48 protein-coding genes and 2 tRNA genes (2 of these 50 cut by a window edge) are annotated in these 57245 nt (G+C 73.1%); 35 read left to right on the top strand and 15 right to left on the bottom strand.

What is annotated here, in order from left to right; genetic code table 11:
* The 5 genes from ACIPRD_RS02505 to moeZ all read left to right on the top strand — a co-directional run.
* Positions 1-36, top strand: partial view of a DUF3492 domain-containing protein gene (locus ACIPRD_RS02505; RefSeq protein WP_401559257.1) — the end only. 1806 nt of this gene lie to the left of the window's left edge; only the last 36 of its 1842 coding nucleotides appear in the window; its start codon lies off the left edge, out of view; the stop codon is at positions 34-36.
* Positions 37-581: 545 nt separating this feature from the next.
* Entirely contained in the window at positions 582-1868 is a 1287-nt protein-coding gene (locus tag ACIPRD_RS02500) for a hypothetical protein (protein WP_401560013.1), read from the top strand.
* A 292-nt stretch (positions 1869-2160) separates the two neighbouring features.
* Positions 2161-3120 (top strand): NAD-dependent epimerase/dehydratase family protein, encoded by a 960-nt coding sequence (locus tag ACIPRD_RS02495; RefSeq protein WP_401559254.1) that lies wholly within the window; start codon positions 2161-2163, stop codon positions 3118-3120.
* Positions 3108-3860: a spherulation-specific family 4 protein gene (locus tag ACIPRD_RS02490; protein ID WP_356405682.1), complete on the top strand. Its 753-nt coding sequence runs from the start codon at positions 3108-3110 to the stop codon at positions 3858-3860. The genes ACIPRD_RS02495 and ACIPRD_RS02490 overlap by 13 nt, the downstream gene beginning before the upstream one ends.
* 63 nt (positions 3861-3923) lie before the next feature.
* The gene (gene moeZ / locus ACIPRD_RS02485) at positions 3924-5102 is read left to right on the top strand and encodes an adenylyltransferase/sulfurtransferase MoeZ (protein ID WP_356405680.1); all 1179 of its coding nucleotides are present in this window, start codon (positions 3924-3926) and stop codon (positions 5100-5102) included.
* A gap of 77 nt (positions 5103-5179) precedes the next feature.
* Here moeZ and ACIPRD_RS02480 read toward each other — a convergent pair whose 3' ends face one another.
* Both ACIPRD_RS02480 and ACIPRD_RS02475 read right to left on the bottom strand, forming a co-directional pair.
* Positions 5180-6724, bottom strand: a complete 1545-nt coding sequence (locus ACIPRD_RS02480; RefSeq protein ID WP_401559250.1) for an alpha/beta hydrolase — start codon at positions 6722-6724, stop codon at positions 5180-5182.
* A 150-nt stretch (positions 6725-6874) separates the two neighbouring features.
* Positions 6875-9733: a YbhN family protein gene (locus ACIPRD_RS02475; RefSeq protein WP_401559248.1), complete on the bottom strand. Its 2859-nt coding sequence runs from the start codon at positions 9731-9733 to the stop codon at positions 6875-6877.
* Between the two features lie 176 nt (positions 9734-9909).
* Here ACIPRD_RS02475 and ACIPRD_RS02470 point away from each other — a divergent pair, with 176 nt between their 5' ends.
* From ACIPRD_RS02470 to nudC, 5 genes are all read left to right on the top strand, one after another.
* Positions 9910-10320 carry an MGMT family protein gene (locus ACIPRD_RS02470; protein ID WP_401559245.1) on the top strand — a complete coding sequence of 137 codons (411 nt, stop codon included), beginning with the start codon at positions 9910-9912 and terminating at the stop codon, positions 10318-10320.
* Between the two features lie 277 nt (positions 10321-10597).
* Positions 10598-14221 carry an ATP-dependent helicase gene (locus ACIPRD_RS02465; RefSeq protein ID WP_401559243.1) on the top strand — a complete coding sequence of 1208 codons (3624 nt, stop codon included), beginning with the start codon at positions 10598-10600 and terminating at the stop codon, positions 14219-14221.
* A gap of 201 nt (positions 14222-14422) precedes the next feature.
* Positions 14423-18034, top strand: coding sequence for a UvrD-helicase domain-containing protein (locus tag ACIPRD_RS02460; protein ID WP_401559241.1), 3612 nt, complete (start codon positions 14423-14425; stop codon positions 18032-18034).
* Between the two features lie 10 nt (positions 18035-18044).
* The gene (locus tag ACIPRD_RS02455; protein ID WP_401559238.1) at positions 18045-19448 is read left to right on the top strand and encodes a dipeptidase; all 1404 of its coding nucleotides are present in this window, start codon (positions 18045-18047) and stop codon (positions 19446-19448) included.
* A gap of 154 nt (positions 19449-19602) precedes the next feature.
* Positions 19603-20547 (top strand): NAD(+) diphosphatase, encoded by a 945-nt coding sequence (nudC, locus tag ACIPRD_RS02450; protein ID WP_356405666.1) that lies wholly within the window; start codon positions 19603-19605, stop codon positions 20545-20547.
* A gap of 104 nt (positions 20548-20651) precedes the next feature.
* Here nudC and ACIPRD_RS02445 read toward each other — a convergent pair whose 3' ends face one another.
* Complete coding sequence (locus tag ACIPRD_RS02445) at positions 20652-20894, bottom strand: mycoredoxin (RefSeq protein ID WP_356405664.1); 243 nt, start codon at positions 20892-20894, stop codon at positions 20652-20654.
* A 260-nt stretch (positions 20895-21154) separates the two neighbouring features.
* Between ACIPRD_RS02445 and ACIPRD_RS02440 the strand changes: the two genes are divergently transcribed.
* From ACIPRD_RS02440 to ACIPRD_RS02425, 4 genes are all read left to right on the top strand, one after another.
* A complete protein-coding gene (locus ACIPRD_RS02440; protein WP_401559235.1) occupies positions 21155-23350 on the top strand; it encodes an ATP-dependent DNA helicase UvrD2 in 2196 nt (731 codons plus the stop codon).
* A 165-nt stretch (positions 23351-23515) separates the two neighbouring features.
* Positions 23516-23836 (top strand): hypothetical protein, encoded by a 321-nt coding sequence (locus ACIPRD_RS02435; protein ID WP_356405661.1) that lies wholly within the window; start codon positions 23516-23518, stop codon positions 23834-23836.
* Positions 23837-24011: 175 nt separating this feature from the next.
* On the top strand, positions 24012-24380 hold the full coding sequence (locus ACIPRD_RS02430; RefSeq protein WP_356405659.1) for a WhiB family transcriptional regulator: 369 nt from the start codon (positions 24012-24014) through the stop codon (positions 24378-24380).
* Positions 24377-24703: a hypothetical protein gene (locus tag ACIPRD_RS02425; RefSeq protein WP_356405657.1), complete on the top strand. Its 327-nt coding sequence runs from the start codon at positions 24377-24379 to the stop codon at positions 24701-24703. Before ACIPRD_RS02430 ends, ACIPRD_RS02425 begins: the two co-directional genes overlap by 4 nt.
* Before the next feature lie 159 nt (positions 24704-24862).
* On the opposite strand, the gene ACIPRD_RS02420 is transcribed toward ACIPRD_RS02425, so the two are convergent.
* Both ACIPRD_RS02420 and ACIPRD_RS02415 read right to left on the bottom strand, forming a co-directional pair.
* Positions 24863-26281: an ABC1 kinase family protein gene (locus tag ACIPRD_RS02420; RefSeq protein ID WP_401559231.1), complete on the bottom strand. Its 1419-nt coding sequence runs from the start codon at positions 26279-26281 to the stop codon at positions 24863-24865.
* Complete coding sequence (locus ACIPRD_RS02415) at positions 26274-27533, bottom strand: ThiF family adenylyltransferase (protein ID WP_401559228.1); 1260 nt, start codon at positions 27531-27533, stop codon at positions 26274-26276. Before ACIPRD_RS02415 ends, ACIPRD_RS02420 begins: the two co-directional genes overlap by 8 nt.
* Before the next feature lie 354 nt (positions 27534-27887).
* On the opposite strand from ACIPRD_RS02415, the gene ACIPRD_RS02410 reads away from it, so the two are divergent.
* From ACIPRD_RS02410 to ACIPRD_RS02395, 4 genes are all read left to right on the top strand, one after another.
* A complete protein-coding gene (locus tag ACIPRD_RS02410; RefSeq protein WP_356405651.1) occupies positions 27888-28484 on the top strand; it encodes a M48 family metallopeptidase in 597 nt (198 codons plus the stop codon).
* A 147-nt stretch (positions 28485-28631) separates the two neighbouring features.
* Positions 28632-30230 (top strand): TerD family protein, encoded by a 1599-nt coding sequence (locus tag ACIPRD_RS02405; RefSeq protein ID WP_401559225.1) that lies wholly within the window; start codon positions 28632-28634, stop codon positions 30228-30230.
* Positions 30231-30241: 11 nt separating this feature from the next.
* Positions 30242-30922: an AIM24 family protein gene (locus ACIPRD_RS02400; protein ID WP_356405647.1), complete on the top strand. Its 681-nt coding sequence runs from the start codon at positions 30242-30244 to the stop codon at positions 30920-30922.
* 18 nt (positions 30923-30940) lie between these two features.
* Positions 30941-31696, top strand: coding sequence for an AIM24 family protein (locus ACIPRD_RS02395; protein ID WP_356405645.1), 756 nt, complete (start codon positions 30941-30943; stop codon positions 31694-31696).
* Between the two features lie 69 nt (positions 31697-31765).
* Here ACIPRD_RS02395 and ACIPRD_RS02390 read toward each other — a convergent pair whose 3' ends face one another.
* Together ACIPRD_RS02390 and ACIPRD_RS02385 are read right to left on the bottom strand one after the other, a co-directional pair.
* On the bottom strand, positions 31766-32293 hold the full coding sequence (locus ACIPRD_RS02390; RefSeq protein ID WP_401559222.1) for an NUDIX hydrolase: 528 nt from the start codon (positions 32291-32293) through the stop codon (positions 31766-31768).
* Positions 32290-33753: a zinc-dependent metalloprotease gene (locus ACIPRD_RS02385; protein WP_356405641.1), complete on the bottom strand. Its 1464-nt coding sequence runs from the start codon at positions 33751-33753 to the stop codon at positions 32290-32292. Before ACIPRD_RS02385 ends, ACIPRD_RS02390 begins: the two co-directional genes overlap by 4 nt.
* Positions 33754-33945: 192 nt before the next feature.
* Here ACIPRD_RS02385 and ACIPRD_RS02380 point away from each other — a divergent pair, with 192 nt between their 5' ends.
* From ACIPRD_RS02380 to ACIPRD_RS02365, 4 genes are all read left to right on the top strand, one after another.
* Complete coding sequence (locus ACIPRD_RS02380) at positions 33946-35058, top strand: SDR family oxidoreductase (protein WP_356405639.1); 1113 nt, start codon at positions 33946-33948, stop codon at positions 35056-35058.
* 75 nt (positions 35059-35133) lie between these two features.
* Positions 35134-35595: a molybdenum cofactor biosynthesis protein MoaE gene (locus ACIPRD_RS02375; RefSeq protein WP_401559218.1), complete on the top strand. Its 462-nt coding sequence runs from the start codon at positions 35134-35136 to the stop codon at positions 35593-35595.
* 173 nt (positions 35596-35768) lie between these two features.
* Entirely contained in the window at positions 35769-35942 is a 174-nt protein-coding gene (locus tag ACIPRD_RS02370) for a hypothetical protein (protein ID WP_356405635.1), read from the top strand.
* A gap of 50 nt (positions 35943-35992) precedes the next feature.
* Positions 35993-37090, top strand: a complete 1098-nt coding sequence (locus ACIPRD_RS02365; protein ID WP_356405633.1) for a PDZ domain-containing protein — start codon at positions 35993-35995, stop codon at positions 37088-37090.
* 120 nt (positions 37091-37210) lie between these two features.
* Here ACIPRD_RS02365 and ACIPRD_RS02360 read toward each other — a convergent pair whose 3' ends face one another.
* Positions 37211-37753, bottom strand: a complete 543-nt coding sequence (locus ACIPRD_RS02360) for a PPA1309 family protein (RefSeq protein ID WP_356405631.1) — start codon at positions 37751-37753, stop codon at positions 37211-37213.
* A gap of 163 nt (positions 37754-37916) precedes the next feature.
* Between ACIPRD_RS02360 and ACIPRD_RS02355 the strand changes: the two genes are divergently transcribed.
* The 4 genes from ACIPRD_RS02355 to ACIPRD_RS02340 all read left to right on the top strand — a co-directional run bounded on the left by ACIPRD_RS02355 (position 37917) and on the right by ACIPRD_RS02340 (position 43139).
* A complete protein-coding gene (locus tag ACIPRD_RS02355; RefSeq protein ID WP_401560010.1) occupies positions 37917-40865 on the top strand; it encodes a UPF0182 family protein in 2949 nt (982 codons plus the stop codon).
* A 41-nt stretch (positions 40866-40906) separates the two neighbouring features.
* Positions 40907-40980 (top strand) — tRNA-Met (locus tag ACIPRD_RS02350).
* A 205-nt stretch (positions 40981-41185) separates the two neighbouring features.
* Positions 41186-42997, top strand: a complete 1812-nt coding sequence (locus tag ACIPRD_RS02345; protein ID WP_356405629.1) for a tetratricopeptide repeat protein — start codon at positions 41186-41188, stop codon at positions 42995-42997.
* A gap of 68 nt (positions 42998-43065) precedes the next feature.
* Positions 43066-43139, top strand: a tRNA-Met gene (locus ACIPRD_RS02340).
* A gap of 200 nt (positions 43140-43339) precedes the next feature.
* Here ACIPRD_RS02340 and ACIPRD_RS02335 read toward each other — a convergent pair.
* Positions 43340-43756, bottom strand: a complete 417-nt coding sequence (locus ACIPRD_RS02335) for a Fur family transcriptional regulator (RefSeq protein WP_356405627.1) — start codon at positions 43754-43756, stop codon at positions 43340-43342.
* Positions 43757-43909: 153 nt separating this feature from the next.
* Here ACIPRD_RS02335 and ACIPRD_RS02330 point away from each other — a divergent pair, with 153 nt between their 5' ends.
* On the top strand, positions 43910-45364 hold the full coding sequence (locus ACIPRD_RS02330; protein ID WP_401559212.1) for a catalase: 1455 nt from the start codon (positions 43910-43912) through the stop codon (positions 45362-45364).
* A gap of 72 nt (positions 45365-45436) precedes the next feature.
* Here the strand turns inward: ACIPRD_RS02330 and ACIPRD_RS02325 are convergent, their stop codons facing one another.
* A complete protein-coding gene (locus ACIPRD_RS02325; protein WP_356405625.1) occupies positions 45437-45832 on the bottom strand; it encodes a CBS domain-containing protein in 396 nt (131 codons plus the stop codon).
* A 172-nt stretch (positions 45833-46004) separates the two neighbouring features.
* Positions 46005-46805 (bottom strand): histidinol-phosphatase, encoded by an 801-nt coding sequence (hisN, locus tag ACIPRD_RS02320; protein ID WP_356405623.1) that lies wholly within the window; start codon positions 46803-46805, stop codon positions 46005-46007.
* A gap of 151 nt (positions 46806-46956) precedes the next feature.
* Between hisN and ACIPRD_RS02315 the strand changes: the two genes are divergently transcribed.
* Positions 46957-47565 (top strand): TetR/AcrR family transcriptional regulator, encoded by a 609-nt coding sequence (locus tag ACIPRD_RS02315; protein ID WP_356405621.1) that lies wholly within the window; start codon positions 46957-46959, stop codon positions 47563-47565.
* Positions 47566-47635: 70 nt separating this feature from the next.
* Here the strand turns inward: ACIPRD_RS02315 and ACIPRD_RS02310 are convergent, their stop codons facing one another.
* The 4 genes from ACIPRD_RS02310 to ACIPRD_RS02295 all read right to left on the bottom strand — a co-directional run bounded on the left by ACIPRD_RS02310 (position 47636) and on the right by ACIPRD_RS02295 (position 51197).
* On the bottom strand, positions 47636-47959 hold the full coding sequence (locus ACIPRD_RS02310; RefSeq protein WP_356405619.1) for a multidrug efflux SMR transporter: 324 nt from the start codon (positions 47957-47959) through the stop codon (positions 47636-47638).
* Positions 47960-48043: 84 nt separating this feature from the next.
* The gene (rsgA, locus tag ACIPRD_RS02305; protein WP_356405616.1) at positions 48044-49054 is read right to left on the bottom strand and encodes a ribosome small subunit-dependent GTPase A; all 1011 of its coding nucleotides are present in this window, start codon (positions 49052-49054) and stop codon (positions 48044-48046) included.
* 16 nt (positions 49055-49070) lie between these two features.
* Complete coding sequence (gene aroA / locus ACIPRD_RS02300; protein WP_356405614.1) at positions 49071-50378, bottom strand: 3-phosphoshikimate 1-carboxyvinyltransferase; 1308 nt, start codon at positions 50376-50378, stop codon at positions 49071-49073.
* A 105-nt stretch (positions 50379-50483) separates the two neighbouring features.
* A complete protein-coding gene (locus tag ACIPRD_RS02295) occupies positions 50484-51197 on the bottom strand; it encodes a M50 family metallopeptidase (RefSeq protein ID WP_356405612.1) in 714 nt (237 codons plus the stop codon).
* A 49-nt stretch (positions 51198-51246) separates the two neighbouring features.
* On the opposite strand from ACIPRD_RS02295, the gene ACIPRD_RS02290 reads away from it, so the two are divergent.
* The 7 genes from ACIPRD_RS02290 to ACIPRD_RS02260 all read left to right on the top strand — a co-directional run.
* A complete protein-coding gene (locus ACIPRD_RS02290) occupies positions 51247-52062 on the top strand; it encodes an SOS response-associated peptidase (protein ID WP_401559206.1) in 816 nt (271 codons plus the stop codon).
* 69 nt (positions 52063-52131) lie between these two features.
* Positions 52132-52758 carry an alpha/beta family hydrolase gene (locus tag ACIPRD_RS02285; protein ID WP_401559204.1) on the top strand — a complete coding sequence of 209 codons (627 nt, stop codon included), beginning with the start codon at positions 52132-52134 and terminating at the stop codon, positions 52756-52758.
* Positions 52759-53016: 258 nt separating this feature from the next.
* On the top strand, positions 53017-53700 hold the full coding sequence (gene sigR, locus ACIPRD_RS02280; protein WP_356405606.1) for an RNA polymerase sigma factor SigR: 684 nt from the start codon (positions 53017-53019) through the stop codon (positions 53698-53700).
* Positions 53697-53999, top strand: coding sequence for a mycothiol system anti-sigma-R factor (rsrA, locus tag ACIPRD_RS02275; protein WP_356405604.1), 303 nt, complete (start codon positions 53697-53699; stop codon positions 53997-53999). Before sigR ends, rsrA begins: the two co-directional genes overlap by 4 nt.
* 109 nt (positions 54000-54108) lie before the next feature.
* The gene (locus ACIPRD_RS02270; protein WP_401559199.1) at positions 54109-55416 is read left to right on the top strand and encodes an HD-GYP domain-containing protein; all 1308 of its coding nucleotides are present in this window, start codon (positions 54109-54111) and stop codon (positions 55414-55416) included.
* Complete coding sequence (locus ACIPRD_RS02265) at positions 55413-56690, top strand: HD-GYP domain-containing protein (RefSeq protein WP_401559196.1); 1278 nt, start codon at positions 55413-55415, stop codon at positions 56688-56690. The genes ACIPRD_RS02270 and ACIPRD_RS02265 overlap by 4 nt, the downstream gene beginning before the upstream one ends.
* 111 nt (positions 56691-56801) lie before the next feature.
* On the top strand, positions 56802-57245 hold the 5' end (the start) of the coding sequence (locus ACIPRD_RS02260; protein WP_356405724.1) for a hypothetical protein. 537 nt of this gene lie beyond the right edge of the window; 444 of the gene's 981 nt are visible here — the first part of the coding sequence; the start codon lies at positions 56802-56804; its stop codon lies off the right edge, out of view.

The following is a 57245-nucleotide window of genomic DNA, read 5'->3' as shown; positions in this document are numbered from 1 at the left end:
GTCCACGGTCCGGCGGCCGTGGAGGGGGCGCGGTGAACGGGGGCGCGGGCACGGGCCCCTTCAGAGGTGCGGGCGGCGCGGGCCGCGGTGGCGGCCGGAGCGGTGAGGCGGAAAGGGACGGCGGGGGAGTGGTGGGCGGGCCGAGCGAACGGGACCGGGTTCTCACGGGAGGGGGCGCCGGGCCGGCGGCTTCTCCCGAGGAGTTGTCGTCGGCTGGTGCGGATTCGCCGTTGCCCTTCGCTGAGTTGCCGTCGCTCGGCGCGGAGTCGCCACTGCCGCTCGCGGAGTTGCCGTCGGCTGGTGCTGAGTTGCCGGTGCCGCTCGTGGAGTTGCCTTCGTTCGGTGCGGAGTCGGCGGTGCCGCTCGCGGAGTTGCCGTCGCTTGGCGTGGAGTCGTGCTCGTCCCTCGTGGAGTTGCCGTCGCTTGCCGGTGAGTCGCCCTTGTCGTTCACGGAGTTGCCGTCGCTCTCCGAGGAGCAGCACGCGTCCTTCGGTGAGTCGCCGTCACTGGCTTCCGAGGCGCCGGTGGCTTCCGCGGAGTCGTCCGCGCGCCCGGCGCAGTCGCCCGTACCCGCTCCGGACCTGGCCGTGCCCACCGCGGGGTCGCCCGCGGCCCCCGCCGAGCCGCCCGCGTCCCTTCCGGAGTCGCCCACGGCCCCCGCGCAGCCGTCCGCGCCGGCCCCGCAGCCGCCCGCGTCCCGTCCTGCGGTCTCCGGGCGCGCCGGGGAGAACACCGGGACGGACAGGGGCCGTAGGACCGGCCCCCGGCGCGGCGGAGCCGACCCCGTGAAGACCCTGCTGCACCGGCACCGCGAGCTGTGCGAGCGGGCGGTGGACCCGCTGGAGATCGCCGCCGGTCTGGAGGCGCACGGGGTCACCGACCGCACCGCCGCGCGCTTCCGCCACCGCGACGTCTTCTCCCTCGCCGAGGAGCTGTACGCGCGCGTGCCCCGCGACGGGCGGCCACACCCCCAGGACGGACCCCCGCCCGGACCCCGCGTCCGCGTCCGCTGGGTGCTGCTCACCCTCCTGCCCGGCGCGCTCGGCGCGCTCGCGGTCACCGGGCTGCGCCTCACACCCCACGGCGGGTTCCGGGCAGCGGTGGCCCTCGCCGCGCTGCTCGCCGTCGGACTCGCCGTCCGCGCGGCCCTGCGCCACGGCCCGCTCGCCGTCCGCCCCGGCCCGGTCCCGAAACGGTCCACGTCCGCCGCGCGCGCGTGGACCCTGTGGCTGCTCGCCTACGCCCTCCTCGGCGACGGACTCCTCGACGCCGTCGTGTCCGGCGGCCCCGACGCCCTGCCCGACGGGGACCCGGGCGGTGCCTGGCCCGTGGCCACCGCGCCCGCCCTGGCCCTCGTCCTGGCCTGCGCCCCGGCCGCCTGGTCCGCCCACCTCCTCGCCGCGGGCGCCCGCCGCGTGCTCGGCGGAAGCCGCGGTCTGGAGGACTTCACCGCGGCCCTGCGCCCGCTGCTGCTCGGCACCGTCGCCCTCTGCCTCGGCGCCCTCGCCGCCCTGCTCGCCCTCTGCGCCGCCGTACTGCGCGAGGACCCCGCCTACCCGCAGACGCTCGCCCTCGGCGCCCTGCTCCTGCTCGCCCGTCTGCTCACCGTCCACCACCACCGCCACGCGCCCGCCCTCGTGCTCGGCGCGGCGGGCGCCGCCCTCCTGGCGGCCCCCGCCCTGATCCTGGCCGCCCGGCTGCCCGGCTGTGCCTTCCTCGCCCTGCCCGTGCTGCCCCTGGTGGACACCTGGGGGACGGCCGCCGTGCCGGCCCTCGTCTGCGCTGCCGCGGCCCTGACGCTGCTGGTCCACGCGCTGCGCACGCTCACCCGCGCCTCGGCCCACGCACCCGCGGGAGCACCCGAGTGAACCTTCCGCCACCGGCCCCGCCCGAGCCCGCCGGCACCCGTCCCGCGCGCGTGACAGCACGCGGCGGCGGCCACCGGACTCCGGCGCGGCGCCGGAGGCACCCGCACCACCCCTTTGAAGGAGAAGACCAGATGACCACCTCCCGACACGGAGCTCCCGGAGCTCCCGGAGCGCCCGGAGTGGCCGGCGCGCACGGTACGCGCGGCGCGTCCGCGGGGCGCGGAGCCTCCGGTGCGCGCGGAGCGTGCGGAGCCGCGGGAACCGCCGGAGCGCACACCCCGGGAGCGGCACGATGAGAGTCCTGCTGATCGGAGCCAACGGCTACATCGGCCGCTTCGTGGCCGACCGCCTGCTCGCCGACCCGGCCGTCCAGCTCACCGCGCTCGGCCGCGGCGACGACGCCGACGTCCGCTTCGACCTCGCGACCGGCAGCCCCGGCGCGCTCACCCGGTTCCTCGACGCCGTCCACCCCGGGGTCGTCGTCAACTGCGCGGGCGCCACCCGGGGCGGTGCCCGCGAGCTCACCCGGCACAACACCGTCGCCGTCGCCACCGTCTGCGAGGCGCTGCGGCGCAGCGGCTGCGGCGCCCGGCTGGTGCAGATCGGGTGCAGCTCCGAGTACGGACCCAGCCAGCCCGGCTCCTCCACGGCCGAGGACGCCGTGCCGCGCCCCGGCGGCCCGTACGGCGTCAGCAAGCTCGCCGCCACCGAACTGGTCCTCGGCTCCGGCCTCGACGCCGTCGTGCTGCGTGTCTTCTCGCCCGCCGGACCCGGCACCCCGGCGGGCTCCCCGCTCGGCCGGCTCGCCGAGGCCATGCGCCGCGCCATGCAGTCCGGCGACGGCGAGCTGAAGCTCGCGGGCCTCGGCGTCCAGCGCGACTTCGTCGACGTCCGCGACGTCGCCCGCGCGGTGCACGCGGCCTCGCTCTCCGCCGCCCAGGGGGTCATCAACATCGGCGCCGGGCGCGCCGTACGCCTGCGCGACGCCGCCGGGGTCCTCGCCCGGGTCGCCGGATACAGCGGCGCCCTGCACGAACTCGACGGCCCGCCGGGCCCGTTGCGCGGGGCCATCGCCCACCCCCGGGGCGACTCCGAGCACGCGGCGCCGGTCGCGTACCCCTACCCGGACGGCTGCGGGAGCTGGCAGCAGGCCGATGTGCGCACCGCACGGGACCGGCTCGGCTGGCGGCCGCGCATCAATCTGGAGGAGTCGCTCGCCGACATCTGGATGGAGGCGGCATGCCGCATCTGACCAGCACCGCGACGGGTTCGGCCGGCACCGGGGTGCGCACCGGCCTCGGCGTCCCCGGTTACGCCCACCCCCTGCTCGCCCCGGCCGAGTGGGCCGGGCTCGCCCGCCCGGGCACCCCGCTCGACTGGGTCGTGCTGAACGTCTCCGGCCGGGGGCCCGGCGTCCGGCCTGACCCGCACTGCCTCCAGGCCGCCGGACGGCTGCGCAACGCGGGCGTCCGCGTCCTCGGCCACCTCGACCTCGGGCACGGCGCCCGGGCCGCCGGCGACCTGTTCGCCGACGCGCGGAGCTACACCGACTGGTACCGCGTCGACGGCTTCCTGCTGGACCGCTGCCCCACCGGGCGGACCGACCTGCCCGAGGTCCGCCGGGCGATCGCCGCCCTGCGCTCCGGGCGCCCGGACCTGCACATCGTCCTCGGCCACGGCGGCCATCCGCACCCGGGGTACGCGGAGAACGCCGACCAGCTGGTGACCTTCTCCGGACCCTGGTCCGCGTACCGCTGGTCGCAGGTCGCCGAGTGGACGGCGGACTATCCGCCCGACCGCTTCTGCCACTTCGTGCACGGCGTGCCCCTCGGACATCTGGAGGAGGCGCTGCGCATCGCCCGCTGGCAGGGCGCGGCGACCGTCTATTTCACCGACCGCACCGACCGCGGCGGCCGGGCGGACCCCTGGGAGACCATGCCCGGTTACTGGGACGAGATCGTCTCGCGCATCGGAACGGGTGTCTCGGAATGAAGAAGGCCGTGGCAGTGTTACGAGGAGAACATCTGTAGTGATCGAACGACCAACGGAGTCCCCGTGTCGCTGCCACCCCTGGTCGAGCCAGCCGCTGAGCTCACCGTAGACGAGGTCCGCCGGTACTCCCGCCACCTGATCATCCCGGATGTCGGGATGGACGGGCAGAAGCGGCTGAAGAACGCCAAGGTGCTCTGTGTGGGCGCGGGCGGCCTGGGCTCGCCGGCGCTGATGTACCTCGCCGCGGCCGGCGTGGGCACCCTCGGCATCGTGGAGTTCGACGAGGTCGACGAGTCGAACCTGCAGCGCCAGATCATCCACAGCCAGGCCGACATCGGCCGCTCCAAGGCAGAGTCCGCGCGCGACTCCGTCCTCGGCATCAACCCGTACGTGAACGTGGTCCTTCACGAGGAGCGGCTCGAGGCCGACAACGTGATGGACATCTTCAGCCAGTACGACCTGATCGTCGACGGCACGGACAACTTCGCGACCCGCTACCTGGTCAACGACGCGTGCGTGCTGCTGAACAAGCCGTACGTCTGGGGTTCGATCTATCGCTTCGACGGCCAGGCGTCGGTGTTCTGGTCCGAGCACGGTCCCTGCTACCGCTGCCTCTACCCGGAGCCCCCGCCGCCGGGCATGGTCCCCTCCTGCGCCGAGGGCGGCGTGCTGGGCGTGCTGTGCGCGTCCATCGGTTCGATCCAGGTCACCGAGGCGATCAAGGTCCTCACCGGCACCGGTGAGCCGCTGGTCGGCCGCCTGATGATCTACGACGCCCTGGAGATGCAGTACCGCCAGGTGAAGGTCCGCAAGGACCCCGACTGCGCGGTCTGCGGCGAGAACCCGACGGTCACCGAGCTCATCGACTACGAGGCCTTCTGCGGCGTCGTCTCCGAGGAGGCGCAGGCGGCGGCCGCCGGCTCCACGATCACTCCCAAGCAGCTCAAGGAGTGGATCGACGACGGCGAGAACATCGAGATCATCGACGTCCGCGAGCCGAACGAGTACGAGATCGTCTCCATCCCGGGCGCCAAGCTGATCCCGAAGAACGAGTTCCTCATGGGCACCGCCCTCCAGGGCCTCCCGCAGGACAAGAAGATCGTCCTGCACTGCAAGACGGGCGTCCGCAGTGCGGAGGTCCTCGCCGTCCTGAAGTCCGCGGGCTTCTCCGACGCGGTCCACGTCGGCGGCGGAGTCATCGGCTGGGTCAACCAGATCGAACCCCACAAGCCGGTCTACTGATCACCGGCTGCGCTGACCAGCGGGCCTGACGAAGCCCACGGCCCCCGAACAACCCGGGTGCCGTGGGCTTTCCGGCGTCAGGAGCAGACGGCGTCGGGTTCGGGGACCTTGCCGTCGAGCAGGTAGCTGTTGACCGCGGCCTGGACGCACTTGTTCTTGCTGTCGTACGCCCCGTGGCCCTGGCCCTTGTACGTGAGCTCGACCGCGACGCCCTTGCCCAGGGCCTCCACCATCTTGCGCGCGCCCTCGTAAGGCGTCGCCGGGTCACCGGTGTTGCCGACGACGAGGATCGGCGCCGACCCGGGCGCGCTGACGTCGGGGTGGTCCGCGGCGCCGGGTACGGCCCAGTCGTGGCAGGAGATCATGCCCCAGGCGAGGAAGTCCCCGAACAGCGGTGAGGCGTCACGGAACTCGGGCAGCCTGCTCTCCACGTAGTCCGCGGTGTACCGGGGCTTCTCGTCGGAGCAGTTGATGGCGATGTTGGCCGAGGCGATGTTGCTGTACTCGCCGTTCTCGCTGCGGCCGTTCATCGAGTCCGACAGCAGCATGAGGATCTTGCCGTCCCCGTCGTACGCCTGCTCCAGGCCCTCGGTGAGGTACTCCCAGAAGTCCTTGGAGTACAGCGACTGCGCGATGCCGTTGATCGCCGCGGTCTGGGTCAGCTCGCGCGGGTAGACGCCGGGGATCGGCTTCTTCTCCAGGTCCTTGAGCAGGGTGGCGATGCGGTTCTTGACGTCCTCGGGGGTGTCGCCGATCGGGCAGTCGGTCACCTTCGACGTGCAGTCCTCGGCGAAGTTGTCCAGCGCGAGCTGGAACCCGCGGGCCTGGCCGAGCGCGCCCTGTTCCGGGTCCTGGGTGGGGTCGACGACCGCGTCGAGCACCGCCCGGCCGACGTTCTTGGGGAACAGGTGGGCGTACACGCCGCCGAGTTCGGTGCCGTAGGAGATGCCGAAGTAGTTCAGCTTGGCGTCGCCGAGGACGTGCCGCATCAGGTCCATGTCGCGGGCGGTGTCGGTGGTGCGCACATGCGGGAGGATCTTCTTGGAGTTCTTCTCGCACGCGTCGTTGAACTGCTTGGTGCGGTCCAGCAGCTGCACCTGCTCGGCGGGCGTGTCGGGGGTCGCGTCCTGCTGGAAGTACTCGTCGAGCTGCGTGTCGTTCTCGCACTCCACCGGCGCGCTGCGGCCGACCCCGCGCGGGTCGAAGCTCACCAGGTCGTACCGGGTGCGCAGGGCGGCGTAGTCCTCGCCGAACGCGGGCAGCGCGGTGACGCCGCTGCCGCCGGGGCCGCCGAAGTTGAACACGAGCGAGCCGATCCGCTGGTCCGCCGGGCCGCTGGCCTTCGCGCGGATCAGCGCGATGCCGATGGTGTCCCCCTTGGGCTTGCTCCAGTCCAGGGGCGCCCTCATGGTGGCGCACTGCCACCGGGTGCCGTTCGGCAGCGGGGACGGCGCGCCGCCGCCGCCCTCCGCCTCGGACGGGGCGGGACAGTCCTTCCAGTCCAGCTTCTGCGTCATCACGTCCCCGTCCCAGGAGCCGTCGCCGCATCCGGCCAGCAGGGCGGCCAGCAGCACGGCGCTGGCGGTCAGTGCGGCGGCACGCGGCCGGGAGGGGTTCACCATGATCCCATCCTGCGGGCGCGCGGGCCGGGCCGCGCGGGGCAGGGTCCGTACGAGGTACGCGCCGCGCGGGATGCGCTCACCGGCGGCTACGCGCCGCGCGGGATGCGCTCACCGGCGGCTACGCGCCGCGCGGCCCTCGGCGGGAGGCCGTCAGAGGGCGCCCTTGCGGGTGAGGTGGTTGAAGGCCAGCCACCCCGGCAGCACCGGCAGCCAGAGCGTCAGCAGCCGGAACAGCAGGACGGCCGGCGCGGCGACCTCCTTGGGCAGGCCCACGGCGATCAGACCGACCGTCAGGGTCGCCTCGACCGCGCCCACACCGCCCGGGGTCGGCGCCGCGGAGCCCAGCGCGTTCCCGGCGAGGAAGACGACGGCGACGCTGGCGATGCTCAGCGAGGTCGTCTCGTCGCCGAACGCGCGGACGGAGGCGTCCAGGCACATCACGAAGCAGGCCGTCAGCAGCAGCATGCCGCCGATGCCGGTGATCAGCTTCTGCGGACGCTGGAGCACGTCGAGCATGCGGGGCACGACACCGGCGAACAGCGACCGCACGCGTGTGACGACGAACTTCCGCAGCAGCGGGACCGAGGTCACCACGAGCACCAGCACCGCCACGGTCAGCAGACCGGCGATGACCGTCCTGGACGGCGACAGCGACGGCGTCTTCTCGGTACCGGTCAGGTAGCCGAAGGACAGCAGCATCAGGATGTGACAGCCGAGCCCGAACAGCTGCGAGGCGCCGACACTGGCCACCGCCAGACCCGGGCGCACGCCCTGACGCTGCAGGAAGCGCGTGTTCAGGGCGACACCGCCGACGGCCGCGGGCGCCACGATCTTCACGAAGGAACCGGCGACCTGGGCGGCCACCGTCCGCGGGAAGGACACCCGCTCCGGCACGAATCCGAGCAGCGCCATCGCGGCGGCCACGTAACTGAGCGCGGAGAACAGCACCGCCGCGATCAGCCAGCCCCACTGCGCCTGCGCGAACAGCGTGCCGAACTGGATGTGGGTGAGCTGCGTCAGCAGGTAGTAGCCGCCGATCGCACCCGCGATGATGCTGAACAGGGTGCGCGGCCTGACCCGCTCCAGCCGCACCGGTTCCACCGGGGCCTGCGGCCTGATCCGCAGCACCTCGTGCCGGATCTGGGTGAGCGGATCCTCCTCGCGGGCCTCCTCCAGGGCGTCGTCCAGAGCCCGCTTCTCGGCCCGCTGCTCGGCGCGGACCGCCTTCTTGTCGGGCTTCCCCGGAGCGGCTCCGGCCGTCTCGGCGGCGTGCTCCAGCCGGGCCTGCTTGGCCAGCCGGGAGGACTCCAGCACCGCCTCGCGCTCGCGCTCGGCCCGTTCCCGGGCCAGCCGGCGCAGCGTCGCGCGCGTGGAGCGCGTCAGCGCGATCGGCTGGAGCATCGGCATGCAGTCCGCGACCGCGTCGGGGCCCAGCACCCGCACCGCCGACGCCACCGCGCGCTCGGCGCCCACCCGCAGCGCGAGCGTGGTGAGCAGCTGGGCCACGTCCATGCGCAGCACCAGTTCACCGGCCGCGATCTCGCCGGCGGCCAGCTCGGTGAGGATCACGTTGCCGGAACGATCCACCAGGATCGCGTCGCCCGACAGCCTGCGGTGCGCGATGCGCCGGGACTGCAGCTTCTGCACCTGCTGCCAGGCCGCGCGCAGCAGCTCGTCGGTGATCTCGTCGTCGGCCAGCGAGTCCAGCGTCCGGGCGCCGGTGTGCTCGTAGCCGAGCATCACCGCGTCCGGGCCGAGCTCGGAGGTGGCGATCAGCCGCGGTGTGTTCACGCCGGCGGCGGCCGCCGCGTACGACAGCAGCGCCTCCTGCTCCATGGCCTGCCGCAGCGACTGGAGGCTGGAGCGGGTGGCGAAGCCCCGCAGGGTCAGATTGCGCCACACCCGGTAGAAGAAGCCCTGGGCCTGCCGCTCCCGGTCGAGGACCGTGACGTCCAGCGGGGGGCCGTCCTCCAGGGTGACGAAGTAGCGCCGCCCGCGGTCGCCGTTGTCCGCGTCCGGGACTTCCACGCGGGCCGCGCTCACGGGGTGGAAGCCGACGTGCCGGAGGCCCGCCATCAGCGTCCGTCCGGTCGGCCGGACGTTGGGCGAGCCGACCGCGTACAGCGTGCCGTAGGCGACCGTCCAGCCGATCAGCACCGTCAGGACGATCGAGAACGGGGTCGTGTAGCCGGTGACGAGCATGGAGAAGGCGTCGAGCAGCAGCACGATCCACAGCACCGCGCGCCATCGCGGTCTTCGGGACATGCCGACGGCCGTCATGTACGCGATGACGGGTGCGAGGTAGCCGTGCACCGGGTCCGTCAGCGCGTGGATGTCCCCCGGCGAGGGCTGGGTGAGCGCCTCCTGGATGGATCCGGGGGCGGCTTCGGCGACCCACAGGTCGGTGGCGAGGGTGACGCCGTGCGCGAGCACGGCGGCCAGGACGCCGTCGGCGATCCGCAGCCCGTCCCGTTTGATCAGCCGTTCGATCGCGAAGGCGACCGGCACCAGGAGGATCGCGATGCTCGACGCGAGCCCCGCGAGCTTGATCAGCAGATCGGGCGCCTGGCCGGTGCCCTTGTTGATGTCCTGTTCCAGGCCCGAGGTGGTGCCGTGCGCGAACGCGGCGACCGCCAGCAGGACGGCGATGGCGAGCACGCCCACCAGCAGCCGCATGAGGTCGGAGGGGCGGTGCACGCGCGAGGGGAGCAGCGGTTCGTCGCCCTCGACCTCCTCCGGCCCGGGGTCGTCGCCGTCGGCGCCCGATCCCTGCCCGGAGTGCGCGGCGTCCGGCGCCGGTGCCCCCTCGGAGGCGCCGGACGAACCGGTCGTACCGGACGCGCCGGACGTGCCGGTCCGCGCCTCACGCGCGTGTGCGTCCCGCTTCCGCGGGCCCTCGTCCGCGCCCGCGGCCGGGGTGCCGTCCCTGTCCGCGCGGGCGGCTTCGGGGTGTGCGGCCGCGCCAGGGGTGCCCTCCGCGTCTTCCGGGTGCACGCCCTGCTGCATCATGGTCTCTTCTTGATCTCGTATCACCAGTCACCGCCCGCACGATGGTGGCATGCCCGGCCGGTGCGCGGGGGCATCAGGGTGCAGATGCGGGAGCGGCCAGTCTGCCGGAAGGGGCGTCCGGGAGCGAGGGGCCGGGCCTCGCCGAGCGCGCCGCCGTGTCGGTCCCGTGCGGCAGGATGGGGCGAATGAGCCAGCGGACCCCTGCCGAGCACGGCGACCACGCCGACCCGCCTCCGGAGCACGACGACGCGCTTCCGGAGTACGCCGAGCGCGTGCTGGACGTCGCCGACCGCATCCCGCCCGGCCGCGTCATGACGTACGGCGACGTCGCGGAGTGGCTCGATGAGGGCGGTCCGCGCCAGGTGGGCCGTGTGATGGCCCTCTACGGCGGCGTGGCCCCGTGGTGGCGCGTGGTGCGCGCCGACGGGACGCTGCTGCCCGGCCACGAGCTGGAGGCACTCGGCCACTACCGCGCGGAGGGCACTCCGCTGAAGGCCGCGGCCCGCAGCGGTGAGGGCCATCTGCCACGGCTCGACATGCGGCGGGCGCGGTGGGACGGGGAGGCCGGTGGGGAGGGTCACACCTGACAGCTTCCGCCATCGGATGCCGCCGGGGGGAGCCTGTGGCCCGTACGAGGGACACGCGGGGGAGGCCGGGGACACCCGCGGCATGACGTACGTTCGTGAGACGAGGGACCCGCGTGGCACACGGGCCGCGAGGGAAGGACCGGAAGCCCTGCTTCCCCCCGGTGCGGCGGCGTAGCGTCGGCTGCGCGCTCCCCCCTCACCCCGCGGCCACCGCCCCGCACGCGCGGCCGCCCGCCCATCGGAACGACCAGCACGACCACCAGGACCGGCGAACCACGTGAGCTCCTCCTCCACCACCAGACCCCTGTCGCACCAGTCGGTGCGGCAGGGGAGCCGTGGCGCCTACCGACTGGTCCGTACGGCCGCGGCCGTGCCCGGCCCCCCTCGTCCGGACGCCGCGCAGCGCGCCGTCGTCGACCACGGGAGCGGACCGCTGCTCGTCCTCGCCGGCCCCGGCACCGGCAAGACCACCACCCTCGTGGAGTCCGTGGCCGCCCGCATCGCGCGCGGCGCCGATCCCGAGCGGATCCTGGTGCTGACGTTCAGCCGCAAGGCCGCCGTCGAGCTGCGCGACCGCATGGCCCGGCGCATCGGCGCCGCCCGCGCGCCCCGGGCGAGCACCTTCCACTCGTACTGCTACGCCCTGGTGCGCGCCCACCAGGACAGCGGCCTGTACGCCGAGCCGCTGCGCCTGCTCTCCGGCCCCGAGCAGGACGTCACCGTCCGCGAGCTGCTCGCCGGCCAGCCCGAGCTGGAGCGGCTCGGGCTGAAGCACGTGCGCTGGCCCGACGAACTGCGCGCCTGCCTGACCACGCGCGGCTTCGCCGACGAGGTCCGCGCCGTCCTCGCCCGCAGCCGCGAGCTGGGCCTCGGACCCGGTGCCCTGGACGCCTTCGCGCACCGCATCGGCCGGCCCGACTGGCGCGCGGCCGCCGCGTTCCTCGCCGACTACCTCGACGTCATCGACCTCCAGGGCGTCGTCGACTACGCCGAGCTCGTCCACCGCGCGGTGCTGCTCGCCCAGCGCCCCGAGGTCGCCGTCCGGCTCGCCGCGCAGTACGACGCCGTCTACGTCGACGAGTACCAGGACACCGACCCGGCCCAGGTACGGCTGCTGCACGCGCTGGCCGGGGGCGGCCGCACCCTGATCGCCTTCGGTGACCCCGACCAGTCGATCTACACGTTCCGGGGCGCCGACGTGAACGGCATCCTCGACTTCCCCGAGGCCTTCCCGCGCGCCGACGGCGGCCCCGCCCGCGTCGAGGTGCTGCGCACGGCCCGCCGCTCCGGCGCCGGGCTGCTCGCCGCGACCCGCCGGATCACCCAGCGCATGCCGCTGACCCGGCTGCCCGCCGACAAGGTGCGCGCGCACCGCGAGCCCGACGCCGTACGGGACGGCGGCCGGGCCGAGGTGTACACGTACCCGACCACCGGCACCGAACAGGACAACATCGCCGACCTCCTGCGCCGCGCGCACCTGGAGGACGGCCTCCCCTGGAGCGACATGGCCGTCCTGGTCCGCTCCGGCTCCCACACCATCCCCGCGCTCCGGCGCGCGCTGAGCGCCGCCGGGGTCCCCCTCGACATCGACGGCGACGACCTCCCCCTGCGCCACGAACCGGCCCTCGCCCCCCTGCTGACGGCCCTGCGCGTGGTGGCCACCGCCGAGGCGACGCGCAGGCCGGAGGGGACGGACAGGCCGGAGGGGACGGACAGGCCGGAGGGAACGGGCGATGCGGCCGGCGTGGGCGGCGCCGAAGGGGAGGCGGAATCCCTGGTCACCGGAGAGGGGACCTCGCCGGACGACGACGCGGCCGCCGGCCCTGCCGCCCCGGCCGGTCAGGTACCCGCGCCGGAGGGTACCGACGGCGAGTCCGGCGCGCTCCTTCACGACGGTGAGCCGAGTGCCGACGACGCTGCCGTCGTCTCCGTCTCCGTCTCCGCCGATCCTGCCGTCCCCGCCTCCGCCGGTCCCGCCGATCCCGTCGCCCCCTCCGGTCCCGCCGTCTCCGCCGCCCCCGGCGCCGGCTGGCTCGATGCCGAGACCGCGCTCACCCTGCTCACCTCCCCGCTCGCCGGCATGGACACCGCCGACCTGCGGCGGCTCGGGCGTGCCCTGCGCGAGGAGGAGCGGGCCGCGGGCAATCCGCTGCCGCCGCCCTCCGACGAACTGCTCGCGCGGGCGCTCGCCGAGCCCGAGCGGCTGGTCGTGCACGACCCGGCGTACGCGCGCGGCGCCCAGCGCCTCGGCGCGCTGCTGCGCAAGGCGCGTGAGTGCCTCGCCGGCGGCGGCACCGCCGAGGAGGCGCTGTGGGAGCTGTGGAACGGCACGCCCTGGCCCTCGCGCCTGGAGCGGGCGGCCCGGCGCGGCGGCGCGGCCGGCCGCAACGCCGACCGCGACCTGGACGCCGTGTGCGCGCTGTTCGCCACCGCCGCGCGCGCGGAGGAACGCGTCGGCGGCCGTGGCGCCCTGAACTTCCTGGAGGAGATCGACGCCGAGGACATCGCCGCCGACACCCTCACCCGCCGCGCGGTGCGCCCGGACGCCGTACGCCTGATGACCGCGCACCGCTCCAAGGGCCTGGAGTGGCCCCTGGTCGTCGTCGCCGGTGTCCAGGAGGGCACCTGGCCCGACCTGCGGCGGCGCGGCTCCCTGCTGGAGGCCGACCGCATCGGCCGGGACGGACTCGCCGAACCCCTCACCCCGGGCGCGCTGCTCGCCGAGGAGCGCCGGCTGTTCTACGTGGCCGCCACGCGCGCGCGTGAGCGGCTCGTCGTCACCGCGGTGAAGGCTCCCGCGGACGACGGCGACCAGCCCTCCCGCTTCCTGGCCGAGCTGGGCGTGGAACCCCGCGACGTCACCGGGCGGCCGCGCCGTCCGCTGTCCGTGGCCGCGCTCGTCGCCGAGCTGCGCGCCACCACCGTCGACCCGCGCGCCTCGGCCGGACTGCGGGAGGCCGCCGCGCGCCGTCTGGCCAGGCTCGCCGCCCTCGCCGACGAGGACGGCCGCCCGCTGGTGCCGTCCGCGCACCCCTACCGCTGGTGGGGCATGTTCGAGCCGACCGAGAGCAAGGTGCCGCTGCGCGACCGGGACCAGCCCGTCGTGCTCTCCGGCAGCGCCCTCGACCAGCTCGCCAACACCTGTGCCCTGCAGTGGTTCCTCGGCCGTGAGGTGAAGGCCGACGCGCCGGCCACGGCCGCCCAGGGCTTCGGCAACGTCGTCCACGTCCTGGCCGACGAGGTCGCCTCCGGCCGTACCCCCGCCGATCTCGACGTGCTGATGGAACGCCTCGACTCGGTATGGAACGCGCTCGCCTTCGACGCGCCCTGGAAGTCGGTCCAGGAGAAGGAGAACGCGCGCGCGGCGCTCGAACGCTTCCTGAACTGGCACGTGCTGGACCGCGCCGGGCGCACCACCGTGGCCAGCGAGCAGGACTTCGACGTCACGCTCGGCGCGGGCGACTACGAGGTCCGCATCCGCGGCCAGATGGACCGCGTGGAGGAGGACGGCGAGGGCCGGGCCTACGTCGTCGACTTCAAGACCGGCAAGCAGGCGCCCAGCGCCGCCGACGTGGAACGCCATCCCCAGCTCGCGGTCTACCAGCTCGCGGTGTCCGAGGGCGCCGTCGACAGCGCCTTCGGCGACCGGCGCCCCGAGCCCGGCGGCGCCGAACTGGTGCACCTGCGGCAGGGCGCGGCGAAGCGGGACGGCGGCGACAGCCTGCCCAGGACGCAGGTCCAGGAGCCGCCGTCGGGGGAGTGGGTCGGTGACCTGCTGGCCACCGCCGCCGGGAAGGTCCTCGACGAACGGTTCACGCCGACCACCGGCCAGCACTGCACGCACTGCGCCTTCCGGGCCTCGTGCAGCGCGCGCCCCGAGGGGCGGCACGTCGTCGAGTGACACGCGCGTCCGCACCCCCGGCGCGCCGGGCACCGGCGCACGCCTCCCGCACCCGGGCCCCCGCCCCCGCCCACAGCGCTGCCCGCCCGGCCGGCGCCGGAGTGACGTACGGCACCACCGGACGCGCTGACCTGCGCTTCTTCCGTCCCGTCGGGCCGTTCCGTCCGCGATTGTCGGTGCCCGCCGCTAGCCTCTGACGACATGTCCGCACGCATCACCGACCCCGAGCAGCTCAAGGAGCTCCTCGGGATCCCGTTCACCCCGGAGCAGACGGCCTGCATCACCGCGCCGCCCGCCCCGCAGGTGATCGTGGCCGGAGCCGGTTCGGGCAAGACCACCGTGATGGCCGCCCGCGTGGTCTGGCTGGTCGGCACCGGACAGGTCGCCCCCGAGCAGGTCCTCGGCCTGACCTTCACCAACAAGGCCGCCGGCGAACTCGCCGAACGCGTCCGCAAGGCCCTGGTCAGGGCCGGCGTCACCGACCCCGACGCCATCGACCCGGACGACCCGCCCGGCGAACCGGTCATCTCGACGTACCACGCCTTCGCCGGCCGGCTGCTCACCGACCACGGCCTGCGCATCGGCCTGGAGCCCACCTCCCGGCTGCTGGCCGACGCCACCCGCTTCCAGCTCGCCGCACGCGTGCTGCGCGAGGCCCCCGGCGCCTACCCGGCGCTCACCCGCTCCTTCGCCGACCTCGTGAGCGACCTGCTCGCCCTCGACTCCGAGCTCTCCGAACACCTCGTGGACCCCGAGGAGCTGCGCGGCTGGGACGCGGAACTGCTGCACACCCTCGAAGGCGTCAAGCTCACCAACGCCGATCTGCGCAAGGTTCCCGAGACCGCCGCCGCCCGCCGTGAACTGACCCGCCTCGTCCAGCGCTACCGGACCGCCAAGCGGGAGCGCGACCTGCTCGACTTCGGCGACCAGATCGCCCTGTCCGTCCGCCTCGCCCGCGTCCCCGAGGTGGGACGCCTGCTGCGCGAGGAGTTCCGCGTCGTCCTCCTGGACGAGTACCAGGACACCTCCGTCGCCCAGCGCGTCCTGCTGGCGGGACTCTTCGGCGAGGGCACCGGCCACCCGGTGACCGCCGTCGGCGACCCCTGCCAGGCCATCTACGGCTGGCGCGGCGCCTCCGTCGCCAACCTCGACGACTTCCCCGAGCACTTCCCGCGCGCCGACGGCAGCCCCGCCACCCGCCAGGCCCTCAGCGAGAACCGCCGCAGCGGCGGCCGCCTGCTGGACCTCGCCAACGGCCTGGCCGCGCCCCTGCGCGCCATGCACGAGGGGGTGGAGGCCCTGCGCCCGGCCCCCGGCGCCGAACTCGACGGGCTGGTCCGCTGCGCCCTGCTGCCCACCCACGCCGAGGAGATCGGCTGGCTCGCCGACTCCGTCGCCCACCTCGTGCGCACCGGCACGGCACCCGCGGAGATCGCCGTCCTGTGCCGTACGGCCACCGACTTCGCCGAGATCCAGGGCGCCCTCGTCGAGCGGGACGTCCCCGTGGAGGTCGTGGGCCTCTCCGGGCTGCTGCACCTGCCCGAGATCGCCGACCTCGTCGCCGTCTGCGAGGTGCTCCAGGACCCCGGGGCCAACGCCTCCCTGGTCCGCCTGCTGAGCGGCCCCCGCTGGCGGATCGGCCCCCGCGACCTCGCCCTCCTCGGCCGCCGCGCCCGTCTCCTCGTACGCCACGCGCGCGTGGACGCCGGCGACGACCCCGACCGCAGGCTCGCCGAGGCGGTCGAGGGCGTCGACCCGTCCGAGGTGATATCGCTGGCGGACGCCCTGGACACGTTCCTGGAGACGCCCGCGGCGGAGGGCGGCCACAGCGACGGGCTGCCGTTCTCGCCCGACGCGCGCGTGCGCTTCGCCCGCCTCGCCGCCGAACTGCGCGACCTGCGCCGCTCCCTGTCCGACCCGCTCATGGACGTCCTGCACCGCGTCCTCGCCGTCACCGGCCTGGAGGTCGAGCTGTCGGCCTCCCCGCACGCCCTGGCCGCCCGCCGCCGCGAGACCCTGTCCAACTTCCTGGACGTCGCCGCGTCCTTCGCCGCGGGCGACGGCGAGGCCACGCTGCTCGCCTTCCTCGGCTTCCTGCGCACCGCGGCCCAGTACGAGAAGGGCCTCGACAACGCCCTGCCCGGCGGCGAGAACACCGTGAAGGTCCTCACCGCGCACCGGTCCAAGGGCCTGGAGTGGGACATCGTGGCCGTCCCCGGGCTGGTCACCGGCACCTTCCCCAGCGCCCAGGGGCGCGAGAAGTGGACCGCGCAGGCCAAGGTGCTCCCGCACGCCCTGCGCGGCGACACCGACACGCTGCCCGACGCGGGCTCCTGGGACTCCCGCGGCATGAAGGCCTTCCACGAGGCCATGAAGGAGCACCAGCACACCGAGGAGCTCCGCCTCGGCTACGTCACCTTCACCCGCCCGCGCTCCCTCCTCCTCGCCTCCGGCCACTGGTGGGGGCCCACCCAGAAGAAGCCGCGCGGCCCCTCCGACTTCCTCCAGGCCCTGTACGGCCACTGCGCCGCGGGGTACGGCGAGATCGAGGCCTGGGCGGACGAACCCGCCGAGGACGAGGAGAACCCGGCCCTGCGCGCGGCCGCCGACGACCAGGTGTGGCCGCTGCCCCTCGACGAGGCGGCCCTGAAGCGCCGCCGCGACGCCGCCGACACCGTCCTGCGTCATCTGGCGGGCCTCTCCGCCGGCCAGGACGGCCCCCCGGCCGCGCACGACCCCGGCACGTCCGACGACCCCGACTGGCCCACACCCCCCGAAGAGGACCCGTACGAGGACCCGTACGAGGACTCGTACACGGACCCTGACACGGACCCGTACGAGGACATGGGCGCGGACTCCCACGAGGACCCCTACGAGGGCGGCGACGCGGACCCCTACGGCGACCCGTACAGCGACCAGCACGGCGACCTGTACGACGGGACCCCGTACGACGGGACCCCGTACGGCGACGCTCCGCGCGACGGCGGCTACCCGTCCGCCGGGGACAGCCCGGTCCGGCGCCCCACCGTCCCCCACCAGGCCGCCGCGCCCGGAACCTCCCTCACGCCCGAGGAGGCGCGTGCCGTCGCCTCCTGGGACCGTGACCTCGACGCCCTCGCCGGAGAGCTGCTGCGCGCCCGCAGGGCCGTCACGGACGTGGTCCTGCCCGTGACCCTCACCGCCACCCAGGTGATGCGCCTCGCCGAGGACCCGGACGGGCTCGCGCAGGAACTCGCGCGCCCCATGCCGCGCCCCCCGCAACCCGCCGCACGCCGAGGCACCCGGTTTCACGCGTGGGTCGAATCCCGCTTCGAGGAACTGACCCTGCCCATGCTCGAACCGGACGAGCTGCCCGGCAGCGACGCCGAGATCGCCGACGAACGCGACCTCGAAGCCCTCAAGGAGGCCTTCGAGCGCACCGAGTACGCCCACCGCACCCCGTACCGCGTCGAGGCGCCCTTCCAGCTCTCCCTGGGCGGCCGGGTGGTGCGCGGCCGGATCGACGCCGTCTACCGGTACGGCGACGGCGAGCGGGCCACGTACGAGATCGTCGACTGGAAGACCAGCCGCACCCGGACGGCCGATCCGCTCCAGCTCGCCGTCTACCGGCTGGCCTGGGCGGAACAGCAGGGCATCCCGCCCGAGTCGGTCGCGACCGCCTTCGTGTACGTGCGCACCGGCGAGGTCGTACGGCCCAGGGACCTGCCCGGCCGGGCCGCGCTGGAAAGACTGCTCGAAGGCGGACGAAACGATACGAACCGTCCGCCGGTGTGTGACGAACCGCCCGCCGGGGCGGACGCCGCGGGCCGATAGGCTCGTGGGCATGAGCCAGACCCCGGACAGTGCCGTCCGCACGTACATCGAGCACCACCGCGCCGCCTTCCTGGACGACCTCGCCGCCTGGCTGCGCATCCCCTCCGTGTCGGCCCAGCCCGAGCACGCACCCGATGTACGGCGCAGCGCCGACTGGCTCGCCGCCAAGCTCCAGGAGACCGGCTTCCCCGTCGTCGAGGTCTGGCCGACCCCGGGAGCGCCGGCCGTCTTCGCCGAATGGCCCTCCGGCGACCCCGAGGCGCCCACCGTCCTCGTCTACGGCCACCACGACGTCCAGCCCGCCGCCCGCGAGGACGGCTGGGACAGTGACCCCTTCGAGCCCGTCGTCCGCGGGAACCGCCTCTACGCGCGCGGTGCCGCCGACGACAAGGGCCAGGTGTTCTTCCACACCCTCGGCGTCCGCGCCCACCTCGCCGCCACCGGCCGTACCGCCCCCGCGGTCAACCTCAAGCTGCTGATCGAGGGCGAGGAGGAGTCCGGCTCGCCGCACTTCCGCGCCCTCGTCGAGGAGCACGCCGGCCGGCTCGCCGCCGACGCCGTGGTCGTCTCCGACACCGGCATGTGGGCCGAGGACACCCCCACCGTCTGCACCGGCATGCGCGGCCTCGCCGAGTGCGAGATCCGGCTGTACGGCCCCGGCCAGGACATCCACTCCGGTTCCTTCGGCGGCGCCGTGCCCAACCCGGCCACCGCCGTCGCCCGCCTGGTGGCGGCCCTGCACGACGAACACGCGCGCGTGGCCGTCCCCGGCTTCTACGACGGCGTCACCGAGCTGACCGAGCGCGAACGCGAGCTCTTCGCCGAGCTGCCCTTCGACGAGGAGCGGTGGCTTGCGACCGCCCACTCGCGGGCCACCCACGGCGAGGCCGGACACACCACCCTGGAGCGTGTCTGGGCCCGCCCGACCGCCGAGGTCAACGGCATCGGCGGTGGCTACCAGGGCGCCGGCAGCAAGACGATCATCCCCTCCTCCGCCCTGGTGAAGCTCTCCTTCCGGCTCGTCGCGGGCCAGGACCCCGACCACGTCGAGAAGGCCGTACGCGCCTGGGCCGAGCGGCAGGTGCCCGCCGGCATCCGCCTCGAGATCGACTTCGGCGCCGCCACACGCCCGTGCCTGACGCCGCTCGACCACCCGGCGCTCCGGTCCGTGGCCCGCGCCATGGGCCGGGCCTTCCAGGGGCCCGTACGGTTCACCCGCGAGGGCGGCTCGGGACCCGCCGCCGACCTCCAGGAGGTCCTCGGCGCCCCCGTCCTCTTCCTGGGCATCTCCGTCCCCTCCGACGGATGGCACGCGCCGAACGAGAAGGTCGAGCTCGACCTCCTCCTCAAGGGCGTCGAGACCAGTGCCTACCTGTGGAGCGACCTCGCCGAGAACTGGCTCCGCACCCCCTGACCGGCGGCGCCGTACGGAACCGCGCCGCGGACGGGGCACACTGGAAGAACCGTCCTGTACGCCGCGACCGCGCCCGAACCGGTGCCTCCCGCCCTATGCCCTGCCTCACCGTCCGCCGAAACGAACCGTTCCACTGGGGGAGTTGGAAGCACCCGTGACCACCTGGACCGACCACACCGCCGACCGTCCCATCTCGCTGACCGCCCCGAGCGGCATCGACCGCGCCGCCCACCACCGGCTCGACGAGGCCTGGCTCGCGGCGGCGTGGAGCCACCCCTCCACTCGCTGCTTCGTGGTCTCCGGCGGCCAGGTACTCATCGACGAGACGTCCGACGGCCGGACCGAACTCGTCATGACCCCGTCCTTCGAGGCGCCGCTCACCGAGGCGCACCGCTACTTCCTCGGCAACGACGAGGACGGCGTCAGCTACTTCGCGCTCCAGAAGGACGCCCTGCCGGGCCGCATGGACCAGTCCGCCCGCCCCGCGGGACTCCGGGAGGCGGGACTGCTGCTCTCCCCGCGTGACGCCGGTCTCATGGTGCACGCGGTCGGCCTGGAGAACTGGCAGCGCACCCACCGCTTCTGCTCCCGCTGCGGCGAGCGCACGGTCATCGCCGCCGCCGGGCACATCCGCCGCTGCCCCGCCTGCGGGGCCGAGCACTACCCGCGCACCGACCCCGCGGTGATCATGGCGGTCACCGACGACGAGGACCGCATCCTGCTCGGCCGCCAGGTCCACTGGCCCGAGGGCCGCTTCTCCACGCTCGCCGGCTTCGTCGAGCCCGGCGAGTCCATCGAGCAGTCCGTGCGGCGCGAGGTCTTCGAGGAGGCCGGCATCACCGTCGGCCACGTCGAGTACGTGGCCAGCCAGCCCTGGCCCTTCCCGTCCAGCCTCATGCTGGGCTTCATGGCCCGGGCCACCTCCACCGACATCGACGTCGACGGCGACGAGATCCACGAGGCCCGCTGGTTCTCCCGCGAGGACCTGCACGCCGCCTTCGAGTCCGGCGAGGTCCTGCCGCCCTACGGCATCTCCATCGCCGCCCGGCTGATCGAGATGTGGTACGGCAAGCCGCTGCCGACCCGGGGCTTCATGTAGGACGCCACGGCATAGAAAAAGGCGTTTCCCGAGGCTGTCGAACACCTCGGGAGACGCCTTTTCCGTCTTTATCCCCGTGGGACGGAATCCGTCCCACGGAGAACCTACGCGGCCAGCTTCTGCTTCACCTGGGCCAGCGACGGGTTCGTCAGCGTGGAACCGTCGGTGAAGAGCACGGTCGGGACCGTCTGGTTTCCGCCATTCGCCTTCTCCACGAAAGCGGCGGACTCCGGGTCCTGCTCGATGTTGATCTCGGTGTAGGCGATCCCCTCGCGCTCCAGCTGGCTCTTCAGCCGGCGGCAGTAACCGCACCAAGTCGTGCTGTACATCGTCACAGTGCCCTGCATGTCTCTCGCGCTCCTCAGACAGCTCGGTGATGGTCTCCCGAGGGCAAACACGGGCGGACGGGCAGGCATTCCCGCCCCGGGTGTCCGGGGCCCCGCGGCGGCACCGGGCACCGGACGCGCACCGGGTGTGACGGCCGCCGCACGCCGCTGCGACTCCTGCCGCACCGACCGCTGTGACACCCGCCGCATTGATACGACCGCGACCGCCCGCCTGTGGACAACCGACGCGACAGCCCCGGACGACCTGGCAGCATGGCCATGTGACAGCAGCAACGCACTCCCCTCTCTTCCCGCAGGCACCGGAGACGGCCGACGCGGTGCTCGAAGGGCTCGACCCCGAGCAGCGCGAGGTGGCCACCGCCCTGCACGGACCGGTGTGCGTGCTGGCCGGAGCCGGTACGGGCAAGACCCGCGCCATCACCCACCGCATCGCCTACGGGGTGCGCGCGGGCATCCTCCCGCCCTCCAGCGTGCTCGCCGTCACCTTCACCAACCGGGCCGCCGGAGAGATGCGCGGCCGGCTCCGCCAGCTCGGCGCCCAGGGCGTACAGGCCCGCACCTTCCACTCCGCCGCGCTGCGCCAGCTCCAGTACTTCTGGCCGAAAGCCATCGGTGGCGGCATGCCCCGCCTCATCGACCGCAAGATCCAGCTCGTCGCCGACGCCGCCGTCGCCTGCAAGCTCCGCCTCGACCGGGGCGAGCTGCGGGACGTCACCGCCGAGATCGAATGGTCCAAGGTCACCCAGACGGTCCCCGGCGACTACCCGTACGCGGCCGCGAAGGCGGGCCGCGAGACCCCGCGCGACCCCGCGGAGATCGCCCACGTCTACGCCGCCTACGAGGACCTCAAGCGCGACCGGGCGGTCATCGACTTCGAGGACGTCCTGCTGCTGACCGTCGCCGTCCTCCAGGACCGGCACGACATCGCCGAGCAGGTCCGCGCCCAGTACCAGCACTTCGTCGTCGACGAGTACCAGGACGTCAGCCCGCTCCAGCAGCGGCTGCTGGACCTGTGGCTCGGCGACCGCGACAGCCTGTGCGTCGTCGGCGACGCCAGCCAGACGATCTACTCCTTCACCGGCGCGACCCCCGACCACCTCCTCGACTTCCGGGTCCGCCACCCCGGCGCCACCGTCGTCAAGCTCGTCCGCGACTACCGCTCCACCCCCCAGGTCGTGCGTCTCGCCAACGGTCTGCTCGCCCAGGCCAGTGGCCGCGCCGCCGACCACCGGCTGGAACTGGTCTCCCAGCGCGCCCAGGGCCCCGAGCCCCGCTACACCGAGTACACCGACGAACCCGCCGAGGCCGAGGGCGCCGCCCGCCGCATCCGCGAGCTGATCGCCGCCGGCACCCCGGCCGCCGAGATCGCCGTCCTGTACCGCACGAACGCGCAGTCCGAGACGTACGAGCAGGCCCTCGCCGACGCCGGGGTCCCCTACCAGCTGCGCGGCGCCGAGCGCTTCTTCGACCGCCCCGAGGTCCGCAAGGCGGGCGTCGCCCTGCGCGGCGCGGCCCGCTTCGGCGGGAACGACTCCCTGCTGGACGACGCCGTCGACCTGCCCTCGCAGGTCCGCGCGGTCCTGTCCGGCGAGGGCTGGACCGGTGAGCCGCCCGCCGGTTCCGGCGCCGTCCGGGAGCGCTGGGAGTCGCTGGCCGCCCTGGTCAACCTCGCCCACGACCTGGCCGCCGCCCACCCCCGGGCCACCCTCGGCGACTTCGTCGCGGAGCTCGACGAGCGGGCCGGCGCCCAGCACGCGCCCACCGTCCAGGGCGTCACCCTCGCCTCCCTGCACGCCGCCAAGGGCCTGGAGTGGGACGTCGTCTTCCTGGTCGGCGTCGCGGAGGGCATGATGCCGATCACGTACGCCAGGACGGACGAGCAGATCGAGGAGGAGCGCCGGCTGCTCTACGTCGGCGTCACCCGCGCCAGAGAGGTGCTCCACCTCTCCTGGTCGCTGTCCCGCTCGCCCGGAGGCCGCGCCGGGCGCCGGCCCAGCCGCTTCCTCGACGGACTGCGCCCCGGCTCCACCGCCACCGTCGGCCGCACCGGATCCGCCGCCGCCGGAGGCGTCGAGCGAGGCGTCCCGGGTGATCTCCGGCCGGTTCCCCGGCGCGCCCAGCGCACCCCCGCGCGCTGCCGGGTGTGCGGCCGCAGCCTCACCGACGCGGGCGAGATGAAGCTGATGCGCTGCGAGGACTGCCCCTCCGACATGGACGAGGGCCTGTACGAGCGGCTGCGCGAGTGGCGGCATGTGCAGGCCGGGCAGAGCGGACAGCCCGACTTCTGTGTCTTCACCGACCGGACCCTCATGGCCATCGCCGAGACCCGGCCGGACAACGCGGCCGAACTCTCCCGGATCCCGGGTGTCCTCAGCCGTAAGCTGCAGCGCTACGGAGCCGATGTTCTTGCCATCTGCGCAGGCCGGGAAGCCGGTGGAGAGGACGCGGAGGACTGATGCGAACTCGTCGAAAAAATAGTTTGCGCATGCCCCGGCAATCCCCATAGGTTCTAGGCACGAGAACAGCGGCCTTCTCGGAGGCCCTGATTCCGTGTTGTACTTGCGTATCCGTACGGACTGGTTCGCACCGGTCCCCCAAGACGCCGAGAGGAGGCGAGTCCAGTGATCAGCATCAACGCCAGCTCCATCAGCAACGCCAAACTGACCGATCGCTCGACCGTCTCCCTGTGCATGCTCGGCGCCCCCATTCAGGGCACCGGTCTGTCCGGCATCCGTGCCGGCCGTCCGGCCCCCTCCCTGTCTTTCGCGGATCTTCCCGTCCGTGAGCGCAATGAGCGACCGACCAAGGCACTGGAAGCGGTAGAGGCACAGGCACACGCCTATGCCTTTGCGGCGGCCGGTGCCGGATTCCGGAAGCAGACGACGCAGCACCACCAGATGTGGGCCTTCCGTGGGCCAGAACCCTGGAGCAATCCAGCCTGACAGTCGATCAGGCCGGCGCCTTCAGGGCCGCGGAACCCCATCCGGGATCCGCGGCCCTTCTGTTTGTCCGCCACCCGTGGACAACAGGACGAAGGGGCCTCGGGACAAGGAAAGAACCCGGTACCAGCCGACACCCGGTCAACAGGCCGGAACGACCAGACGAGGAAAACACCCCGTGCAACTCGAAGCGCACGCCCCGTCCGTACCGCCTTCACAAACGCTCCCCCCGCCCGGTCTCACGGAGGACCCCGCCTTGATCCCCCTCACCGCGCTCACCGCGCTCGACGACGCCATCGAGAACCTCGGCGTGCCCGTCCCCTGCCGTTCCTACGACCCGGAGGTCTTCTTCGCCGAGTCGCCGGCCGACGTCGAGTACGCCAAGTCTCTCTGCCGCACCTGCCCGCTCGTCGAGGCCTGCCTCGCCGGCGCCAAGGAGCGACGCGAGCCCTGGGGCGTCTGGGGTGGCGAGCTGTTCGTCCAGGGTGTCGTCGTCGCCCGGAAGCGGCCGCGCGGCCGCCCGCGCAAGAACCCGGTCACGGCATGAACACCGCAGGAACGATCGACCGCCCCCTCACGCACGACCCCAAGAAGCAGGCCCCGATGAAGCCGTCCGCCAGCGAGCCCGCCGGCTCCGCGACTCCAGACATCAGCAACAGCGGCGCGAACGGTTCGCGTCAGAAGAACAGGACCCGAGAGATGCAACTCATCCCAGAAGCCCTGGCCCGTGCGCATATGCACGAGCGCCTGCATGACGCCGAGCAGGAGCGCCGGGCCGTGCGCCTGGCCACCGCCCGGCGGATGCAGCGCCGTGCGGAGCGCGCCTCGATGCGCGCCCGCCGTGCGCTCGCCATGGCCGTCATGCAGTAACCGCTCGCACACCTGAGGCGGTGGCCTCCCCGACCGGGGAGGCGAAACCTTCCCCGCGGGGGCCGGTCCGGCCGAACGGACCGGCCCCCGCGGGCTGTTCGCCCCGCCCTGTCGGGGCGGGGAGACCGCCCCCGGGCGGGACCGGACGGCCCGGCGGGCTCACGCCTCCGCCGCGGGAACCTCCTCCGCGAGTTCCTCCGTCACGTCTTCCGCCACTTCTTCCGCCGGTTCCTCCGCCATCTCGTCTTCGAGGACGAAGCCCGGCAGCCACTCCTCCAGCTCCTCCCGCAGCCGGACCGTGGCACCCAGCTGGCACAGCACCCCGATCGTGCTCAGGGTCACGCGGTGTATCAACAGGTAGGCGGGCGGCAGGTTCAGCCGCTTGCCGAGCTGGTAGGCGGGGGAGCGCGGGTCGGCGACGCGAGCGGCCTGGTTGCGCATCCACGAGCGGGTGAAGGTGAACGTGTCGACCCGGGCCGGCTCGATGATCGGCATCAGATAGTCGAGGACCGCGTCGGGGTCGAGCTCGATGGAATCCTTCACGAACCCCTCCGCGCACAGAAGTTCGTAGACCGCCTGGGCGTCCCCGTCCAGCGTCACGCGCAGCGAGACACCGATCGGCTCGGGCAGCCCGCCGGAGAGCCGGTCGACGGTGCCGAAGTCCATGACGCCGAGCCGCCAGTCCTCGTCGCCGTCCGGGCCGCCGGGCAGCAGCCGGAAGTTTCCCGGATGCGGATCGGCGTGCAGCAGACCGGTGCGGGCCGGGCCGGAGAACAGGAAGCGGGCCAGCAGCTGACCGGCCCGGTCGCGCTGCTCCGGGGTGCCGTCGGAGATCACCTCCGACATGGGGATCCCGTCGATCCACTCGGTCACCAGGACCTGGTCGCACTGGTGGACCACTCCCGGGACCACCACGTCCGGGTCGCCCGAGAACTCCGCCGCGTGCGCCGCCTGGGCCTGCGCCTCCAGCGCGTAGTCCAGTTCCTCGGAGACCCGGTCCCTGAGCTCGTTGATCAGTGGCTTGATGTCCATGCCAGGGATCAGCGGACCCAGCAGGCGCGCGAAGCGGCTGAGCTGCCCCAGGTCGGACAGCAGCGCCTCGCCCGCGCCCGGGTACTGCACCTTCACCGCCACCTCGCGGCCGTCGTGCCACACCGCCCGGTGCACCTGTCCGATCGAGGCGGCCGCCGCCGGCTTGTCCTCGAATTCCAGGAACAGCTCCCGCCAGTCCGCCCCCATCCGGTCCTCCAGCACCCCGTGCACCGTGCGGGTGGGCATCGGGGGCGCCGCGTCCTGGAGCTTGGTCAGCGCCGCGCGGTAGGGGCCGGCGACCTCCTCGGGGAGGGCGGACTCGAAGACGGACAGGGCCTGCCCGAACTTCATCGCCCCGCCCTTCAGCTCGCCCAGAATTTTGAACAACTGTTCGGCGGTGCGCTGTTGCAGCTCGCGGCTGACGATCTCCGCGGACTCACCCACGATCCGCTTGCCCAGTCCCCATGTCGCCCGCCCTGCGATGCCGAGCGGAAGCGCGGCGAGCTTGGCGGTACGGGTGACCGCCTTCCGGGGAAGATCAGACATGCGCCCTCCAGGTCCCAGTCGGCCGCGGCGCGCCTGCCTTGCGTCGTCGCTCCGTCGACGGCCGTTGCACCGCCATTGTCGCGCGCGAGCCCCCGTTGGTTGAGGAGTGCTCCCTCTTTCCTTTCTCCGGTCCTTCGCCGAGCGCACCGCAGTCGCAGGCCGGATGCGGCCGGACGAGGCGGGAACGCCAGGTCAGAGCGGGTAGAGACGTCTCCCACCGAGTACCCGCGCCGGACGAGGACATCCCGTCGAGGAAGGCGAGGGCATGTGCCGCGGCGAGGCCCGCGACCGCCGTGGCCAGGGCCAGATCGCACGCGCCCACCCGGCGGGCCCGGCCGGAACGCCACTGGGCGACCAGCCGGGGCCACGCCGGATCCCGGTCCGTGCGGTGCTCGTGCAGACAGCGCGCGCAGCTCGTCTCCCCGGGCAGGACCAGCGGGCCGGCGATCCCCGTGCCCTCCACGACCCCGGCGTAGAGGTGGGGCGTGCCGGAGGCCATCAGCGGCGCGGCGGTGAAGGGGTCCGGCGCGTGCACGGCGACATCGTCCCGCGGGGCCAGCACCACCAGTGACAGGCCGGGACCGTCCGTGCCGGAGGGTGCCACCGGAGCGGGACCGGGCGCGGTCCGCCGGGAGGCGGGCGCCCGGCGCGGCGGACGGTCCGGGGCCGCGCGGCGGACCACCGCCCGTGCCGCCTCGTCCCGGCGCTCGCCGACCGACTCGGCGGGCAGTCCGCCGGGGGCGACGTCCCAGGGTTCCACGCGGCCCACGTCCCGCACGTCGACCTCGCCGACCCCGGCGCCGGACAGCACCGCGGCGAGCAGGGCGCCGACCCGCCCGGCGCCCCGCACCTGGACCCGGAGGGCGCGCCGGGCGGCCAGCCGGCCGAGCGCGCCGCCCGGCTCGGGCGTGGTGAGCGACAGGGAGGCGAGATCGGGACGCAGCCGCTCCAGCATGTCCTTCCTCTCCCGCAGCGCGTCCGCGGCCGGTCCGCCGCCCCGCGCGTCGTCGAGCAGTCCCGCGCCGGCGAGCCGCCGGACGAGGGCGTCGACATCGCCGTCCCGGAGATCCATGCGGCGCCCCTCCTCGCGCAGCAGCGGCAGTCCGCGGGTGCCGTTGAGCAGTTCCAGGAAACTGCCCGTGGCCGTGTCCACCGGGCCCAGCGTCATCGCGTGCGCCGGAGTCATACCGAACTGCACGGTGTTGAGGTCGCGCCAGCCGGGCCGCAGCGCCGGCTTCACCATCGGATGCATGACAGGCCACCGTGTTCGTCGTGGACGTCGGGCTCGTGCGTGTCCGCTCGCGCGTGTCCGCTCACGAATGTCCGGTGGAGCCGGTCGTGCTCCGCCGGTGGATGCCAGCTTGCCCGTACCCGGCCGGCCCGTGCCGGGCGTTGTCCACAGGCCCGAGACGATCGTCACATGAATGGTCCGAGCCTCATGGGCCGGCCGGAGCGCTCGCGCCTGCCGCACCCGCCAACCCGGCGCGCCGGCCGACCGCTTCGGCCGGGCATACCGGTCCTACGAATGCGGCGCGCGGTGGGGGATCGGTGGCGATCCGTCCCGGGGCCGGGACTTCTCCCCCGCGCAGCGGGTAACGTCGGGGCCGTGCCCGCCGACCCACCGCACAGCGCCGGAATGTCACAGCGCAGCACGACGAGCCAGCCGCCGGGCGGCTCGGGGGCGAGCGCGATCGAGGTCCGCAGGAGCGCCCGGCGCCGCCGGACCGTCTCCGCGTACCGCGAGGGCGATCGCACCGTCGTACTGATCCCCGCCCGCATGTCCGCGGCGGAGGAGCAGCGCTGGGTGACCGTCATGCTCGACAAGCTCGCCGCCCAGGAGAGCAGGAAGGTCCCGGGCGACCGCGAGCTGACCGAGCGCGCCGAGCGGCTGTCGGCCCAGTACTTCGCCGGGCGTGCCCGCCCGGCCTCCGTGCGCTGGGTCACCAACCAGAACACCCGCTGGGGTTCGTGCACTCCGGCCGAGGGCAGCATCCGGCTCTCGCACCGGCTCCAGGGGATGCCGGAGTACGTCATCGACTACGTGCTCTGCCACGAGCTGGCCCATCTGCTGGTGCCGGGACACGGCCCCGACTTCTGGCGGCTGCTGGAGTCCTACCCGCGCACCGAGCGGGCCCGCGGCTACCTGGAGGGAGTGGTGGCCGCCGCGCGGCTGCCGCACCTGCCGGGCGCACGCGACGAGTGAACCGTCCGCGCACGGGCCCACCCCGCCCCCGTGCGCGGTCCCGGGTGCGGTTGTGTACCGGGTCTGTACCGACTACGCCCGTTGTCAGGGTTTGCGGTTAGCCTGGCGCGACGCACTCATCTTCGGGACGGGGGACGGTCGTCACGTATGGCCAGGGAATTCCAACGAGGCCACAAGGCCAGGATCAGTGATCTGACGGCGGGTACGGATCTGTACGTGGGCGTACGGATCTCCGCCCCCGGACTGACCTTCGACATCAGCTGCTTCGGTCTGGACGCCGACGAGCGTCTCTCGGACGACCGGTACTTCGTCTTCTTCAACCAGCCGAAGTCGCCGGAGGAGTCCGTCCAGCTGCTGGGCGCCCAGGCCGGTGACACGGAGTCTTTCCGGGTCACGCTGGACCAGATCCCGGCCCACATCCACAAGCTGTCCTTCACGGCGACCATCGACGGCGCCGGCCAGATGTCGCAGGCCGATCCCGGCTATGTGCGCATCGTGGCGGGCGGCGAGGAAGTCGCGCGGTACTCCTTCGACGGCTCGGAGTTCTCCACCGAACGGGCCGTGATGCTCGGCGACTTCTACCTGAAGGACGTGTGGCGGTTCGCCGCGGTGGGACAGGGCTTCGACGGCGGCCTCGACGCGCTGCTGAAGAACTTCGGCGGCGAGGTGCTGGAGGAGGAGGCGCCCGCGCCCGCCGTCCCGCAGCAGCCGCAGGCCGGCGCCGCCCCGGGCTTCGCCCCGCCCGCGTTCGCCGCCCCGGCCGCCCCCGCGCCGGTCCCGGCCCCCGCGCCGCAGCCGTTCGCGCCGCCCGGTGCCGTCCAGCCCCCGTCCGCGGGGCCCGCGCCGGACGTGCACGCGGCGCAGACGCTCGTCGCCCCCCTCACCCCGCCGGGCACCGGCGTGGTCCCGCCGCCCGCACCGGCGCCCGCGCCCTACGGACAGCCGCCGCACGGCGGCACGCCGGGCGCGCCCCTGCCCCCCGGGTACGGGCAGCCGCCGGGGCAGGCCCCGCAGAGCCCCTACGGCCAGGTCCCCGGACCGCAGACCACCCCCTACGGCATGCCGCAGGGCGCCCCGCAGGGCGGCGCCGGAGTGTCGGCCGCGCTCCAGATGTTCAAGGAGACGCCGACCGGGCAGCGCTGGACGCAGCAGAACAGCAAGCTGATCCGTGTCGACCTCGGTGCCGGCGGCCGGCCGGTGCTGGCCCGGCAGGGCAGCATGGTGCTCTACCAGGGCAAGGTCGACTTCTCCTACAAGGGCGCCGGGTTCGCGGGACGGATCACCGGCAACGCCACCGGCCAGGAGATGCAGCTGATGCGCTGCACCGGCCAGGGCCAGGTGTTCCTCGCCGACAACGCCGCCCATCTGCACCCCGTCGAACTCCAGGGCGACGCGATCTGCGTCTCCGCCGAGAACGTCCTCGCCTTCGACGAGAGCCTCCAGTACGAGGTCCGCCGGATCGAGGGCCACGGCATCCCCGGCGGCGCGCTGTTCACGATGCAGTTCCAGGGCACCGGCACCATCGTCGTCAAGACGCACGGCACGCCCGTCGTCCTGCCCGTGACGCCGACCACCTTCGCCGACTGCAACGCGGTGGTCGCCTGGTCGGCGGCCTCCCAGGTGATCGTCTCCAGCCAGGTGCGGATGCGCCGCAACGCCTACCCGGGCGACACGGGGGAGAGCGTCAACCTCCAGTTCCGGGGCGCACCCGGCAACTTCGTCGTCGTCCAGCCCTACGAGGTCTGAGGGAGCCCGTCATGAACCAGCCGCTCGCGGGCTTCGCGCCCGCACCCGTCACCGCCCGCATGGAGAACCACGGCAGCCACATGCTGAAGGTCGCCATGCAGACCGGCCACGACCTCCTCGCACGCGTGGGCTCGATGGTCGCCTACGAAGGCTTCATCCAGTACGAGCCGAATCCGCCGGCCGTCCGCCAGATCGCCCGTGACTGGGCCACCGGCGAGGGCGCCCCGCTGATGAAGTGCTCCGGCGACGGTCTGCTCTACCTCGCCGACTACGGCGCCGACGTCGTCGTGATCAACCTGAATGGCGACGGCATCTCCGTCAACGCCACCAACCTGCTCGCCTTCGACGCCCATCTGACCTGGGGCGTCGAGCGGGTGAAGGGGCTGGCGAAGTTCGCCGGGCAGGGCCTGTGGAACACCAGGATCTCCGGCCAGGGCTGGGTCGCGCTGACCTCCCGGGGCAAGCCGATCGTCGTCGACTGCGGCGGCGGCGAGGACGAGACGTACGTGGACCCGGACGCGCTCGTCGCCTGGTCCCCGAACCTGAAGGTGAAGGGCAAGCGCAGCTTCAAGGCGCAGTCGCTCATCGGACGGGGCAGCGGCGAGGCCTACCAGATGGCCTTCTCCGGCCAGGGGATCGTCGTCGTTCAGCCCAGCGAGGACAGCACCGACCGCCTCCGGATCCGGGGCTGAGGGGGAGTCAGGAACACCATGCAGAGCCCGCTTTTCGCACACAACGACTCCCAGACCCAGGAGCGCTGGAGCCTGCAGAACGAGCAGATGCTCCGCGTCACCCTGGGCGGTCACGACGACATCCTCGCCCGCAAGGGCACCATGGTCGCCTACCAGGGCATGGTCGAGTTCGACGCCGAGTACCAGAGCAACAACCAGCGCCGCGCGCGTGCCCACACCGGTGAGGGCCTGAGCCTGATGCGCTGCCACGGGCAGGGCACCGTCTACCTCGCCAACCTCGCCCAGCGCGTGCACGTCCTGGACGTCGAGCAGGACGGCCTGACGGTCGACAGCAGCTACGTCCTCGCCATGGACTCCTCGCTGCACCACGAGGTCATCGCCGTCGACAGCCTCTACGGCATCTCCGGCTCGGGGAAGTACCAGCTCAACATCACCGGGCGCGGCAAGGTCGCCCTGATGACCTCGGGGGCGCCGCTGCTCATGCAGGTCACACCGGACCGGTACGTCAACTGCGACGCCGACGCGATCGTCGCCTGGTCCACCTCGCTGCGGGTGCAGATGCAGGCCCAGACGCACTCCTCCGGAGTGTGGCGCCGGCGCGGCAGCACCGGTGAGGGCTGGGAGCTGAGCTTCATGGGTTCGGGCTTCGCGCTCGTCCAGCCCAGTGAGCTGCTGCCGCCGCAGAACGCCGTGGTCGGCCAGGGCCTCGCCGCCCAGTTCGGCATGGGGCAGCAGGGGGCGCGCGGAATGAACCAGGGCAACGTCTGGGGCTGAGCCGCGGGAGAGGGGTGACCGCCTGGGCGGCCATCCGGGTGATCACCCAGGCGGTCACCCCTCACACCGTCAGAGCCGGGCGCGCGTCGCCTCCAGGAGCCGTACGACCGACTCGTCGGCCACGTCCGGCACCTCGTCGTAGGGGAACCAGCGCACGTCCAGCGACTCGTCGCTGACCGCGTGCTCGGCGCCGCGCGGTGCCAGGACCGCGTACTGGACGTCGTAGTGCCAGTTGCACGGGGCCGGGATCGGGTGCTTGTCCAGGCGCACCGGGCCGCCGGGCAGCAGGGTCAGCCCCTCGATGCCCGACTCCTCGGTCGCCTCACGCAGGGCCGCCGCGGTCAGGGAGGTGTCGCCCGGCTCGCAGTGGCCGCCCATCTGGAGCCACATCTTCAGCTTCTTGTGCAGCGTGAGCAGCACCCGGCCGTGCTCGGGGTCGATCACCAGCGCGCTCGCCGTGACGTGACCGGCCTCGCAGGCCTTCCACATGCCGTCCTCGTGGGCGGCGAGATGGTCCAGATAGTCCTGACGCAGCGCGTCCTGACCCTGGCCCTCGAACGTCTTCAGCACGAGGACCGCATCGTCGTACAGGCTCACTGGGTGTCGTCGTCCTTGTCTCCGCCGGTCGCGCCGGTGTCTTCGCCGGTCCCGCCGTCGGTCTTCTTGTGCAGGTCGGGCTTGCCCGCGGCCTCGCCGAGCATCTTGTCCAGCTCGGAGAAGTCCATGTGCTCACGGTGCACGAAGCCGTCCGGGTCGTCCAGGTCGGTCGCCGTCGGCAGCATGTCCGGGTGGGCCCACAGGCCGTCCCGGCCGTCGACCCCGCGCGCGTCCGTGAGCGAGGCCCACAGGCGGGAGGCGTCGCGCAGCCGGCGCGGGCGCAGCTCCAGGCCGATGAGCGTGGCGAACGTCTGCTCGGCCGGGCCACCGGTCGCCCGACGCCGGCGCAGCGTCTCGCGCAGGGCGTCGGCGGACGTCAGACGCGGCTTCGCGGCGGCGTGGACCACCGCGTCCACCCAGCCCTCGACGAGCGCCAGAGCGGTCTCCAGACGGGCCAGAGCGGCCTTCTGCTGCGGGGTGTCCTCCGGCTGGAACATGCCCTGCTGGAGTGCGTCCTGCAGCTGCTCGGGGTTCTGCGGGTCGAACTGGCCGACCACGTCCTCCAGCTTCGCGGTGTCGACCTTGATGCCGCGCGCGTAGCCGTCGACCGCGCCGAACAGGTGCGAGCGCAGCCACGGCACGTGCGCGAAGAGGCGCTGGTGGGCGGCCTCGCGCAGGGCCAGGTAGAGCCGCACCTCCTCCTTCGGGACGCCGAGGTCCTTGCCGAAGGCCTCCACGTTGGCCGGGAGCAGCGCGGCCCGGCCGGCCGGACCCAGCGGCAGGCCGATGTCGGTGGAGCCGACGACCTCGCCCGCGAGCACGCCGACGGCCTGCCCGATCTGGGTGCCGAACATGGCACCGCCCATCGAGCGCATCATGCCGATCAGCGGGCCGGCCATGGCCTGCATCTCCTCCGGCAGGACGTCGCCCATGGCCGCGCCGACGCGCTCGGCCACCGGGTCGACCAGTTCCTTCCAGGCGGGCAGGGTCGCCTCGACCCACTCCGCGCGGGACCAGGCGACGGCGGAGCCGGAGCCCGAGGGCAGCGACGTGGCGTCGTCCAGCCACAGGTCGGCGAGGCGGACGGCCTCCTCGACCGCGGAGCGCTCGGCGGGGCCGACGCTCGCGTCCTTGACGCCGTCAGGGGTGCCCTGGGCGACCGTCTGGCGGGCGATCTGCTTGGCCATGTCCCAGTTCACCGGGCCGCCCTCGTACGAGAGCATCTGGCCCAGCTGCTGGAACGCGGCGCCCAGGTCGGTGGGGTTCAGGGACCCGAACATGGCCGCGAGCGGATTGTCGGCGCCTCCGGCGCCGAAGCCTCCGGCGCCGGGCAGGCCACCGAAACCGAACGGATTGCCCGGTCCCTGCCCACCGCCGCTCTGCTGGTCCTTCTTCTTGCCCTCGTCGCCGTCGTCCGGCTCCTCCGGCGGAAGGCCGAATCCGAATGGGGTGTCACTCACGGGATTCCTCGGCTGGTAAGGCCACCGGCTTCTCTCCGGCGGCGCGGCTGCCCGATTTCACCACCCAGCGTAGACACCCCGACCCGATCGGGCCTCGGTGCTTCGCCCACGGAAGGCCTGCGGCAGGATGGATGCACCTGGTACGTACGCGTCACGCGCGCCCGTACTGAAGACAACCGCTGGAGACGCCCGGTGAGTTCCCCAGATCCACAGGTTCGCGCAGCGCGAAACCCCTCAACCGCCTCCGCCGTGCGCGGGCCCGTCGTCGCGGTGACCGGCGCGGCCACCGGGATCGGAGCGCTGCTCACCGAGCGGCTGGCCGCCTGTGAGGAGATCAGACAGGTCGTCGCGATCGACGAGCGGCGAGGGGAGTGCGCGGACGCGCAGTGGCACATCCTCGACGTGCGCGACCCGGCGATCGCGGACCGGCTGCGGGGCGCGGACGTGGTCGTCCACCTGGCGCTCGACCTCGACCTCGGCAGCGACGCGGCGGCCCGTACGGCTTACAACGTCCGGGGGACCCAGACCGTGCTGACGGCCGCCGCCGCGGCCGGCGTGCACCGGGTGGTGCTCTGCACGTCCGCGATGGTGTACGGCGCGCTGCCGGACAACGAGCTGCCGCTGTCGGAGGACGCGGAGCTGCGGGCGACCGCCGAGGCGACCGGGGTCGGGGACCTGCTGGAGATCGAGCGGCTGGCCCGGCGCGCGCCGAGGGCGCATCCGGGCCTGAACGTCACCGTCGTACGCCCCGCCGTCCTGGTGGGCGGCACGGACACGGCGCTGACCCGGTACTTCGAGTCGCCGCGGCTGCTGGTGGTCGCCGGGTCGCGGCCCGCGTGGCAGTTCTGCCACGTCGAGGACCTCTGCGGGGCCCTGGAGTACGCGGTCCTGGAGAAGGTCGAGGGCGAGCTCGCCGTCGGCTGCGACGGCTGGCTGGAGCAGGAGGAGGTCGAGGAGCTGAGCGGGATCCGGCGGATGGAGCTGCCGTCGGCGGTCGCTCTCGGCGCCGCGGCCCGGCTGCACCGGATCGGCCTCACCCCCTCCCCGGCCGGGGACCTCGCGTACACGATGTACCCGTGGGTGGTCAGCGGGAGCCGGCTGCACGACGCCGGGTGGCGGCCGCGGTGGACCAACGAGGAAGTGCTCGCGGAGCTGCTGGAAGAGGTGTCCGGACGCCACACGGTCGCCGGCCGCCGGCTGGGCCGCAAGGACGCGACGGCGGCGGGCGCGGCGGGCGCGACGGTGGCCCTGCTGGGTGCGGCGGCCGTGGTCCGGCGGGCCCGGAAGGCCAGGCGTCTGCTGTGACGGTCCGCCGTCCCCGGCCCCGCACGCGGCTTCCGCGGCCGTGAAGGAGGGCCTCCCACCTGGCACCATGGAGGCATGGCACCCGTGAACGATCATCCTGGTGAGCAGGCGGCGCAGAATCCCGTCAAGCTGATCGGCATCCGCGACACGCCGCTCTGCGTGGACGAGGTCTTCCGTGCCGTCGGGGACGACGCGGCCGGCGGCGTCTCCCTGTTCGTGGGGACCGTGCGCAACCACGACGGGGGTGCCGACGTGGACGCCCTCGGGTACTCCTGCCACCCCAGCGCCGAGGCGGAGATGCGGCGGGTCGCCGAGAAGGTCGCCGCCGACCACCCCGTGCGGGCGCTGGCGGCCGTGCACCGGGTGGGGGAGCTCGCGGTCGGGGACCTCGCGATCGTCGTCGCCGTGTCCTGCCCGCACCGGGCCGAGGCCTTCGAGGCGTGCCGGAAGCTGGTGGACGACATCAAGCACGAGGTGCCCATATGGAAGCACCAGAGGTTCTCCGACGGCACCGAGGAGTGGGTCGGCGCCTGCTGACCCGGGGCGCTTCCCGCGGTGCCTTTCGCGGCGCCGTCCTGCGCGGTGTCCCCCCGTTCGGCTCATCCGTGACTCCGGTTGCGTAACCGACCCCCGCACGTGAGCGTTGTCGGTGCGGATGGTTAATCTGCTGATCAGTAAGTCGCGGACGCGCATGGGGTTGGGAGGTCGGCATGGCGGCGCTCGCCTGGTTGCTGATTCCGTTTGTGGCCGCGGTCGTGGCCGGACTGTGGGGAAGCTGGGCCAACCGGACCCGCAAGGTGCGCGGCGACGGGCCCGAACTGGACGGATACGCACGTTTCCGCGAGGCCATGGAGAAGTCCCCGCCGGGTGCCCGCGGCACCTGACGCGGGTGCCCTGACGGCCCCCTGACAGCGGCGTCCCGTACTGTCGTGGCATGCCACGCCGCACCGCGACGATGCTCGCCTCCACCCTGATGCTGATCGCGCTCCTGTGTGCGGGAGTTCTCATCCCCGTGCCCTACGCGGAGATGTCTCCGGGGCCGACGGTGAACACGCTCGCGGACCACGACGGCGAGCCGGTGCTGCAGATCTCGGGACGCCGGACCTACCCGGCCGGCGGCCACCTGAACATGACCACGGTCCGGGTCACCAGCGCCGACTTCCGGATGAACCTGGTGGAGGCCGTCTACGGCTGGCTGTCGCGCGACAGCAAGATCGTGCCGCACGACACGCTCTACCCGGACGGCAAGACGGAGGAGCAGTCCACCCAGGAGAACGCCGAGGAGTTCAGCCAGTCGCAGGAGAGCGCCAAGGTCGCCGCCCTGAAGGAGCTGGGCATCCCGGTGAAGTCGTGGGTGATCGTCTCCACCGTTGTCAAGGGCTCCCCGGCCGAGGGCCGGCTGCACGCGGGTGACGTGATCAAGGCCGTGGACGGCGCCGCGGTCAAGCAGCCCTCGGACGTGGCCAAGCTGGTGACCCGGCACAAGCCCGGTCAGCGGGTCGTCTTCACCGTCGTCCCGGCCAAGGACCAGGCCGCCGCCGACAAGGAGCACAAGCCGGCGACCACGACCCGGAAGGTCACGATCACCACCCGGACCTCCGACGACACCGGCGCCAAGCGGGCCATCGTCGGGATCTCCGCCGGGACGGACCACACCTTCCCGTTCACCGTCGACATCAAGCTCGCCGACGTCGGCGGCCCGAGCGCCGGCCTGATGTTCGCGCTCGGCATCTACGACAAGCTCACCCCCGGCGACCTCACCGGCGGCAAGTTCGTCGCCGGCACCGGCACCATCGACGACAACGGCACCGTCGGCCCCATCGGCGGCATCGACATGAAGACCGTCGGCGCGCGCGACAAGGGCGCCCAGTACTTCCTGACGCCCGCCGACAACTGCGCGGCCGCCGCCAAGGACACCCCGGCCGGCCTCACCCTGGTCAAGGTCAAGACCATCGGGGACGCGCTGACCGCCCTCAAGGACATCCGCGCGCACCGCACGGCCGACCTGCCGAAGTGCACGTCCAAGAGCTGACGTGACCGCACCGGCGTAATCGGCAGGACGTGCGCGGCGGATCCGCGGCACATACGTACGACGACAGGGGCGGCCCCGGGAAGGGGCCGCCCCTGATCCGTGTGCGCGGGGGAGCGCCGGTCAGTCCTCGAAGGTCGTCGCCAGGGCCTCCGCCAGGCCCGGCACCAGGTCCGGGCCGGTCAGGACCTCCGTGGCGGAGTCCTTCTCACGCAGCCGGACCGCCGAGTCGCGGGTGCCGTCGCGCAGCACCGCGACCGTCATGCGGACCTCCTGGCGCTCGGGGTGGTCGGCCACCCACTTGGTCAGCTTGGCCTCGCTCAGGCCCTGCGGGACCTGGGCCTCGGCCGACGGCGGCAGCATCAGACGCTCGACCGTGAGGGCGCAGCCGACCACCGCGTCCGGCCAGGCGATGGTGCCGAGGAACTTGTCGAGCGGGGTCCCCGTCGGGATCTCGTCCTGCTCGATGGGGGTGAGACCGGCGGTCTCGGACTCGTCCTGCAGGCCGAGCTGCGCGGCGAGCGCGGGTTCCTGGGTCCGCAGCCGTGCGGTGTCTACAAGGGCGAAGAGGCGAGCGGGCTGGTCCCAGCCGAGGCCGGAGACGTACTCGTCGATCTCGAGTACGGCCCGGGTGAGCGGGTTCGCTGCCATGGGAGTGTTGGACATGGTCACAATCCTGCCTCGTTCCCGGCCGGAATCGGGAACCGAGCAAACCGTGAGTAAGTTGCATAGGTGTGGGCCTGCGATCACGGGGGGCCACCAGGGTGCCGGGGACACGACGCCCTGACGGATCGACAGTGACTTCGAGGGGCGCACCTTGGCTTTCCAGATGCCGGACCGCGGCGGAGGCCCGACGGGACCGCGGGCCAGAGCGGGCCGCCCGTCCCGGCGCGCCCGGTTCCTGATCGTGACCCTGGGCGTCCTCGCCGCGCTGGGCATGGCCTTCACCATGTTCGCCGGGTTCTGGACGGACTGGCTGTGGTACCGCTCGGTGCACTACTCCTCCGTGTTCACCACCACGCTGTCGACCAAGATCGGGCTGTTCTTCGTCTTCGGTCTGCTGATGGCCCTCGCCGTGGGCCTCAACATCTGGCTCGCGCACCGGCTGCGGCCCCCGCTGAGCGCCATGTCCATGGAGCAGCAGAGCCTGGACCGCTACCGCATGGCCATAGCCCCCTACAAGAGGTGGCTGCTGCTGTCGGCGACCTCCCTGGTCGGTCTGATCGCGGGCGCCTCGGCGGCCGGCCAGTGGCGCACCTGGCTGATGTGGGTCAACGGCGTGCCCTTCCACCAGAAGGACCCGCAGTTCGGTCTCGACGTGTCCTTCTACGCCTTCGACCTGCCCTGGTACCGGTTCCTGCTCGGCTTCGGCTTCGCCACCACGATCCTGTGCCTGATCGCCGCCGCGCTCACCCACTACCTGTACGGCGGGCTGCGCGTCACCAGCCCCGGCGCGCGCGCCACCGCCGCCGCGACCGGCCACCTGTCCGTGCTCCTGGGCGTCTTCGTGGCGCTGAAGGCGGTCGCCTACTGGCTCGACCGGTACGGCCTGGCGGTCAAGTCCAGCGACTTCAAGACCACCGGCAACTGGACGGGCCTGCGCTACGTCGACGCCAACGCCTATCTGCCGGCCAAGACGATCCTGTTCTGTATCGCCGTCATCTGCGCGCTGCTGTTCTTCGCCACCCTCTGGCGGCGCACCTGGCAGCTGCCCGTCATCGGCTTCGGGCTCATGGTCCTGTCCGCCGTCCTGATCGGCGGCCTGTACCCGGCCATCGTCCAGAAGTTCCAGGTGCAGCCCAACGAGCAGGCCAAGGAAGCCCCGTACGTCCAGAAGAACCTGAAGGCGACCCGCGAGGCGTACGGCATCGACCACACCAAGGTCAGCGAGTACCCCGGAAAGTCCGCCACCAAGGACACCGGTGCACTGCGCGAAAAGGTCGCCGACACGGCAGCCCTGCGCGTCATGGACCCCAACGTCGTCTCCCCGACGTTCCAGCAGCGCCAGCAGATCCGGGACTACTACGGCTTCCCGACCAACCTCGACGTGGACCGCTACTCCACCAAGGACGGCACCGACCAGGACACCGTCCTCGGCCTGCGCGAGCTGGACCTGGACGGCGTCCCGAAGAACAACTGGATCAACGACCACTTCCGCTACACCCACGGCTACGGCGTGGTCGCCGCCAAGGGCACCGCCGCCGACTCCGAGGGCCGCCCGGTCTTCATCGAGAAGAACCTGCCGTCCAAGGGCGATCTGGGCAGCTACCAGCAGCAGATCTACTACGGCGAGAAGACCACCACGTACTCGATCGTCGGCGGCCCCCAGAAGGAGGTCGACTACTCCGACGACGACGGCGAGAAGACCACCCGCTACACGGGCAGGAGCGGGGTCAACCTGGGCAACCCGCTCAACCGCGCGGCGTACGCGGTGGCGTTCAACGAGCCGCAGATCCTCTACTCGGGAGCCATCGGCAAGGGCTCGCGGATCCTGTACAACCGCACGCCCAAGGACCGTGTCGAGGCGGTCGCCCCGTGGCTGACCATCGACGGCGACGCCTATCCGGCGGTGGTGGACCACCGCATCCAGTGGATCGTGGACGCGTACACCACGACGAACGGCTACCCGTACGCCTCCCGTACGACCCTCGGCGACACCACGGCCGACTCGCTGACCGCCACCAACAACTCGCGCGCGGTGGTGGCCCAGCAGAACCGGGTCAACTACATCCGCAACTCGGTGAAGGCGACCGTCGACGCCTACACCGGCGAGGTCCGGCTCTACCAGTGGGACACCGAGGACCCGGTGCTGAAGACCTGGATGAAGGCCTTCCCCGGCACGGTCCAGCCCCGCACGGACATCTCCGCGGACCTCATGGCGCACCTGCGCTACCCGCAGGACCTCTTCAAGGTCCAGCGTGAGCTGCTCAGCCGGTACCACGTGACGGACGCGGACACCTTCCTCAGCGGCAGCGAGGTCTGGCAGGTCCCGGACGACCCGACCCAGGACTCGCACAGCGCGGTCCCGCCGTACTACCTGAGCATGAAGATGCCGGACCAGAAGGCGCAGGCGTTCTCGCTCACGACGACGTTCACGCCCAACGGCCGGGACAACCTGAGCGCGTTCATGGCCGTGGACTCCGACCCGCGCACCGGCGACTACGGCAGGATCAGGATCCTGAAGCTGCCGACGAGCACGGCGGTCGACGGCCCCAAGCAGGTCCAGAGCCAGTTCAACTCCGAGTCGGCCATCGCGGAGACGATCAGCCTGCTGAGCAGAGGCCACTCCAAGGTCGAGTACGGCAACCTGCTGACGGTGCCCCTGGACGGGGGACTGCTGTACGCGGAGCCGGTCTACGTCCGCGGCGGTTCGCTGAAGTACCCGCTGCTGCGCAAGGTTCTGGTCACCTACGGAGGCAGGACCGCCTTCGAGGACACCCTGGACCAGGCGCTCGACAAGGTCTTCGGCGTGGCGGGATCGAGCCCGCCGTCCGGCACCGGCGACGCCGGTCAGGGCCCCACCGACCCGACGGTCCGCAAGGCGCTCCAGGACGCGCAGAAGGCCTTCGACGCCGGTCAGCAGGCCCTCAAGGAGAAGGCCGGCCCGGACTGGGGCGCGTACGCCGAGGCCCAGCGGGACCTCCAGGACGCGCTGAAGCAGGCCGAGGACGCCCAGGCCAAGGCCGACGGTGCGAACAAGTCCGACAAAACCGGCAAGACCGTCAAGCCGGGAAAAACCGATGAATCCTCCAAGTCGGGCGAAAAGAAACAGGATTGATCAAGTCCCGCCCAGCCGTGTTACTGTTACCAGGCAAACGGCGCGGGGTGGAGCAGCTCGGTAGCTCGCTGGGCTCATAACCCAGAGGTCGCAGGTTCAAATCCTGTCCCCGCTACTGCGAACGAAGGCCCGGATCCTCAAGGGATCCGGGCCTTCGTGGTGTGCGAACTCATGTGCAGGGAGGAGTGACGGCCGCGCCGCCGTGGGGAGTTGGGGGAAGTGTGTTTGACTTGTCGTTCTGTGGGCATGTCGACAAAACGCTGAAGTGACCTCACGGGCTGCGGTACACCGGGTGTACCCAGGTTGCAGGTGGTGCGACGATGGACGTTATGGGGGACAAGGCAACTCTGTTCGGGACGGGGCGATTTGAGCAACCTGCCGGCGAGGAGCCGTCCCGCGACGAAACAGGGGAAGCCGCGGAGGACGTACGGCTGCGGTTCGCGGCCGAGACCGGCGACGCGGGGGCGTCGAGCGTCCTCGGTGCCAGACTGCTGCGCCGCGGCGATCTCGACGGCGCCGAACCCCTGCTGAGAGCGGCGACCGCGGCCGGTGACCGGGCCGCCGCCAACAACCTGGGTGTCCTGCTGCACCAGCGCGGCTACCCCGACGAGGCGGCCGGCTGGTGGCGGATCGCCGCCGTCGCAGGCTCCGCGGCCGCGGCCCACGCGCTCGGCCGCCACCACCGTGAGCGCGGCGACGAACCCGCCGCCGAGTACTGGCTGCGCCAGTCCGCCGAGCAGGGCCACGTCCTGGGCGCGTACGCCCTCGCCGACCTGCTGGAGCACCGCGGGGACAGTTCCGCCGAACACTGGATGCGCGTCGCCGCCGAGCGCGGGCACCGCGAGGCCTCCTACCGGCTGGCCCGTGCGCTCGACCGCAGGGGCACGCACGAGGACGGCTCCGCGCCCGACAACGCTGTCGAGGAGGCCGAGCAGTGGTACCGCCAGGCCGCCGCGCGCGGCCACCAGCGGGCCGCCCTGCACCTCGGCGCGATCCTGGAGAAGCGCGGCGAGCTGAAGGAGGCCGGCCGCTGGTATCTGACCTCCGCCAAGGACGGCGAGGCGCGGGCCGCCTGCGCCCTCGGCTTCCTGCTGCGCGACGCCGGTGACACCGAGAGCGCGGCCGTGTGGTGGCTGCGCGCCGCCCAGGACGGCGACGGCAACGCGGCCAACGCGCTCGGCGCGCTGCACGCCGAGCGCGGCGAGACGCAGACCGCCGAGCGCTGGTACCGGGCCGCGCTGGACGCCGGTGACGACAACGGGGCCTACAACCTCGGCCTGCTCTGCGCCGAGCAGGGCAGGACCGCGCAGGCCGAGCAGTGGTACCGGCGCGCCGCCTACGCGGGGCACCGGGAGGCGGCGAACGCGCTGGCCATCCTGCTGCTCCAGGGCGGGGACACGAGCGGGGCCGAGCCGTGGTTCTCCAAGGCCGCCGAGGCCGGCAGCGTGGACGCCGCGTTCAACCTCGGCATCCTGCACGCGGGCAAGGGCACCCTGGTGGACACCCGGATCGCCCTGCGCTGGTACGAGCGGGCCGCCGCCGCCGGACACACCGAGGCGGCGCTCCAGGTCGGCATCGCCCGGCTGCGCGACGGCGACGAGCAGGAGGCCGAGCGGCACCTGCGCTGCGCGGCGGGCGGCGGCAGCCCGGAGGCCGCGTACCGGCTCGCCACCGTGCTGGACGCGCGCAGGCCCCCGGAGCCCGCGCACGAGCTGGGGGAGAGCGTCCACGAGAAGACCGAGTGCGAGGAGTGGTACGAGCGGGCCGCCACCCAGGGCCACCGGCGCGCCCAGGTACGCGTGGGCATGCTCGCGGCGGCCCGGGGCGACGTGGTCGAGGCGGCCCGCTGGTACCGCACGGCCGCGGAGGCCGGCTCGCGCAACGGGGCTTTCAACCTGGGGCTGCTGCTGGCCCGCGAGGGCAGCGAGCCCGAGGCGGCGGTGTGGTGGACCCGGGCCGCCGACGCGGGCCACGGACGGGCGGCGCTGCGGCTGGCCCTCGTCTACGCGCGCCGCGGCGAACTGGACGAGGGGCAGAAGTGGGCCGACCGGGCGGTGGAGCTCGGGCCCGCTGAGGTCGCCGAACGGGCCGGACGGCTGCGCGACGCGCTGCGGGAAGAGCTCTCGGCGTGAGCGCGGTCACGCGACACCCGGGCGATTTGCTTCCCCGGGCGTCCCTCGCGTAATGTCAGGTTCACCGACGCGGGGTGGAGCAGCTCGGTAGCTCGCTGGGCTCATAACCCAGAGGTCGCAGGTTCAAATCCTGTCCCCGCTACTGAAGCCCGAGGGCCGGAATCCAGAAATGGATTCCGGCCCTCGGTCGTTTCCGGGCGCGGACGCGCCGGGGCCGGAGCGCGGCTCGTTACGGGGGTGCGAAACCGGTGCGCGGCTCGCTGCGCGGATACGAAAAAAGAGGGGGCCCGTGGCCCCCTCTCCCTCATTCCCGCGCTCGGCCGCGCGGGCCCTCGCGCACCGTCACGCGCCCGCGCAGTCCGGGCACAGGCCGCGGTAGGTCACCTCGACGTCCGAGACCTGGAACCCGAAGCGCTCGCTGTCGGGAAGGTCGGCGAGCGGGTTGCCGCCCGGGTGCACGTCGCGGATCGCGCCGCAGCGGGCGCAGACCAGGTGGTGGTGCGGCCGGTGCGCGTTCGGGTCGTACCGCTTGGCGCGCCGGTCCGTGCTGACCTCGATCACCTCGCCGAGGGAGACCAGCTCGCCCAGCGTGTTGTAGACCGTCGCCCGGGAGATCTCCGGCAGCCGCACCACGGCACGCGCGTGCACCTCGTCGGCCGTCAGGTGGACGTGTTCACCGTCGAGAACCTCGGCCACGACGCGTCGCTGCGCGGTCATGCGCCATCCGCGTCCACGCAGCCGTTCCAGAAGGTCGCTCATAGCCATCAGCGTAACAGCCGCGGGGCCAGGTTCCGAACGAGTGTGACTTTGGATGGCAAGTTGACTTGGATTAAGTCCAATGTAGGATCGGGTTCGGCTTTGGCCAATGATCAGGACCAGCCGGGCTGGTCGGCAATGACGCAGGAGGCGCACGTGACGCAGGGACCGCTCACCACGGAGGCCGGGGCTCCGGTCGCCGACAACCAGAACAGCGAGACCGCGGGCGTCGGCGGCCCCGTCCTCGTCCAGGACCAGCTGCTGCTGGAGAAGCTCGCCCACTTCAACCGGGAGCGCATCCCGGAGCGCGTGGTGCACGCCCGCGGCGCCGGGGCCTACGGCACCTTCACGGTGACCGCCGACGTCACCCCGTACACGCGCGCGGCGTTCCTCTCCGAGGTGGGCAAGCAGACCGAGACGTTCCTGCGCTTCTCGACCGTCGCGGGCAACCTGGGCTCCGCGGACGCGGTGCGTGACCCGCGCGGCTGGGCGCTGAAGTTCTACACCGAGGAGGGCAACTACGACCTCGTCGGCAACAACACCCCGGTGTTCTTCATCCGGGACGCGATCAAGTTCCCCGACTTCATCCACACCCAGAAGCGCGACCCGTACACGGGCAGCCAGGAGGCGGACAACGTGTGGGACTTCTGGGGGCTGTCGCCGGAGTCCACCCACCAGGTGACCTGGCTGTTCGGCGACCGCGGCATCCCCGCGTCCTACCGCCACATGAACGGGTACGGCTCGCACACCTACCAGTGGAGCAACGAGGCCGGCGAGGTCTTCTGGGTCAAGTACCACTTCAAGACCGACCAGGGCATCAGGAACCTCACCGCCGCCGAGGCCGAGCGGCTCGCCGGCCAGGACCCCGACTCCCACCAGCGCGACCTGCGCGAATCCATCGAGCACGGCGACTTCCCGTCCTGGACCGTGCAGGTGCAGATCATGCCGGCGGCGGACGCGGCGGCGTACCGCTTCAACCCGTTCGACCTCACCAAGGTGTGGCCGCACGCGGACTACCCGCCGGTCGAGATCGGCCGCCTGGAGCTGAACCGCAACCCGGAGAACGTCTTCGCCGAGGTCGAGCAGTCGGCCTTCAGCCCCGCGCACTTCGTGCCGGGCATCGGCCCCTCGCCCGACAAGATGCTCCAGGGCCGCCTCTTCGCCTACGGCGACGCCCACCGCTACCGCGTCGGGATCAACGCCGGACAGCTGCCGGTGAACCGCCCGCACGCCACCGAGGCACGCACCCACTCCCGCGACGGCTTCCTGTACGACGGCCGCCACAAGGGAGCGAAGAACTACGAGCCGAACAGCTTCGGCGGCCCCGAGCAGACCGGGCGGCCGCTGTGGCAGCCGTACGACGGCCTCGCGGGCGGCACCGGCAACCACCCGGTGCCGGTCCACGCCGAGGACGACGACTTCGTCCAGGCCGGAGACCTGTACCGGCTGATGTCCGAGGACGAGCGGGACCGCCTGATCGGCAACCTGGCCGGCTTCATCGCCAAGGTGTCGCGCGACGACATCGCCGAACGCGCGATCGGCAACTTCCGCGCCGCGGACGCCGGCTTCGGCAAGCGGCTCGCCGAGGCCGTACGGGCGCTGCGCGGCTGAACCGCGCCGGCGTCACCGGACCGCGGGCCGGACCCCTGTCGAGCGGCAGGGGTCCGGCCCGCCGCCGTGCGCTCAGAGTGCCGCCGCGGGCTCCCGGGCCGGGACCCAGCAGCGGATGATGTCGCGGACCGAGACGATGCCCACGGGTTCGCCGCGGTCGAGGACGACCAGGTGACGGAAGCCGCCGTGGGTCATGGCCCGGGCGGCCTCCTCCAGGGTCCAGGCCGGGGCGGCGAAGACGACGTCGGTGGTGGTGTGGGCGTGGGCGGTCTCCGTGTCCGGGTTCTGGCCGAGGCCCACGGAGTTCAGGACGTCGCGTTCGGTCAGGATGCCGATGCCGCCGGCGTCGGGGTCCAGGACCACGGCGGCGCCGACGCGGCGGGCGGACATCAGGGCGGCTGCCTGACGGAGGGTGTGGGCGGGTCCGACGGTGAGGATCACGGTGCTCATGGCGTCACGGACGAGCATGGGTGGGGCCACCTCCTCGGGAATGCGTGCTGTGCGCGCCCTGTGCCGACGGCACCCGTGGACGCTGCACAAGTTCACAAGCGGGGGTAGACTCCAGAGTGGCAGGTAAAGGGAGAGTCAACAAGGGGGCGCGCGACGCCAGTTGACGGCGCGCGTGAGTGTCTCCCCTGCCTCACCGGCGCGGGTCGAGATACCCCAGCAGCTCGTCGTGCAGCAGGCCGTTGGACGCGGCCGCGTTGCCGCTGTGCGGGCCCGGCCGGCCGTCGAGGCCGGTGAACGTGCCGCCCGCCTCCGTGACGATCACCGCGGTGGCCGCCATGTCCCACAGCGACAGCTCCGGCTCCGCGCAGATGTCCACCGCACCCTCGGCGACCAGCATGTACGACCAGAAGTCGCCGTACGCGCGCGTGCGCCACACCTCGCGGGTCAGGTCCAGGAAACCGCCCAGGCGGCCCTGCTCCTCCCAGCCGGTGAGCGAGGAGTACGCGAACGAGGCGTCCGCGAGATCGCCGACGCCGGAGACGTGGATACGGGACGCCGAGGTCAGGCTGCGGCCGGTGAACGCGCCGTGCCCCTTCGCGGCCCACCAGCGGCGGCCCAGCGCGGGCGCGGAGACGAGGCCGACGACGGGCTGGAAGCCGCCCTGGCCCGCCTCCGTCAGGGAGATCAGGGTCGCCCAGACGGGCACGCCCCGGACGTAGTTCTTGGTGCCGTCGATCGGGTCGATCACCCACCGGCGCGGGCCGGTGCCCTCGACGCCGTACTCCTCGCCGAGGACCGCGTCGCGCGGCCGGGCGCGCCGGAGCTGGCCGCGGATCAGTTCCTCCGCCGCCTTGTCCGCCTCGCTCACCGGCGTCATGTCCGGCTTCGTCTCCACCTTCAGGTCGAGGGCCTTGAAACGGTCCATGGTCGCGGCGTCGGCCGCGTCCGCGAGGACGTGGGCGAGGCGGAGGTCGTCGAGGTAGTCCGGCATGGAACGAACCGTATCCGTCCTCGGCGGTACGAAGCCACAAGGGGCGCGGAGGGGCGGGCTCCGCGCGGCCGGTGTTCGTGCGCGCACCCTTGACACCGCGGATGTACGCGTCAAATCTGGGCGAAGTGCCGCTCGCCCCAGGGAGGCGGAGATGCCCCCAGCCCGGGAATCGCTACTGGACGCCGCCCGTACGGCACTCGCGCGCCTGCCGTGGTCCGCGGTGCGGATGGTGGACGTGGCAGCGTCGGCCGGGGTGTCCCGGCAGACCCTGTACAACGAGTTCGGCAGCAAGGACGGCCTGGCCCGCGCGCTGGTGCGCCGGGAGGCCGACGGCTACCTCGCCGGGGTGGAGCGGGCCCTCGCCACGCACACCGACGCGCGCGACGCGCTCACCGCGACCGCCGAGTGGATGGCCTCCGCCGCCCGCGGCAACGCGCTGGTGCGGGCCATGGTCACCGGCTGCTGGAGCGAGCGCCTGCCCGCGCCCGCCCTCTCCGGGGTGCCGTCCTCCGCCGCGGTGGTCCCGGCGCAGCGGCGGGCGGACGGTCCGCTGCCGTCGCCCGGGGACTTCGTGCGCATCGCGCGGGACCGGGCCGTCGCCGCGCTGGCCGGTCCCGGTGCGGCCCCCCGTGACGCCGCGGAGCTGGCCGTCTCCTGCGAGCTGGTGGTCCGCCTCGCCGTCTCCTGCGTGGCGGCTCCGCCGGGGGAGGGCGGCATGGCGGCCCTGGTGCACAGCGCCCTGCACCGGCAGCCGGTGTGACCTGCTGCTCGGCCCCCCCTAGGGGGCGTCTCTTCGATCTTCGTGGGTCCGCGAAGATCGAAGAGCCCCCCTAGTGGCTGGACCCCGACAGCTGGAGGCCGATCACCCCGACGATGACCAGGGTGATGGACACGATCTTCAGGGTGGACACCAGGTCGCCGAGGAAGATCATTCCGTAGATCGCGGTGCCCGCCGCTCCGATGCCCGTCCACACGGCGTAGGCCGGGCCCACGTCGAGCTTCTTCAGGGCGAGCGTCAGCAGGCCGAAGCTGCCGAGCGCGAAGCAGGCGAAGGCGATGGTCGGCCACAGCCGGGTGAATCCGTGCGAGAGCTTCAGGCACACGGCGAAGCCGGTCTCCAGAACCCCGGCCACGATGACCAGCAGCCACGCCATGTGCCGTCCTCCCACAGGTCCGTAATCCCGGCTCGGTGCGAGTATGCCCTTACCTGACTCGCACCCCGGCAAACCACGCGACGGTCAGTCGCCCTCGCGGCGCTCCCGGGTCGCCAGCAGCCGGCGCAGGGAGTACAGCCGGGCGGGGTCCGCGTGGCCCTCCTCCACCCAGGCGTCCAGCGCGCAGTCCTGCTCGTCGTGGCTGCACGCGCGCGGGCAGCCCTCGGTGCCCGCCACCAGGTCGGGGAAGGCGTTGATCACACGGGAGGGGTCGATGTGCGCGAGCCCGAAGGAACGCACGCCGGGGGTGTCGATGACCCACCCCTCCCCGTCGCCGAGCGGCAGCGCGAGCGCCGAGGTGGTGGTGTGCCGGCCGCGGCCCGTCACCGCGTTCACATGTCCCGTCGTACGCCGCCGGTCCTCCGGCACGAGCGCGTTGACCAGGGTGGTCTTGCCGACGCCCGAGTGGCCCACGAACGCGGTGACCTTGCCGTCCAGGTGCTCCAGCACCCGGTCCGCCGCGTCGCCGTTCTCCAGCTCCTCGCGGCTGGTCACCACGTACGGGATGTCCAGGTGGCCGTACAGCTCCAGCAGCTTGTCCGGGGAGGCCAGGTCGGACTTGGTCATCACCAGCAGCGGCTCCAGGCCGCCGTCGAAGGCGGCGACCAGGCAGCGGTCGATCAGCCGCGGGCGCGGCTCGGGGTCGGCGAGCGCGGTGACGATCGCGAGCTGGTCGGCGTTGGCGACGACGACCCGCTCGTAGGGGTCGTCGTCGTCGGCGGTACGGCGCAGCAGCGAGGACCGCTCCTCGATCCGCACGATCCGCGCGAGCGTGTCCTTCTTGCCGGACAGATCACCGACGAGGGCCACCCGGTCGCCGACCACGGCCGCCTTGCGGCCCAGCTCGCGGGCCTTCATCGCCATGATCGTGCGGTCGTCGACCAGGCAGGTCAGCCGGCCCCGGTCGACGGTGAGGACCAGGCCCTCCGCCGCGTCCTCGTGCTTGGGCCGGATGTGCGTCCGGGGCCGGTTGCCCTTGCGGTTGGGACGGGTCCGGATGTCGTCCTCGTCGGTGTGCTTGCCGTAGCGGCGCATGGTTCCAGTCCGCCCGTCAGTTCCCGAGCATCCCGGACCACAGCTCGGGGAAGTCGGGCAGGGTCTTCGCGGTCGTCCCCACGTTCTCGATCTGCACGCCCTTGACCGCCAGGCCGATGATCGCGCCGGCCGTCGCCATGCGGTGGTCCTCGTAGGTGTGGAAGATGCCGCCGTGCAGCGCGCGCGGACGGATGTGCAGACCGTCGGCCGTCTCGGTGACGTCACCGCCGAGCTCGTTGATCTCCTTGGTGAGCGCGGCCAGCCGGTCCGTCTCGTGCAGCCGCAGATGCGCCACGCCCCGCAGGGTCGAGGGGGAGTCGGCCAGCGCGGCGACCGCGGCGATGCCGGGGGTCAGCTCGCCGACGTCGCTCAGGTCGACGTCGATGCCGTGGATCGCGCCCGAGCCGGTGAACACCAGGCCGTACTCGGTCAGTTCGCAGGAACCGCCCATCTCGGTGAAGATCTCCCGCAGCCGGTCACCCGGCTGGGTGGTCCGCGCCGGCCAGTCCGGGATCATCACCTTGCCGCCGGTGACCAGGGCCGCCGCCAGGAACGGCTGGGCGTTGGACAGGTCCGGCTCGATGGTCAGGTCGCGGCCGAGCAGTGCGCCCGGCGTCACCCGCCACACGTTCGGCTCGCCGCCCGACTCGGGGGTGTCCACCTGCGCGCCGACCGCGCGCAGCATGTCCACCGTCATCCGGATGTGCGGCATGGAGGGCAGGCTCGCGCCCGTGTGCCGGACCTCGACGCCCTGGTTGAAGCGCGGCGCGGACAGCAGCAGCGCCGAGACGAACTGCGAGGACGAGGACGCGTCGATCGACACCGCGCCGCCGTCCAGGGCGCCGCCGCCGTGCACGGTCAGCGGCAGCGCGCCGCGGCCGTCGTCGTCGATCCGGGCGCCGAGCGCGCGCAGCGCGTCGATCACGCCGTGCAGGGGGCGCTCGTACGACCGCGGGTCGCCGTCGAAGCGGATCGGACCGTCGGCCAGCGTGGCCACCGGCGGCAGGAAACGCATCACCGTGCCGGCGTTGCCGACGTCCACGGTGGCGGGGCCGCGCAGGCCCGTGGGCAGGACGCGCCAGGCCTCGCCCGTGCCGTCGGGGCCGACGCCCTCCTCGATCTCCACACCCATGGCGCGCAGGGCGCCGGCCATCAGCAGCGTGTCGCGCGAGCGCAGCGGGCGGCGCAGCCAGCCGGGCTCGGAGGCGAGCGCGGCGAGCACGAGGGCGCGGTTGGTGACCGACTTGGACCCGGGTACGTGCACCGTCGCGTCGACTGCTGCGGTGGCGTGGGGAGCGGGCCAGAGGGCGGAGGATTCGGGCATGGGCCCACTCTATAAGGAGGGGCCGGGACGGGCTTTGCGCGCGTACGGGCGGAAAGGCGGTTCGCGGGCACCGGAACCGCCCGCCGGCGCCGCACGGGCGTCAGCTCACGACTCCAGCAGCCACCGTCCCCCGCCGATCAGCGAGCACAGCGACACCGCGTGGAACAGGAACAGCCACAGCCCCGCCGGTACGTGCGTGAGGCGGGACAGCTGGTCCGCGTCCGAGTCGCCGGCGTTGCCGCGGGACCGCTTGGCCTGGAGCTCGAAGGGCGGGCGCACCCCGCCGAGGAGCAGGAACCACACCACCGCGTAGGCGAAGGCCGCCTGCACCTGGGGGCCCGCCAGCCAGGACACGAGCAGGAAGGCGCCGCCCGTCAGCACCACGGTCAGCACGCCGTAGGCGTTGCGGATCATCACCAGCATCACCGCCAGCAGGGCCGTCGCCACCCACAGCAGCAGGGTGATGCGGCCGGCGGCCAGCAGCGCGGCGCCGCCGAGGCCCAGCAGCGAGGGGGCCGTGTAGCCCGCGGCGGCGGTCAGGATCATGCCCAGGCCGTACGGCTTGCCCCGGCTGACGGTGAGGCCGCTGGTGTCGGAGTGCAGGCGGATGCCCGTGAGCTGCCGTCCGGTGAGCAGGGCCACCAGGCCGTGCCCGCCCTCGTGCGCGATCGTCACGGCGTTGCGGGATATGCGCCACAGCGCGGGCGGGGCGACCACGGCGAGCGCGGCGCCCAGCGTGACGAGGACCACCCACAGGTCGGGGTCGGGCTGGGTGCCGGTGAGCCGGTCCCACAGATCGGCGGCGTTGCTGCTGTCCATCTCGGCTGTCGGCTCCCTCGGGTCGTTGCCATCTGGCACTGTGGCACGTATGTGCGGACGGTATGCGGCCAGTCGTAGGCCCGAGGATCTCGCAGGAGTCTTCGGGGTCGAGAAGTGGGAGCCCGAGGAGAGCCTGGAGCCCGACTACAACGTGGCTCCGACCAAGGAGGTCTACGCGGTCCTGGACCGTCCTGTGAAAGACGCGGAAGACCCGCGTCCGGTTCGCCAGCTGCGCAAGCTGAAATGGGGCCTCGTGCCCTCCTGGTCCAAGACGCCCGAGGGCGGCGCCCGGATGATCAACGCGCGCGCCGAGACCGTGCACGAGAAGCCCGCCTACCGCCGGGCCTTCGCCGCCCGGCGCTGCGTCATCCCCGCCGACGGCTACTACGAGTGGGTCACCGGGAAGGACGAGCGGGACCTGGAGGTCGAGGGCAGGAAGAAGCGGCCCCGCAAGCAGCCCTACTTCGTGCTGCCGGCCGACGGCTCGGTCTTCGCGATGGCCGGGCTGTACGAGTTCTGGCGCGACCGCACGCTGCCCGACGACCACCCCCAGGCCTGGTGGGTGACCTGCTCGGTCATCACCACCGAGGCGGAGCAGGGCCCGCTGGCCGTCGCCCCCGCCGACGGCCCGCACTCGCTCGCCGACATCCACCCGCGCATGCCGCTGATGCTCACCCCGGACCGCTGGGACGCCTGGCTCGACCCCGCCCGCACCGACCCCGAGGGCCTGCGCGACCTGCTGGCCCCGCCGCCGGAGGGCCTGATGCGTGCCTACCCGGTCTCCACGGCCGTCAGCAACGTCCGCAACAACGGCCCGGAGCTGCTGACGGAACTGGAGGCCCCGGAAGAGGCCACCCTCTTCTGATCCCGGCGTCCGGTGGACGGCGATCCCCGCGTCCGGCTCTCCGACCCGGCCGGGATCTACCCTTCTGGCGTGAGCGAGACCATCGAGACCGACACCGGCACCGCCCGGATCACCTGGCACGAGGCCGACGGCGCGCGCCTGGTGCTGGCCCTGAGCCACGGCGCCGGAGGCGGCGTCGAGGCGCGGGACCTCCAGGCACTCGCCCGCGTCCTGCCGGAGCGCGGCGTGAGCGTCGCCCTGGTCGAGCAGCCCTGGCGCGTCGCGGGCAGGAAGGTCGCGCCCGCGCCCGGGACCCTGGACACCGGCTGGCGCGGGATCTGGCCCGCGCTGGCCCGGCCCGGACTGCCGGTGGTCTCCGGCGGCCGCAGCGCCGGCGCCCGCGTCGCCTGCCGCACCGCCGCCGAGCTGGGCGCGCACGCCGTGCTCGCGCTGAGCTTCCCGCTGCACCCGCCCGGCAGGCCGGAGCGGACCCGGGCGGCGGAACTGCTCGGAACCGGGGTGCCCACCCTGGTCGTGCAGGGCGGCAACGACCCCTTCGGCCGCCCCGAGGAGTTCCCCGAGGGGGCGTACGACCTGGTCGAGGTGGCCTGCGGCGACCACGGGTTCGCCGTGCCCAAGCGCGCCCCGACGACCCAGGAACAGGCGCTGGAGACCCTCACCGACGGCGTCGCGAAGTGGGTCGCCTCACTCGGCTGACCCCGGGGAATGTTGCGCGACGGACCACTGTTGTGGCGGACAGGAGTGCTGGATCGCCCGCACCCGGCCGTCGTGGGAGAGGAAGTCCGCCGCATGGGTTCGACCGCTTGTCCGAGCCGCAGCTGCCGTGCTGACCTGGACTGGACGGTGCTGCGCGCACCCAAGGCCGCACCCATTCGAGCGGCGGCGGGTACGGGTCGTGTTCTATCCTCCGAAACGAGTGGGTCCGGTCTCGGTCCCGCCCGGGATCTTGAGGAGGTGGGTCCGGTCACCGGTACCGACGCAGGGACCGACAACGGCCAGGCGGAGCAGCCCGAGGGCCGGAGCACGGGCACGGAGTCGTCCGCCGAGCGCAGCGCGCGCTTCGAGCGGGACGCGCTCGAGTACCTCGACCAGATGTACTCGGCGGCACTGCGCATGACCCGCAACCCGGCCGACGCCGAGGACCTGGTGCAGGAGACCTACGCCAAGGCGTACGCGTCCTTCCACCAGTTCCGCGAGGGCACGAACCTCAAGGCCTGGCTGTACCGGATCCTCACCAACACGTTCATCAACTCGTACCGCAAGAAGCAGCGCGAACCCCAGCGCAGCGCGGCCGAGGAGATCGAGGACTGGCAGCTCGCCCGTGCCGAGTCGCACATGTCGACCGGACTGCGCTCCGCCGAGTCGCAGGCGCTGGACCACCTGCCCGACTCCGACGTGAAGGAAGCGCTGCAGGCGATCCCCGAGGAGTTCCGCATCGCCGTCTATCTCGCGGACGTAGAGGGCTTTGCCTACAAGGAGATCGCGGACATCATGGGGACACCCATCGGTACGGTGATGTCCCGGCTGCACCGGGGCCGCCGCCAGCTGCGCGGCATGCTGGAGGACTACGCCCGCGACCGCGGTCTGGTCCCCGCCGGCGCCGGAGAGTCGAACGAAGCGAAAGGCTCGGGCTCATGAGCTGCGGAGAGCCGCACGAGACGGACTGCAGTGAGGTCCTCGACCACCTGTACGAGTTCCTCGACAGCGAGATGCCGGACGTCGACCGCGACAAGTTCCAGCACCACTTCGAGGAATGCTCGCCGTGCCTGGAGAAGTACGGCCTGGAGCAGGCCGTGAAGAAGCTCGTCAAGCGGTGCTGCGGTCATGACGACGTGCCGTCCGACCTGCGCGCCAAGGTGATGGGACGCATCGAGCTGATCCGCTCGGGACAGACCGTCCCCGAGCACGACGTGACCGCCGCCGCCCAGGAGGGCTGAGGACGGACCGTCACCCGAACGTGCTAATCCTCGGGTCATAAGCCCCGCGCCCCCGACAGCCGCCCCTAGGCTCCGAGCCTGGACAGGCATGGTCGGGGGAGGGGGCGTGATGGAGGCCGTTCCGGCGGGCGCGCGGGGCTGGGTGGCCGCGGCCGCCCTGGCGGCCTCCCTCTGCGTCCTGCGCGTGCCGCTCACGCGCACCCCCTGGTGGGCCGTCGCCCTCCTCGCCGTGCTCTACGCGCTGTGCGAGTACGCCGTCCGCCGCCGCTCCGACGCCGGTTTCCATCCGGTCCTGCTGGCCGGGGCGTTCCTGCTGTCCCCGGCCGCCGCCGCGCTCGTCCCGCTGCCCGCCGCCCTGCTCGTCCCCGTCGAGCACGAGCCGGCGCGCCTGCGCCGCGTCTGGCGGGCCGCCCGGCCCTCGCTCGCCGCGTGGGGCGCCTCCCGGACGCACGGGGCGCTCGGCGGCCCCCGTTCCATCGCCACCGCCGACTTCCCGCACGCCCTGCTCCCCGCCGGCGCGGCCGTACTGGCGTTCTGCCTGGTCCTCGCCGCCCTCGACGGCGGCATCCTCGCGACCGCCGCGGGGGTGCCGGCGCGGCGGGCCTGGCGCGGCCTGTTCTGCCGCTCCCTCGCGCCCGTCGCCGTCCACGGGCTCGGCGGGCTGATGATGGCCGTCCTGTGGCGCAGCCCGTACGGCCCCGTCGCCGCCCTGCTCGTGCTGCTGCCGATGGGCGTCTCGGGCTGGGTCTTCGCGCAGTACCACCGCGAACGCGCCGCCCACCAGGCCACCATCCGCGCGCTGGTGCAGGCCGTCGACATCAAGGACGGCTACACCCGCGGCCACAGCGAGCGCGTCGGACACGCCTCCGTGCTGATCGCCCGCGAACTCGGCCTGGACGAGGAGCGCGTCGAGGTGCTGCGCTTCGCCGGCATCCTGCACGACGTCGGCAAACTCGGCGTCCCCACCCGCCTGCTGCGCAAGGACGGCCCCCTCACCCCCGAGGAACGCCGGATCATCGAACTGCACCCCGAGTACGGCCACGAGATGGTCCGCGGCATCTCCTTCCTCGGCGAGGCCCGCGCCGCGATCCTGCACCACCACGAACGGCTCGACGGCAGCGGCTACCCCTACGGCCTGGCCGGCGAACGCATCCCCGAGGCCGCGCGCGTGGTCGCCGTCGCCGACGCCTTCGACGCGATGACCTCCACCCGCTGCTACAGCAGGGCCCGCCCGGTCGAGGCCGCCCTCACCGAGCTGGAGCGCTGCGCCGGTTCCCAGTTCGACCCCCGCATGGTCGCCGCCCTCGTCCGGGCCCTGCGCCGCTGCGGCTGGCACCCGGCGGTCACCGCCGACGAACCGGCCCCCGGCGTGCCCGCCCCGGCTCCGGCCGGCGGTCCGGCGGGAGCCCACCGGTGAGCGCGCGCGGGCGGGACACCGTCCACCGGCGCCCGGACCGGCCGCCGGCCGCCCAGCGGCTCGTCCACGGCTCCGCCGCCCTCGTCGCGGCCGTCTCCCTCGCCGCCACCCTGTGGACCGGTCTCGACGACCGGGGCGTGGCACTCGCCTTCGGGCTGATCGTCGCCGCCGGCGAGCTGGGCCGCTGGAGCGACGCCCAGGTGCGGCAGGCCGCGCCGCTCGGCACCGCGGGCGCCCTGGCGTACGCCCTGCTCGGCACCGACGCGGGACAGCCCGTCCGGCACCACGCCGCCCAGGTCGTCACCGTCGTGCTCGCCGCCTCGCTGCTCGGGGGCGTCCCGCACATCTGGAACGGCCGCAGCCCGACCCTCGACCACCTCGCCCGGCGCGTCCTCACCGTCGCCTTCGCCGCCGTCTGCTTCCAACCCCTGTGCGGCCGGGACGTGTTCACGCCCCTGGACGGCTCCGTGCACGCCCTGCTGCTCGTCGCCCTGCTCGTCCTCACCGCCCTGTGCGACGCCGTGCTCGCCGCCGTCCTCGCCCGCTCCCGCACCCGCTGGCCCTTCGGCCCGCTCCTGCGCGAGGAACTGCGCGGACTGCTCGGCATCGGCTCGGCGGTGTGCGCGACCGGCGCCGTGATGGCGCTCGCGGCCGCCGTCGCCGGGATGTGGGCGCTGCCGGTGTTCTGCCTGCCCCTGCTCCTCACCCAGCTGTCCCTGCGCCGCTGTGCGGCGGTCCGCGCCACCTACCGGCAGACCATCACCTCCCTCGCCCGGGCCACCGAGATCGCCGGCTGCACCCCCGCCGGGCACGCCCACCGCGTCGCCGCCCTCAGCACGGCCGTCGGCCGGGATCTGGGCCTGTCCGGACCCGAACTGACCGTCCTGGAGTACGCCGCGCTGATGCACGACATCGGCCGGCTCAGCCTGGTCGACCCGGTCCCCGCTGGGGCGACCGCGGATCTGCCCGAGCCGCAGCGGCGGCGCATCGCGCTGCTCGGCGGCGCCGTCGTACGGCAGACCGGGGTGGACGGGGCGGTCGCCGTGGTCGTGGAGCGCCTCGCGGACCCATACCGGGAGCAGCCGGTCGCCGCGAGGATCGTCCGTGCCGTGAACGCGTACGAGGAGAAGACCCGCGACGCCGGCCCCGGAGGACCGCTCAGGGCGCTGGCGGAACTGCGGCTGGCCACCGCCGCGGACTACGCCCCCGAGGTCGTGGAGGCCCTCGCCCGGGTGCTGGACCGGGACTGTCTTACCCTGCCCATGGCTGGGTAACCCATGGGTAATGAGCGGCCCTCCCGGCGTACGTGGTTGGATGCCAGGGAGAGGGTGTCAGGGGGCATAGGCCAGCCCACTGTGCGGAACTGGAACTGGCAGGCGGGAATCGTGAGGATCTTCGGCAAGGGACGGCACCGGCCCTCCGCCTCCTGGCGGCAGGCCACCGACCGGGCGTTCACGCTCATCGGTGACGGCCGGTACGAGGACGCGGGCGAGCTGCTGACACGGGCCGCCGACCTGGAACCCTGGCTGTCGGAGTCCTGGTTCAACCTCGCGCTCCTGCACAAGTTCCGGCACGACTGGGAGCAGGCCCGGGCCGCCGGACTGCGCGCGGTCGCCCTGCTCGACCGGGAGACCGGCGCTCCCGACTGGTGGAACGTCGGCATCGCCGCCACCGCCCTCCAGGACTGGCCGCTGGCCCGCCGCGCCTGGCAGGCCTACGGGCTGCGGGTGCCGGGCGGTGCCACCGTCGCCGAGGAACCGCGGGGCATGGAACTGGGCAGCGCGGCCGTACGGCTCTCCCCGGAGGGCGAGGCCGAGGTGGTCTGGGGC

It is taken from the genome of Streptomyces sp. NPDC090108, assembly GCF_044747185.1.
GTDB lineage: Bacteria > Actinomycetota > Actinomycetes > Streptomycetales > Streptomycetaceae > Streptomyces.
The sequence above is the reverse complement of the archived record's forward strand: the minus strand, read 5'-3'. Positions and strand labels throughout refer to the sequence as shown.

Bases quoted from the DNA above. Each gene is read 5' to 3' on its own strand.
- ACIPRD_RS02470 (WP_401559245.1), top strand. From the start codon at position 9,910: ATGGGGCGAATGAGCCAGCGGACCCCTGCCGAGCACGGCGACCACGCC.
- ACIPRD_RS02365 (WP_356405633.1), top strand. From the start codon at position 35,993: ATGCCACGCCGCACCGCGACGATGCTCGCCTCCACCCTGATGCTGATC.
- ACIPRD_RS02375 (WP_401559218.1), top strand. From the start codon at position 35,134: ATGGCACCCGTGAACGATCATCCTGGTGAGCAGGCGGCGCAGAATCCC.
- ACIPRD_RS02345 (WP_356405629.1), top strand. From the start codon at position 41,186: ATGGACGTTATGGGGGACAAGGCAACTCTGTTCGGGACGGGGCGATTT.
- ACIPRD_RS02310 (WP_356405619.1), bottom strand. From the start codon at position 47,959: ATGGCGTGGCTGCTGGTCATCGTGGCCGGGGTTCTGGAGACCGGCTTC.
- ACIPRD_RS02270 (WP_401559199.1), top strand. From the start codon at position 54,109: ATGGAGGCCGTTCCGGCGGGCGCGCGGGGCTGGGTGGCCGCGGCCGCC.
- ACIPRD_RS02495 (WP_401559254.1), top strand. From the start codon at position 2,161: ATGAGAGTCCTGCTGATCGGAGCCAACGGCTACATCGGCCGCTTCGTG.
- ACIPRD_RS02355 (WP_401560010.1), top strand. From the start codon at position 37,917: ATGCCGGACCGCGGCGGAGGCCCGACGGGACCGCGGGCCAGAGCGGGC.
- ACIPRD_RS02295 (WP_356405612.1), bottom strand. From the start codon at position 51,197: ATGGACAGCAGCAACGCCGCCGATCTGTGGGACCGGCTCACCGGCACC.
- ACIPRD_RS02475 (WP_401559248.1), bottom strand. From the start codon at position 9,733: ATGATGCAGCAGGGCGTGCACCCGGAAGACGCGGAGGGCACCCCTGGC.
- ACIPRD_RS02325 (WP_356405625.1), bottom strand. From the start codon at position 45,832: ATGCTCGTCCGTGACGCCATGAGCACCGTGATCCTCACCGTCGGACCC.
- ACIPRD_RS02395 (WP_356405645.1), top strand. From the start codon at position 30,941: ATGCAGAGCCCGCTTTTCGCACACAACGACTCCCAGACCCAGGAGCGC.
- ACIPRD_RS02315 (WP_356405621.1), top strand. From the start codon at position 46,957: ATGCCCCCAGCCCGGGAATCGCTACTGGACGCCGCCCGTACGGCACTC.
- aroA (WP_356405614.1), bottom strand. From the start codon at position 50,378: ATGCCCGAATCCTCCGCCCTCTGGCCCGCTCCCCACGCCACCGCAGCA.
- ACIPRD_RS02420 (WP_401559231.1), bottom strand. From the start codon at position 26,281: ATGTCTGATCTTCCCCGGAAGGCGGTCACCCGTACCGCCAAGCTCGCC.
- ACIPRD_RS02400 (WP_356405647.1), top strand. From the start codon at position 30,242: ATGAACCAGCCGCTCGCGGGCTTCGCGCCCGCACCCGTCACCGCCCGC.
- ACIPRD_RS02370 (WP_356405635.1), top strand. From the start codon at position 35,769: ATGGCGGCGCTCGCCTGGTTGCTGATTCCGTTTGTGGCCGCGGTCGTG.
- ACIPRD_RS02290 (WP_401559206.1), top strand. From the start codon at position 51,247: ATGTGCGGACGGTATGCGGCCAGTCGTAGGCCCGAGGATCTCGCAGGA.
- hisN (WP_356405623.1), bottom strand. From the start codon at position 46,805: ATGCCGGACTACCTCGACGACCTCCGCCTCGCCCACGTCCTCGCGGAC.
- ACIPRD_RS02445 (WP_356405664.1), bottom strand. From the start codon at position 20,894: ATGCAGGGCACTGTGACGATGTACAGCACGACTTGGTGCGGTTACTGC.
- rsgA (WP_356405616.1), bottom strand. From the start codon at position 49,054: ATGCGCCGCTACGGCAAGCACACCGACGAGGACGACATCCGGACCCGT.
- ACIPRD_RS02415 (WP_401559228.1), bottom strand. From the start codon at position 27,533: ATGCATCCGATGGTGAAGCCGGCGCTGCGGCCCGGCTGGCGCGACCTC.
- ACIPRD_RS02405 (WP_401559225.1), top strand. From the start codon at position 28,632: ATGGCCAGGGAATTCCAACGAGGCCACAAGGCCAGGATCAGTGATCTG.
- ACIPRD_RS02480 (WP_401559250.1), bottom strand. From the start codon at position 6,724: ATGGTGAACCCCTCCCGGCCGCGTGCCGCCGCACTGACCGCCAGCGCC.
- ACIPRD_RS02490 (WP_356405682.1), top strand. From the start codon at position 3,108: ATGCCGCATCTGACCAGCACCGCGACGGGTTCGGCCGGCACCGGGGTG.
- ACIPRD_RS02460 (WP_401559241.1), top strand. From the start codon at position 14,423: ATGTCCGCACGCATCACCGACCCCGAGCAGCTCAAGGAGCTCCTCGGG.
- ACIPRD_RS02425 (WP_356405657.1), top strand. From the start codon at position 24,377: ATGAACACCGCAGGAACGATCGACCGCCCCCTCACGCACGACCCCAAG.
- ACIPRD_RS02455 (WP_401559238.1), top strand. From the start codon at position 18,045: ATGAGCCAGACCCCGGACAGTGCCGTCCGCACGTACATCGAGCACCAC.
- ACIPRD_RS02335 (WP_356405627.1), bottom strand. From the start codon at position 43,756: ATGAGCGACCTTCTGGAACGGCTGCGTGGACGCGGATGGCGCATGACC.
- ACIPRD_RS02360 (WP_356405631.1), bottom strand. From the start codon at position 37,753: ATGTCCAACACTCCCATGGCAGCGAACCCGCTCACCCGGGCCGTACTC.
- rsrA (WP_356405604.1), top strand. From the start codon at position 53,697: ATGAGCTGCGGAGAGCCGCACGAGACGGACTGCAGTGAGGTCCTCGAC.